At 66.0% G+C, this 56976-nt stretch carries 55 protein-coding genes (1 of these 55 only partly in view); 35 read left to right on the top strand and 20 right to left on the bottom strand.

What is annotated here, in order from left to right:
• Positions 1-1015: 1015 nt before the first annotated feature.
• From ACNO8X_RS10155 to ACNO8X_RS10135, 5 genes are all read left to right on the top strand, one after another.
• Positions 1016-2488 carry an FAD-dependent monooxygenase gene (locus ACNO8X_RS10155; RefSeq protein WP_418005170.1) on the top strand — a complete coding sequence of 491 codons (1473 nt, stop codon included), beginning with the start codon at positions 1016-1018 and terminating at the stop codon, positions 2486-2488.
• A gap of 52 nt (positions 2489-2540) precedes the next feature.
• Positions 2541-3239: a DUF899 domain-containing protein gene (locus ACNO8X_RS10150; protein ID WP_418005169.1), complete on the top strand. Its 699-nt coding sequence runs from the start codon at positions 2541-2543 to the stop codon at positions 3237-3239.
• Entirely contained in the window at positions 3236-3721 is a 486-nt protein-coding gene (locus ACNO8X_RS10145; protein WP_418005168.1) for an SRPBCC family protein, read from the top strand. The genes ACNO8X_RS10150 and ACNO8X_RS10145 overlap by 4 nt, the downstream gene beginning before the upstream one ends.
• A gap of 245 nt (positions 3722-3966) precedes the next feature.
• Positions 3967-4422: a DUF5994 family protein gene (locus ACNO8X_RS10140; protein ID WP_418005167.1), complete on the top strand. Its 456-nt coding sequence runs from the start codon at positions 3967-3969 to the stop codon at positions 4420-4422.
• Between the two features lie 81 nt (positions 4423-4503).
• Positions 4504-4707, top strand: coding sequence for a cold-shock protein (locus ACNO8X_RS10135; protein ID WP_043396795.1), 204 nt, complete (start codon positions 4504-4506; stop codon positions 4705-4707).
• 40 nt (positions 4708-4747) lie between these two features.
• Here ACNO8X_RS10135 and ACNO8X_RS10130 read toward each other — a convergent pair whose 3' ends face one another.
• Together ACNO8X_RS10130 and ACNO8X_RS10125 are read right to left on the bottom strand one after the other, a co-directional pair.
• The gene (locus ACNO8X_RS10130; RefSeq protein ID WP_418005166.1) at positions 4748-5344 is read right to left on the bottom strand and encodes a DUF5994 family protein; all 597 of its coding nucleotides are present in this window, start codon (positions 5342-5344) and stop codon (positions 4748-4750) included.
• Between the two features lie 254 nt (positions 5345-5598).
• Positions 5599-6465 (bottom strand): MaoC/PaaZ C-terminal domain-containing protein, encoded by an 867-nt coding sequence (locus tag ACNO8X_RS10125; protein WP_418005165.1) that lies wholly within the window; start codon positions 6463-6465, stop codon positions 5599-5601.
• 88 nt (positions 6466-6553) lie between these two features.
• Between ACNO8X_RS10125 and ACNO8X_RS10120 the strand changes: the two genes are divergently transcribed.
• Complete coding sequence (locus ACNO8X_RS10120) at positions 6554-8557, top strand: SDR family oxidoreductase (RefSeq protein WP_418005164.1); 2004 nt, start codon at positions 6554-6556, stop codon at positions 8555-8557.
• Between the two features lie 87 nt (positions 8558-8644).
• On the opposite strand, the gene ACNO8X_RS10115 is transcribed toward ACNO8X_RS10120, so the two are convergent.
• Positions 8645-9889, bottom strand: coding sequence for an ammonium transporter (locus tag ACNO8X_RS10115; RefSeq protein ID WP_418005163.1), 1245 nt, complete (start codon positions 9887-9889; stop codon positions 8645-8647).
• 203 nt (positions 9890-10092) lie between these two features.
• On the opposite strand from ACNO8X_RS10115, the gene glnT reads away from it, so the two are divergent.
• From glnT to ACNO8X_RS10075, 8 genes are all read left to right on the top strand, one after another.
• Positions 10093-11430, top strand: a complete 1338-nt coding sequence (glnT, locus tag ACNO8X_RS10110) for a type III glutamate--ammonia ligase (RefSeq protein ID WP_418005162.1) — start codon at positions 10093-10095, stop codon at positions 11428-11430.
• 62 nt (positions 11431-11492) lie between these two features.
• The gene (locus ACNO8X_RS10105) at positions 11493-12404 is read left to right on the top strand and encodes a glutamine amidotransferase (protein ID WP_418005161.1); all 912 of its coding nucleotides are present in this window, start codon (positions 11493-11495) and stop codon (positions 12402-12404) included.
• Complete coding sequence (locus ACNO8X_RS10100) at positions 12401-13081, top strand: protein glxC (protein ID WP_418005160.1); 681 nt, start codon at positions 12401-12403, stop codon at positions 13079-13081. Before ACNO8X_RS10105 ends, ACNO8X_RS10100 begins: the two co-directional genes overlap by 4 nt.
• Before the next feature lie 13 nt (positions 13082-13094).
• Complete coding sequence (locus tag ACNO8X_RS10095; protein ID WP_418005159.1) at positions 13095-14450, top strand: FMN-binding glutamate synthase family protein; 1356 nt, start codon at positions 13095-13097, stop codon at positions 14448-14450.
• Complete coding sequence (locus ACNO8X_RS10090) at positions 14450-15628, top strand: NAD(P)/FAD-dependent oxidoreductase (protein ID WP_418005158.1); 1179 nt, start codon at positions 14450-14452, stop codon at positions 15626-15628. The genes ACNO8X_RS10095 and ACNO8X_RS10090 overlap by 1 nt, the downstream gene beginning before the upstream one ends.
• A 66-nt stretch (positions 15629-15694) precedes the next feature.
• On the top strand, positions 15695-17011 hold the full coding sequence (locus tag ACNO8X_RS10085) for an allantoate amidohydrolase (protein ID WP_418005157.1): 1317 nt from the start codon (positions 15695-15697) through the stop codon (positions 17009-17011).
• Positions 16965-17612 carry a helix-turn-helix domain-containing protein gene (locus tag ACNO8X_RS10080; protein WP_418005156.1) on the top strand — a complete coding sequence of 216 codons (648 nt, stop codon included), beginning with the start codon at positions 16965-16967 and terminating at the stop codon, positions 17610-17612. Before ACNO8X_RS10085 ends, ACNO8X_RS10080 begins: the two co-directional genes overlap by 47 nt.
• 93 nt (positions 17613-17705) lie before the next feature.
• Positions 17706-18764 carry a nucleoside hydrolase gene (locus ACNO8X_RS10075; RefSeq protein WP_418005155.1) on the top strand — a complete coding sequence of 353 codons (1059 nt, stop codon included), beginning with the start codon at positions 17706-17708 and terminating at the stop codon, positions 18762-18764.
• A 72-nt stretch (positions 18765-18836) separates the two neighbouring features.
• On the opposite strand, the gene ACNO8X_RS10070 is transcribed toward ACNO8X_RS10075, so the two are convergent.
• The 3 genes from ACNO8X_RS10070 to ACNO8X_RS10060 all read right to left on the bottom strand — a co-directional run bounded on the left by ACNO8X_RS10070 (position 18837) and on the right by ACNO8X_RS10060 (position 21125).
• Positions 18837-19259 (bottom strand): organic hydroperoxide resistance protein, encoded by a 423-nt coding sequence (locus tag ACNO8X_RS10070; protein WP_071289271.1) that lies wholly within the window; start codon positions 19257-19259, stop codon positions 18837-18839.
• A 52-nt stretch (positions 19260-19311) separates the two neighbouring features.
• Positions 19312-19743: a MarR family winged helix-turn-helix transcriptional regulator gene (locus tag ACNO8X_RS10065; protein WP_043396805.1), complete on the bottom strand. Its 432-nt coding sequence runs from the start codon at positions 19741-19743 to the stop codon at positions 19312-19314.
• A 77-nt stretch (positions 19744-19820) separates the two neighbouring features.
• Positions 19821-21125 (bottom strand): alpha/beta hydrolase family protein, encoded by a 1305-nt coding sequence (locus tag ACNO8X_RS10060; protein ID WP_418005154.1) that lies wholly within the window; start codon positions 21123-21125, stop codon positions 19821-19823.
• An 87-nt stretch (positions 21126-21212) separates the two neighbouring features.
• Between ACNO8X_RS10060 and ACNO8X_RS10055 the strand changes: the two genes are divergently transcribed.
• Positions 21213-21800: a TetR/AcrR family transcriptional regulator C-terminal ligand-binding domain-containing protein gene (locus tag ACNO8X_RS10055; RefSeq protein WP_418005153.1), complete on the top strand. Its 588-nt coding sequence runs from the start codon at positions 21213-21215 to the stop codon at positions 21798-21800.
• Positions 21797-22735 carry a fumarylacetoacetate hydrolase family protein gene (locus ACNO8X_RS10050; protein ID WP_418005152.1) on the top strand — a complete coding sequence of 313 codons (939 nt, stop codon included), beginning with the start codon at positions 21797-21799 and terminating at the stop codon, positions 22733-22735. The genes ACNO8X_RS10055 and ACNO8X_RS10050 overlap by 4 nt, the downstream gene beginning before the upstream one ends.
• A gap of 52 nt (positions 22736-22787) precedes the next feature.
• Here the strand turns inward: ACNO8X_RS10050 and ACNO8X_RS10045 are convergent, their stop codons facing one another.
• Entirely contained in the window at positions 22788-24368 is a 1581-nt protein-coding gene (locus tag ACNO8X_RS10045; RefSeq protein WP_418005151.1) for a DNA polymerase Y family protein, read from the bottom strand.
• Between the two features lies 1 nt (position 24369).
• Positions 24370-25065 (bottom strand): hypothetical protein, encoded by a 696-nt coding sequence (locus ACNO8X_RS10040; protein WP_418005150.1) that lies wholly within the window; start codon positions 25063-25065, stop codon positions 24370-24372.
• A 222-nt stretch (positions 25066-25287) separates the two neighbouring features.
• Between ACNO8X_RS10040 and ACNO8X_RS10035 the strand changes: the two genes are divergently transcribed.
• From ACNO8X_RS10035 to ACNO8X_RS10010, 6 genes are all read left to right on the top strand, one after another.
• Positions 25288-26682: a cytochrome P450 gene (locus tag ACNO8X_RS10035; RefSeq protein ID WP_418005149.1), complete on the top strand. Its 1395-nt coding sequence runs from the start codon at positions 25288-25290 to the stop codon at positions 26680-26682.
• Between the two features lie 28 nt (positions 26683-26710).
• Positions 26711-27520, top strand: coding sequence for a hypothetical protein (locus ACNO8X_RS10030; protein ID WP_418005148.1), 810 nt, complete (start codon positions 26711-26713; stop codon positions 27518-27520).
• 31 nt (positions 27521-27551) lie between these two features.
• Positions 27552-28184, top strand: a complete 633-nt coding sequence (locus ACNO8X_RS10025; protein WP_418005147.1) for a TetR/AcrR family transcriptional regulator — start codon at positions 27552-27554, stop codon at positions 28182-28184.
• Between the two features lie 109 nt (positions 28185-28293).
• A complete protein-coding gene (locus ACNO8X_RS10020) occupies positions 28294-28560 on the top strand; it encodes a hypothetical protein (RefSeq protein WP_418005146.1) in 267 nt (88 codons plus the stop codon).
• A 59-nt stretch (positions 28561-28619) separates the two neighbouring features.
• Positions 28620-30254 (top strand): S53 family peptidase, encoded by a 1635-nt coding sequence (locus tag ACNO8X_RS10015; protein WP_418005145.1) that lies wholly within the window; start codon positions 28620-28622, stop codon positions 30252-30254.
• A 23-nt stretch (positions 30255-30277) separates the two neighbouring features.
• Positions 30278-32161: a zinc ribbon domain-containing protein gene (locus ACNO8X_RS10010; RefSeq protein WP_418005845.1), complete on the top strand. Its 1884-nt coding sequence runs from the start codon at positions 30278-30280 to the stop codon at positions 32159-32161.
• Here the strand turns inward: ACNO8X_RS10010 and ctaD are convergent.
• The 4 genes from ctaD to ACNO8X_RS09990 form a co-directional block, all read right to left on the bottom strand.
• Positions 32124-33875: a cytochrome c oxidase subunit I gene (ctaD, locus tag ACNO8X_RS10005; protein ID WP_418005144.1), complete on the bottom strand. Its 1752-nt coding sequence runs from the start codon at positions 33873-33875 to the stop codon at positions 32124-32126. The two genes, ACNO8X_RS10010 and ctaD, sit on opposite strands and share 38 nt — an antisense overlap.
• A gap of 582 nt (positions 33876-34457) precedes the next feature.
• A complete protein-coding gene (locus ACNO8X_RS10000; protein ID WP_418005143.1) occupies positions 34458-34769 on the bottom strand; it encodes a DUF732 domain-containing protein in 312 nt (103 codons plus the stop codon).
• Between the two features lie 113 nt (positions 34770-34882).
• Positions 34883-36442 (bottom strand): glutamine-hydrolyzing GMP synthase, encoded by a 1560-nt coding sequence (gene guaA / locus ACNO8X_RS09995; protein WP_418005142.1) that lies wholly within the window; start codon positions 36440-36442, stop codon positions 34883-34885.
• Between the two features lie 9 nt (positions 36443-36451).
• A complete protein-coding gene (locus ACNO8X_RS09990; protein WP_418005141.1) occupies positions 36452-37009 on the bottom strand; it encodes a TetR/AcrR family transcriptional regulator in 558 nt (185 codons plus the stop codon).
• A gap of 66 nt (positions 37010-37075) precedes the next feature.
• Here ACNO8X_RS09990 and ACNO8X_RS09985 point away from each other — a divergent pair, with 66 nt between their 5' ends.
• Complete coding sequence (locus ACNO8X_RS09985) at positions 37076-37945, top strand: TauD/TfdA dioxygenase family protein (RefSeq protein ID WP_418005140.1); 870 nt, start codon at positions 37076-37078, stop codon at positions 37943-37945.
• 58 nt (positions 37946-38003) lie between these two features.
• On the opposite strand, the gene ACNO8X_RS09980 is transcribed toward ACNO8X_RS09985, so the two are convergent.
• The 3 genes from ACNO8X_RS09980 to guaB all read right to left on the bottom strand — a co-directional run bounded on the left by ACNO8X_RS09980 (position 38004) and on the right by guaB (position 42513).
• The gene (locus ACNO8X_RS09980; protein WP_418005139.1) at positions 38004-39728 is read right to left on the bottom strand and encodes a GMC oxidoreductase; all 1725 of its coding nucleotides are present in this window, start codon (positions 39726-39728) and stop codon (positions 38004-38006) included.
• Positions 39729-39795: 67 nt separating this feature from the next.
• The gene (locus ACNO8X_RS09975) at positions 39796-40932 is read right to left on the bottom strand and encodes a GuaB3 family IMP dehydrogenase-related protein (RefSeq protein WP_418005138.1); all 1137 of its coding nucleotides are present in this window, start codon (positions 40930-40932) and stop codon (positions 39796-39798) included.
• A 39-nt stretch (positions 40933-40971) separates the two neighbouring features.
• A complete protein-coding gene (gene guaB / locus ACNO8X_RS09970) occupies positions 40972-42513 on the bottom strand; it encodes an IMP dehydrogenase (RefSeq protein ID WP_418005137.1) in 1542 nt (513 codons plus the stop codon).
• A 139-nt stretch (positions 42514-42652) separates the two neighbouring features.
• Between guaB and ACNO8X_RS09965 the strand changes: the two genes are divergently transcribed.
• Positions 42653-43057, top strand: a complete 405-nt coding sequence (locus ACNO8X_RS09965; RefSeq protein WP_020102483.1) for a DUF5319 domain-containing protein — start codon at positions 42653-42655, stop codon at positions 43055-43057.
• 192 nt (positions 43058-43249) lie between these two features.
• Here ACNO8X_RS09965 and ACNO8X_RS09960 read toward each other — a convergent pair whose 3' ends face one another.
• The 3 genes from ACNO8X_RS09960 to ACNO8X_RS09950 form a co-directional block, all read right to left on the bottom strand.
• Positions 43250-44500 carry an anti-sigma-D factor RsdA gene (locus tag ACNO8X_RS09960; RefSeq protein WP_418005136.1) on the bottom strand — a complete coding sequence of 417 codons (1251 nt, stop codon included), beginning with the start codon at positions 44498-44500 and terminating at the stop codon, positions 43250-43252.
• Positions 44493-45071 (bottom strand): sigma-70 family RNA polymerase sigma factor, encoded by a 579-nt coding sequence (locus ACNO8X_RS09955; protein WP_043396838.1) that lies wholly within the window; start codon positions 45069-45071, stop codon positions 44493-44495. Before ACNO8X_RS09955 ends, ACNO8X_RS09960 begins: the two co-directional genes overlap by 8 nt.
• 91 nt (positions 45072-45162) lie before the next feature.
• Positions 45163-45984 (bottom strand): hypothetical protein, encoded by an 822-nt coding sequence (locus tag ACNO8X_RS09950; RefSeq protein WP_418005135.1) that lies wholly within the window; start codon positions 45982-45984, stop codon positions 45163-45165.
• A gap of 423 nt (positions 45985-46407) precedes the next feature.
• Between ACNO8X_RS09950 and ACNO8X_RS09945 the strand changes: the two genes are divergently transcribed.
• Positions 46408-46698, top strand: coding sequence for a WhiB family transcriptional regulator (locus ACNO8X_RS09945; protein WP_043396841.1), 291 nt, complete (start codon positions 46408-46410; stop codon positions 46696-46698).
• A gap of 64 nt (positions 46699-46762) precedes the next feature.
• On the opposite strand, the gene ACNO8X_RS09940 is transcribed toward ACNO8X_RS09945, so the two are convergent.
• Entirely contained in the window at positions 46763-47875 is a 1113-nt protein-coding gene (locus ACNO8X_RS09940; RefSeq protein ID WP_418005134.1) for a HoxN/HupN/NixA family nickel/cobalt transporter, read from the bottom strand.
• On the bottom strand, positions 47875-48624 hold the full coding sequence (locus ACNO8X_RS09935; protein WP_418005133.1) for a DUF6390 family protein: 750 nt from the start codon (positions 48622-48624) through the stop codon (positions 47875-47877). Before ACNO8X_RS09935 ends, ACNO8X_RS09940 begins: the two co-directional genes overlap by 1 nt.
• A 205-nt stretch (positions 48625-48829) precedes the next feature.
• Between ACNO8X_RS09935 and ACNO8X_RS09930 the strand changes: the two genes are divergently transcribed.
• From ACNO8X_RS09930 to ACNO8X_RS09885, 10 genes are all read left to right on the top strand, one after another.
• Positions 48830-49165 (top strand): hydrogenase maturation nickel metallochaperone HypA, encoded by a 336-nt coding sequence (locus ACNO8X_RS09930; protein WP_418005132.1) that lies wholly within the window; start codon positions 48830-48832, stop codon positions 49163-49165.
• A gap of 29 nt (positions 49166-49194) precedes the next feature.
• Positions 49195-49977, top strand: coding sequence for a hydrogenase nickel incorporation protein HypB (gene hypB / locus ACNO8X_RS09925; protein WP_418005131.1), 783 nt, complete (start codon positions 49195-49197; stop codon positions 49975-49977).
• Between the two features lie 268 nt (positions 49978-50245).
• Positions 50246-51301, top strand: coding sequence for a hydrogenase expression protein HypE (locus tag ACNO8X_RS09920; RefSeq protein ID WP_418005130.1), 1056 nt, complete (start codon positions 50246-50248; stop codon positions 51299-51301).
• Between the two features lie 62 nt (positions 51302-51363).
• Positions 51364-53160 (top strand): nickel-dependent hydrogenase large subunit, encoded by a 1797-nt coding sequence (locus ACNO8X_RS09915; RefSeq protein ID WP_418005129.1) that lies wholly within the window; start codon positions 51364-51366, stop codon positions 53158-53160.
• A gap of 3 nt (positions 53161-53163) precedes the next feature.
• Complete coding sequence (locus ACNO8X_RS09910; protein ID WP_418005128.1) at positions 53164-54084, top strand: NifU family protein; 921 nt, start codon at positions 53164-53166, stop codon at positions 54082-54084.
• On the top strand, positions 54081-54710 hold the full coding sequence (locus ACNO8X_RS09905; RefSeq protein WP_418005127.1) for a DUF5947 family protein: 630 nt from the start codon (positions 54081-54083) through the stop codon (positions 54708-54710). Before ACNO8X_RS09910 ends, ACNO8X_RS09905 begins: the two co-directional genes overlap by 4 nt.
• On the top strand, positions 54707-55351 hold the full coding sequence (locus tag ACNO8X_RS09900) for a DUF6084 family protein (RefSeq protein WP_418005126.1): 645 nt from the start codon (positions 54707-54709) through the stop codon (positions 55349-55351). Before ACNO8X_RS09905 ends, ACNO8X_RS09900 begins: the two co-directional genes overlap by 4 nt.
• Positions 55348-56688: a hypothetical protein gene (locus tag ACNO8X_RS09895; protein ID WP_418005125.1), complete on the top strand. Its 1341-nt coding sequence runs from the start codon at positions 55348-55350 to the stop codon at positions 56686-56688. The genes ACNO8X_RS09900 and ACNO8X_RS09895 overlap by 4 nt, the downstream gene beginning before the upstream one ends.
• On the top strand, positions 56679-56798 hold the full coding sequence (locus ACNO8X_RS09890) for a DUF6893 family small protein (protein WP_110789080.1): 120 nt from the start codon (positions 56679-56681) through the stop codon (positions 56796-56798). Before ACNO8X_RS09895 ends, ACNO8X_RS09890 begins: the two co-directional genes overlap by 10 nt.
• On the top strand, positions 56764-56976 hold the 5' portion of the coding sequence (locus tag ACNO8X_RS09885; protein WP_418005124.1) for a hydrogenase maturation protease. Its footprint extends 315 nt past the window's final position; only the first 213 of its 528 coding nucleotides appear in the window; the start codon lies at positions 56764-56766; its stop codon lies off the right edge, out of view. Before ACNO8X_RS09890 ends, ACNO8X_RS09885 begins: the two co-directional genes overlap by 35 nt.

Genomic DNA, 56976 nt, shown 5'->3' with positions numbered 1-56976 from the left:
CGCCGCCCGCTTCGCGGCCCGCGCTTGTCGGATTCGTGCCCCTTTACCCACCGGAGCGGATACCCCGCTCGTTCAGCAGCGACTCGTCGCCGTGATGGCGTGACGGCTCGCCGCCCCATTCGCGTATCGACTGCCGAACCGTGGCTAATAGCCGCAACTCGGCGCCAATCCTGTCGCAGATGCACATGTTATCCAGGCTATGCGACAGGGGCGACATTGCCCGAACGCCTACGTGGATTTCACGGCCCGGTGGCGGGATGGCTGAGACGCTCATCGGCGTTTGTGAACGGTTAGCTTCAACCTCCGGCGTTACTGCGGCACCCAACACCCAACGGCCTCAGGTCGTTGCCACGGCCGGACTCGGTGTCTCGGTCGCCACAATCAGCTGTAATTTCCAGCCACAGAGCTGCCCCTAGCTGGCGAGCCGTGCCGTGCGGATATCGATCTGTATTCGTTACGCCCTGACACTCAGGCCCGCCGTCTTCGGCTGCGCTCCGACCGACCCGGCCTGGCCCAGCGCTTAGATTCCGCGACGGTTACCGGGCTGCCAGCCTCGGTCTTCGTCGCAGTGCCGTGATCCGCGAGAAGCACTCTCGATGCGAAATCGTCTGTACCGCATTGCAATTTCAGAGTCGTCGCCAGCGTCACTAGCCGCCTCCGCTAGTCGTCGGGACCGGCAACAGCTGTTGGCGGCACATACACCCATACCAACGGGTACCGATCTTCGGCATTACGAAATCGGAGCGACACGCACAACCACCCAGACGCGGGCCCGACCACCAAATCATCGACACGGATCTCGTTCCAGAATCTCGCTCGCCACTCCGGGCTCTCATCGAGTTGGCAATTTGCCAAGTTGTGCCATCTCAAATGACGAATTGCCACGCAATTTGAGAAGTGGCAGTTCCACTTTCAACATATAGCGCACCCGGGGGCTTGTGGCAAGACCCCCCTCATGCCCCAGAATCGCTGGGCTGCAACGTAACTTGCGGCTTGATCGTCTTGAGGGGGACGCATGACTGATACCGACGTGATCATCGTGGGCGCGGGACCGACCGGTCTGACGCTGGCCACCGAACTCTGCCTGTCCGGGGTCAAACCGCTTGTGCTGGAACGACTCACCGACATTCGTGAGGTCGCCAAAGCGGGCGGCATCGGGGGTCAGATCCTCAATCTGTTGCGCTACCGACAACTCGGGGATCTGCTTGATGATGCCGCGGGCGCACCCGTCACCGCCAAACTTCCGTTCGGCGGCATCCACGTCGACCTGACCGAACTCGATGAGTCGCCGATGCAGGTACAACGACTCCCCCAGCCCCGACTTGAAGCGCTGCTGCAGAGCCACGTGCAAAACCTCGGCGTCGAGGTCCGCCGCGGCCACGAGGTCACCGGACTGCAGCAGGACGACGACGCCGTGCACCTCGAGGTCCAGGGACCTGACGGCCCATACCGCATCAGCGCGCAGTACGTGGTGGGTTGCGACGGGGTGCGCAGCCGGGTCCGGGAACTGGCCGGCATCGAGTTTCCGGGCATCGTCTACCCCGAGATCCACCGGATGGCTACGGTCGCGTGGCCGCCCGAGATCACCGTCCGCGACGACGGCGACTACGACGTCCCCGGCTACGGCCATCTGCCCTGGGGATACAGCCAGACCGAGGGTGGCATCTTCGCCATCGCGTCCTCAGAGCCCGGACGGCTGGGCATGTACACCAGCGAGGCTCCCGATCACGACTACGACGATGACGACCCGATGACGCTGGACGAGTTCCGGGACAGCGTCCGCCGCGTGCTTGGCGTGGACATTCCGCTCGGCGAGCCACAACGGCTGACCCGCTTCACCTACGCGGCCCGGCACACCGAGCGCTACGTGGCGGGCCGGGTGCTGCTGGCCGGCGACGCGGCACATCAGATTCCGACAGGCGGCGTGGCGGTCTCGGCCGGGATGCTCGACGGGGTGAACCTCGCCTGGAAACTGGCCGCCACGATCCAGGGCTGGGCGCCGCCCGGACTGCTCGACACCTACCACTCCGAGCGGCACCTCGCGGGTGAGCGGCTACTGCTGCACGCTCAGGCCCAGGTGTCGTTGCGGCGCGGACACGACCCAGCAGACGAGGCGCTGCGAAAAGTGTTCAGCGAATTGGTCTCCGATGCGTCGGCACTCGCCCGGGTTGGCGCGATGATCGCGGCGTCCGACGTCCGGTACCCAATGAGCGGCGCGCAGCCGCACGCCCTGGCGGGCACGTTTGCGTCGGGCCTGCCCGACGACGTCGTGGCGGCCCTGCGCGCGGCGCGACCGGTCTTCGTCGGACCGGCCGAGCTGTGCGACGTCGCGGCGCCGTGGGCCGACCGCGTCGACGTCCTCGAACACCCCGGCCTCAATTACCCCGACGCCCTGTTGATCCGGCCGGATGCGCACATCGCCTGGGCGGGTGCCACGGAAACCGGACTGCGCGACGCGCTCACCTACTGGTTCGGCGAACCGCGATGAATATTCGGGCCCGCACCGGTCTATCCCATGAACACACTCTTCAGGAGGCAACATGACCGAGCAGACCGCCCTGCCACCGGTGGTCGACCAGGACACCTGGCGTGCCGCCCTCGACGACCTACGCCGCCGCGAAAAAGCCGCGACGCGTGAACTCGACGCCATCGCCGCGCAACGGCGCAGGCTGCCGATGGTCGAGCTGCCCGACTACACGCTGATCGGTGCCGACGGTCCCATCCGGCTGGCAGACATCTTCGACGGCCGGTCGCAGCTGATCGTCTACAACCACATGTGGACCGACGGCGCCGAGTGGCAGTGCTCCGGGTGTACCGGCTACACCTCGCAGTTCACCCGGCTGGACTTCCTGGCCAACTACGACGCGCGGTTCGTCATCGTCACAAATGGCCCCATCGAGGAAGCCCTGGCTTACAGGGCCAAAGTGGGCAACCAGATGGATTGGTACTCGTCGGCGGAGAGCTCGTTCGGGTCCGACGTGGATGCCGCACCGGGCGATGGTTTCGCGGTGAATGTGTTTCTGCGCGACGGCGACACGGTGTACCGCACCTGGCACACCAACGGCCGCGGCACCGAGCAGCTGGGCCACAGCTTCTCGCTGATCGACGTTCTGCCCTACGGCCGCCAGGAGCAGTGGCAGGATTCGCCCGACGGCTGGCCCAAATCGCCGACATATTCCAAGTGGGCCGGCTCCCCCGATATCGCACGCCTCTATGGACCGAATGGACAGAACCGATGACCAGCAACACAACGGCGCAAGAACGCTTCGTCGCCACCCGCACCATCGCCGCGCCGCCCGCCGCGGTGTTTGCCGTACTGGCCAACCCTGCCCGGCACAAGGACACCGAGCCGGGCGACTGGGTCCGCGACGCTATCGACTCCGCTCCGATCACCGGTACCGGCCAGGTTTTCGCCATGAACATGTACCTCGACCAGGCGGGCGGCGACTACGTCACGCACAACCGGGTGACCGACTTCGAACAGGACAGGACCGTCGGCTGGGCGACCGGGAGTCTGGACGACTCGGGCGAGTACAACCCGGGCGGTTGGTGGTGGCGCTACGACCTGGCCCCGAACGGCGACGGCACCGATGTCACCCTGACCTACGACTGGACCGGAACGCCGCAGGCCTTCCGCGACCAGATCGGCGGCATGCCACCGTTCCCCCTCGGGTTCATCGAGGCGTCGCTGGCTGCCCTCGATCGGGCCGTCACCGGCTGATTCAGGCGGCCCACCTCTACGCGACAACCTCTGCACAACAAGGGATTTAACGCGTGGAGGTGGGCGGAACGTCCCACGATCGATCGAAGCGTCGGGTGCGAGCATCGATCAATCCGATTTGCTCCTGGGCGTATCCCGAGTATGCTGATTGCATCGGCGGTACTTCGTCGCGTGGCTGATCATTGCCACGCCGTCGCCGATTCGAAGAAGTTTGGCCGATTCGCGGTCAAGGCAGGAGCGTCGCAATGACGCCGCAACATGACCACACGACCCTGATTGACCGCACCACCCCGACGCACACTCCCCGTTTACGGTTGAAGCCCAAGGCTCCCCACAGCGGATATGTGGACGGGGCGTGGTGGCCGCACACCAGCAACCTCAGCAGCGAATTGCCCGATCTCTTGGCCGTGCTGTCGGTTCGCCTCGGACGGATCGACCGAGTGCTGTACAACACCAGCGAGTGGTCGAGCACGCCCAGCAAGCTCGCCACCGGCGGACGACAGGTCCGTCTGGACGGATACCAGCGCCAGCCCATCAACACCGTTGAGGTGATTGGGCTCGACCGCGACAGGATCGTCCTCCTGACGGTGCCCGCAGCCACAGATCCGGCGGAAGCCCATAGCGCGCTCATGAGCGCCGCGCGGCCCGATGACCACACGACCGTGCTGGGCATCCTGACCGCCGCACAGCACGCCGACTAGCCAGCCGTTTCTGAGCTGCGCCCCAACAGATTTGGATGCGCCGATGCGCATTCATGATGAAAAAAAGAAAGTAGTAACAGCATGACCGAAGGTACCGTGAAGTGGTTCAACAACGAGAAGGGCTTTGGATTCATCGCCCCGGACGGCGGCACGCCCGACGTTTTCGTTCACCACACCGAGATCCAGGGCAGCGGCTTCCGCTCGCTTGAGGAGAACCAGCGCGTGAAGTTCGACGTCACCCAGGGCGCCAAGGGCCCGCAGGCCGTCGGCGTCACCGTCCTCTAAACACGCCAAAACTCCTGGGCTGGCGCGGGTTTGCCCCGCGTCAGTCCAGAACTTTGCCTGAAATCCGTTGCCGCCGTGCGGCGGTCAAGATTTCTTCAGCCGTCTGCAACATCGCCTCTTCGCCTCGCCGCAGGTCCACTCCTTGACTGGCTGCGCGTCGCAGCACCATGCCGGCCAGCGAGCTGTTGGTCGTGCTCGGCACGATGAGCAGAGTCGCGCTCGCGTCAGATCCCCTGATCGTCATGATGTGTTGAGGTTTGGTGCGCCAGTCCCGCCAATTGAGATTTGGCGGATTGTGCAGCGGCGACCAATTGAGCTCGACCGCAACAATTTTCCCCAATCGGTCTTCCAAGACCGTAACCAGACCGGCCAATTCGTCGGCCAGGGCTCCTGTATAGGGCCACCACGCGCCGTCGAGTCGGCCGCCGAGATCATCCGCCAGGCACAGCCGAACGGGTTTGTCTGCGCGTATCCGCTGCGTGAGATATGCCATCAGGACATCGCAGAATGTCTGAGCCGGTCCGTGTGCCATGCCATGAGAAATCCTTACGGTCGATGCCGCGACGACCACCGGCAAAACGGCGACGGACATTACGCTGCACTCAATTTGAACCGAGCCGCCGAGCGGCAACGACACGGCTCACTCAATGACGCTACGCCGTCTGTGCGGCAGTCGGTACGCGTAGAGTCGATATATGGCGCCGAAATGCCCCCGATGCGGCAGCACCGGCTTGTATCCATTGGCCAGCACCAACCCCAAACCCGCAGCGAACGGCGGGCGGCGGTGGGAATGTGTTGATTGCGGCAAGAACGTTTTCCGCAATGGCCCGGTTCCCGATACGCCCGCTTCCGCCGGTCACTGACACGCCGCGCCGTGCGGCGCGGAAATCATCAGTCGCTGTACTCCGCGGTCCCATCCTCGAGCACCAACCGGGCATTGCTGCCGTCGGTCCCGGCGGCTTCTGTACGGAACACCGCGTGCCCGGGCTCGATGCGCCACACCGACGTCGTCAACGTCTCGCCGGGGAAGACCGGCGAGGTGAAGCGTGCGCCGACAGCCTTGATCTTGGCGGCGTCGCCACCTCCCAGTTCGGCGACCAGGACCCGGCCGGCAACCCCGTAGGTGCACAGGCCGTGCAGGATCGGCTTCGGGAAACCCGCGAGGGTCTGCGCGAACCACGGGTCGCTGTGCAGCGGGTTACGGTCGCCCGAGAGCCGGTAGATCAGCGGCTGGTCCTCGGTGGTCGGCAGCGCAACGACGGCGTCCGCCGGGCGATCCGGGATCTCCGGCGCGGCGGCCCGCTCCCCCGGTTGCCCACCGAAACCACCCTCGCCGCGGATCACCGCGGTCGACCAGGATTCCGCGATCACGTTTCCGTGGTCGTCGGTGGCGGTGCCCTTGAACGTCAGGATGGCGTTCTTGCCCTCGCCCTTGTCCTGGATGTCGACCACCTCGGAGCTGACGTTGAATCGGCCCGACGGCGGCAGCGGCGCGTGCAGCCGAATCCGCTGGCTGCCGTGCAGCAGCTTGCCGAAATTGAAGCTGCCGACCTCGCCGACCGCGCCCCAGGCCGGGCATGCGATGACTGCATAGGTGGGCAGCACCTGCTGGTCGATGTCGTGACTGTTCTCGGTGGTGAACGCCAAATCCTTGGTCCCGCAACCGACTCCGAGTGCGTAGAGCAGGGTGTCGCGTTCGGTCCATTCGAAGGGCTGCGGAGCAGTCTTGGCTCCGACGGCGTTGGGGTTGATCGGCATTCGGCGGTTCTCCCTCGCAAGTGGGTGTGACAAATTCGGACCCTACGCACTATTGACCTCGGCCCGCGAGAGGTTCACGATGACTCGCATGCGATATGTCGTTACCGGCGGTACCGGGTTTATTGGCCGCCGCGTCGTCAGCCGGATTCTGGCTCAGCACGACGAAGCCGAAGTGTTCGTTCTCGTTCGTCGGGCCTCGTTGGCCCGCTTCGAAGAACTGGCCGCGGACTGGGGTGACCGGGCGAAACCGCTGGTCGGTGACCTCACCTCCGCAGATCTGGGCCTGTCCGATCTCGCCGATCTGGGTCCGGTCGATCACGTGGTGCACTGTGCCGCGATCTACGACATGACCGTCGACGCCGCCACCCAGCAGGCCGCCAACGTCGAGGGCACCCGGGCGGTGATCGAGTTGACCCGCAGCCTGAACGCGACCCTGCACCACGTGTCGTCGATCGCGGTGGCGGGCAATTACCGGGGGATTTTCACCGAGGACGACTTCGACGTCTCGCAGGAGCTTCCGACGCCGTACCACCAGACCAAGTTCGAAGCCGAACAACTGGTGCACGCCACCCCCGGCCTGCGCTACCGGGTGTACCGGCCGGCCGTCGTGGTCGGCGACTCCCGCACCGGCGAGATGGACAAGGTCGACGGTCCGTACTACTTCTTCGGAGTGCTGGCCCGATTGGCCGCCCTGCCGAAGTTCACGCCCATGATGGTGCCCGACACCGGCCGCACCAACATCGTGCCGGTGGACTATGTGGTCGACGCCCTGGTGGCGCTGATGCACGCCGATGGGCGCGACGGCCAGACGTTCCACCTGACTTCACCGAATCCGATTGGACTCAAAGACATCTACCGCGGCGTCGCCGCCGAGGCCGGGCTGCCGCCGTTGCGCGGCACGCTGCCGCGAGCCACCGCCGCCCCGGTGCTCAAGGCCACCGGCCGGGCCAAGGTGCTGCGCAACATGGCCGCCACGCAGTTGGGCATCCCCGGTGAGGTGCTCGACGTCGTCGACCTGGCGCCGACGTTCGCGTCGGAGACCACTGTCGCGGCACTGCAGGGCACCGGCATCGTGCTGCCCGAATTCGCCTCCTACGCACCGAAACTCTGGCGCTACTGGGCCGTGCACCTGGACCCCGACCGCGCTCGCCGGGATGACCCACGCGGCCCGCTCGTCGGCCGCAACGTCATCATCACGGGCGCCTCGAGCGGCATCGGCCGGGCCTCGGCCGTCGCCGTCGCCGAACGCGGCGGACGGGTGTTCGCACTGGCCCGCAGCGCCGACGCCCTCGACGAACTGGTCACCGAGATTCGCCAATTCGGTGGCGAGGCATACGCTTTCACGTGCGATGTCGCCGACGGCGGGTCGGTGGAGCACACCGTCAAGGACATCCTGGGCCAGTTCGGCCACGTCGACTACCTGGTGAACAACGCCGGCCGCTCGATCCGGCGGTCGGTGGTCAACTCGACCGATCGCTTCCACGACTACGAGCGCGTGATGGCCGTCAACTACTTCGGCGCCGTGCGGATGACGCTGGCGCTGCTGCCGCACTGGCGGGAACGCCGGTTCGGTCACGTGGTCAACGTGTCGAGTGCCGGGGTGCAGGCCAACAGCCCGAAGTACAGCGCCTATCTACCGAGCAAGGCCGCACTCGATGCCTTCTCCGAAGTGGTTGGCACCGAGACGCTTTCGGACCACATCACGTTCACCAACATCCATATGCCATTGGTGGAAACCCCGATGATCGCACCGTCGAAGCGGCTGAATCCGATGCCGCCGATCACCCCGGAGCACGCCGCGGCGATGGTGGTGCGTGGCCTGATCGACAAGCCGGCCCGGATCGACACCCCACTGGGCACCCTGGGCGACCTCGGAAACTACTTGACCCCCAAGCTGTCTCGCCGGGTACTGCACCAGTTGTACCTGGGCTACCCGGATTCGGCGGCGGCTCGCGGTGTCTCCGAAACCCCGCCGGTGGCCGATCGCCCCCGGAACCCGCGCCGACCCAAGCGGCCCAACGCCGTCAGCCGTATCCGGGTGCCCCGGCCGGTCAAGCAGGCGGTGCGCCTGATCCCCGGCGTGCATTGGTAGACGGAGTGCACTGGTAGACGAGGTAGCGCATAAACGGCGCCTGGCTCGAGCCCACAGGTTCGAGCCAGGCGCCGTCGCGCGCCTCTGTCAGACCAACTCGTACGCCGGGTCGCGGTGCAGCGTCGAGTCGATGCCCTCTTCTTCGGCCTCGGCAGAGATCCGCAAACCCATCACCTTCTTGATCACCAACGCGATCACGAGCGCGACGGTGAACGAATAGGCCAGCACCGCCCCAGCGGCGACAGCCTGCTTCAGCAGCAGATCCGCACCGCCGCCGTACAGCAGTCCGTCGACCCCGTTTGGCATTCCCGCGCTGGCGAAGAACCCGATCAGCAGCGTGCCGACGATACCGCCGACGAGGTGCACACCGACGACGTCGGTCGAATCGTCGTACCCGAACTTGTGCTTGAGCCCGATCGCGAACGGACAGATCACCGCCGGAATGAATCCGACGAAGATGGCGCCAACCGGAGTCACCGCGCCACACGCCGGGGTGATGGCAACCAGGCCCGTGATCGCGCCGGAGGCCGCACCGATGCCGGTCACGTGACCATCCTTGAACTTCTCCACCAGCAGCCAGCCCAGCGTCGCCGCACAGGTCGCGACAAAGGACGTGACCATGACGATCGCCGCCGGCTTACCGGCGGCCAGCGCCGAGCCACCGTTGAACGCATACCAGCCGGCCCACAGCAGTCCGGCGCCGAGCAGCGTCAGCGGCACATTGTGCGGCTTACGTGAACTCCAACTCGCTGACCTGCCGAGCACCAGCGCGACGGCGAGCGCGGCCGCGCCCGCGTTGATGTGCACGGCAGTACCGCCGGCGAAGTCGATCGCGTGCAGTTTGTTGGCGATCCAGCCACCCTTGGCATCGGGGGTAACCACGCCGTCGACCGCGAAAACCCAATGGGCGACCGGGAAGTAGACCAGGATCGCCCACGCCGTCGCAAAGCTCATCCACGCCGCGAACTTCATCCGATCCGCGGCAGCACCCGAGACGATAGCCACGGTGAGGGCCGCAAAGAGTGCCTGGAACAAGGCGAACAAGCTCACCGGCAACCCGTTGATGGTCGTCATCGGATCCAGGAGATTCTTCATCCCGGCGAACTCGGTGAAGCTGCCGACGAAACCGCCGTACGAGGTGCCGAACGTCATGGAGAATCCGAACAACACCCACAGCACGCCGACGACGGCCACCGCGCCATACGTCATCATCATCATGTTGGTCGAGCTCTTCACGCTGACCATGCCGCCGTAGAACAGTGCCAGCCCAGGGATCATGATCGTGAGCCCAATGATGCAACAGAGCATGAATGCTGTTGTTCCGGTATCCATTTCGCCTCCTCGCAGGTTCGGGGGCATACACATGCCCGTCTCTGCTCAGTAGACACCGTTTTCTTTGCGGAGACACTCCGTAGCGTGTAACAACCTCGTGAACCGCAGCGTAACGCCGAAGTTACACCACCACAGTTGCAATCACTAACCACTCCATGTCTACTATTGAGAAACATTGATTCCTATCAGTAGTCGGAGTTGGTATGACGAGTCGCAGTGAGTTGGCCACGCTGGCCGAGCAGTCCGGAACCAAGTTCATCCTCGCGCTGTTCGTCGATCTCAACGGCAAGCCGTGCGCGAAACTGGTGCCGGTCGAAGCAGTCGAAGAACTCGCCACCAACGGCGTCGGGTTCGCCGGCTACGCGGTCGGCGCCATCGGCCAGGAGCCGAAGGACCCGGACCTGATCGCCATTCCAGATCCGGCCTCGTTCACCCCCATCCCGTTCGTGAAAGACGGCCTGGCGCTGGTCCATTGCGACCCACATGTGAACGGCGCACCATGGCCGTTCGCACCCCGCAACATCCTCAAGGCCATGATCCAACAGGCGACGGACGCCGGATTCGAGCCCTGGATCGGTGCCGAGGTCGAATACTTCCTACTCAAACGCACCGCCGACGGGGCCCTGGCACCCGCCGACGACCAGGACACTGCGGCCCAGCCGTGCTACGACGCCCGCAGCGTCACCCGGATGTATGACCACCTCTCCTCGATCAGCACCGCCATCAACGGACTCGGCTGGGGCAACTACGCCAACGATCACGAGGACGGGTCCGGCCAGTTCGAGCAGAACTTCAACTACGCCGAGGCCCTGACCACCTGCGACCGGGTCATCACGCTGCGTTACCTGCTCAATGTGATGGCCGCCGAACGCGGCATGATCGCCACCTTCATGCCAAAGCCGTTCGCGGACAAGACCGGTTCCGGTCTGCACATGCACATCTCGCTCACCAGCGGCGGAACTCCGGTGTTCCCCACCGACGCAGGCGAGGACGACCGCGGGCTGGCGATGTCTGCAACCGCATACTCGTTCATCGCCGGAATACTCGACCACGCGTGCGCCATGCAGGCGGTGATTGCACCAACAGTCAACTCCTACAAACGAACCGGCGCCATCTCGACAGCATCGGGCGCATCGTGGGCGCCGCGCTTCCCGACGTACGGGGGCAACGACCGCACCCATTACATCCGGGTGCCGGACAACAATCGGATCGAACTGCGCGGCGGCGACGGGTCCGCCAACCCGTACCTCGCCGCAGCCGCGGCCCTCGCCGCCGGACTGGACGGCATCAAACGAGCTGCCGACCCCGGCGCACTCGGCACCGGCCCCAGGCAGGAACGACTGCCCGCCACCCTCCTGCATGCCATCGAGCGGCTGGAGACCGACGAGGTCATGACCGGTGCGTTGGACGCGGCCATCCCACCCGGCTCCGATGTTCCCAGTGTCGCAGCGTATTTCGCCCGGCTGAAGAAGACCGAATTCTGGGACTGGCACTCGGCGGTCGGCACGTGGGAGCACGAACGCTACCTGACCGCCTTCTGAGAACCCAAAACCACTATCGGCCAACCACATCCGGCCCACACGCGAAAGGAACAAACACAACCATGTGTGGAATCGTCGGGTTGCACCTGCGCACCCCCGAGCTCTATCCCCGGCTAGGTGAGCTGCTCACCGGCATGTTGACCGCAATGGAGGCCCGCGGTGCCGACTCGGCCGGCATCGCCGTCTACGGCGACCCACAGTGGTCGCCGGCCGGGCAGAGCACCATCTCCCTGATCGAGGTCGATGCGACGCCTGACCAGATCATCGACGAGTTGAGCGCCCGGGTGGGTGCACCGGTTTCGGTCACCGTGCGCGACGTGACCTACCTGGTATCCGCGGACACCACAGCCGAAGAACTGCTGGCAGCCGCCAAGGCGGCCTATCCCCACGTCCTGGTCGGAGGGTTCGGCACGGACGTGGCGGTGCTCAAGGGTGTCGGCACGCCCACGTCGCTGGCCGACAGCTGGGGTCTGGCGCAAGCGCAGGGCTGGCAGGGGGTCGGCCACACCAGGATGGCCACCGAGTCGGCGGTCACCCCCAGCGGCGCCCACCCGTACGCGGTAGGCCCGGACCAGTGCCTGGTGCACAACGGTTCCTTCGCCAACCATGCCGGCATCCGGCGCGATCTGCGCGCAGCCGGTATCGAGTTCGACTCGGAGAACGACACCGAGGTCGGTGCGCGGTTCGTGGCCCACGAACTGGCCGCGGGATCCGACGTCGAGCAAGCCTTGACCAGTCTGACAACAACATTCGACGGCTTTTACACACTGCTGGTCTCCCACAGCGACAGCTTCGCGATCGTCCGCGACGCCATCGCGTGCAAGCCGGCGGTGATCGCCGAGACCGCGGACTGGGTGGCCATGGCATCGGAGTTCCGCGCGCTGGCGCACTTGCCCGGGATCGAGGACGCCCGAATCTGGGAACCAGAACCCGAAGTGGTCTACGCCTGGAGCCGAGAGACGGTGTCGGCATGAGCGACACCGCAACCACTTTCGACCTGTCGTCGGTCGCACTGCGGGAGGTCAACGCCGCCCTGCATGGCGACGACATCGACGGTCAGTACGTCATCGTCAATCCCCAAGGGGCACACAACGTCGCCGTCGGCGTCAACGCGCCGGTCGAGATCACCGTCAACGGCCACGTCGGCTACTACGCCGCCGGGATGAACCAGAAAGCCGAGATCACCGTCAACGGCAATGCCGGGCAGGGCCTCGCCGAGAACATGATGAGCGGCGTCGTTCACGTCACCGGCGACGCGTCGCAGTCCGCCGGCGCCACCGGACGCGGCGGCCTACTGGTGATCGACGGCAATGCCGCTGCCCGCTGCGGCATCTCGCTGAAGGGACTCGACATCGTGGTCGGTGGCTCGGTCGGACACATGAGCGCTTTCATGGCCCAGCGTGGCCGGATCGTCATTCGCGGCGACGCCGGCGACGCCCTGGGCGATTCGATCTACGAAGCGCGCCTGTACGTGCGCGGTGAAGTGAAATCCCTTGGCGCGGATTGCATCGAGAAACCCATGGAGACCGAGCACCTCGAGGAGCTCGCCGGCCTACTCAAGGCCGCCGGCTACGACGACGACCCCGCCTCCTACCGGCGGTATGGCTCGGCACGCAACCTCTATCACTTCCAGGTCCACAACTCCTACTGATCAGGATCAGCACATGACCTTCTCGGCAGACGACCGATCCCAACGTGGACTACGTGAGTCCGCGACCTTCGACCGGGCCACCATCGCCGCCATCCACCGGGCCGCAGAGACCGGCATCTACGACATCCGAGGCTGGGGCGCCAAGCGCGCCCTCCCCCACTTCGACGACCTGCTGTTCCTCGGCGCCTCGATGTCGCGCTACCCACTGGAGGGGTATCGAGAAAAGTGCGGCACCGACGTGGTGCTCGGCGCGCGAAACGCGAAATACCCTCTACACCTGGATATTCCGGTCACCATCGCGGGCATGTCCTTCGGGGCGCTGTCCGGCCGCGCAAAGGAGGCTCTCGGGCGGGGCGCCTCGGAGGTCGGCACCTCCACCACCACCGGCGATGGTGGCATGACGCCGGAGGAACGCGGTCACTCCAAACATCTGGTGTACCAGTACCTGCCGAACCGCTACGGGATGAACCCCGACGACCTACGCCGCGCAGATGCCATCGAGGTGGTTCTCGGCCAGGGCGCCAAGCCAGGTGGCGGTGGAATGCTGTTGGGACAGAAGGTTTCCGAACGCGTGGCCGGTATGCGCGACCTGCCGCAGGGAATCGACCAGCGGTCGGCGTCTCGGCATCCGGATTGGACCGGGCCGGACGACCTGACCATCAAGATCAATGAATTACGCGAGATCACCGACTGGGAGAAACCGATCTACATCAAGGTCGGAGCCTCTCGCACGTACTACGACGTCAAACTCGCCGTGCACGCAGGCGCCGACGTGGTCGTCGTCGACGGCATGCAGGGCGGCACTGCCGCCACCCAGGAGGTCTTCATCGAGCACGTCGGCATCCCCACGCTGGCCGCGGTACCGCAGGCAGTGCAGGCGCTGCAAGAGCTCGGCGTCCATCGCAAGCCGAACGGCGTGCAGCTGATCGTGTCCGGCGGCATCCGTAGCGGCGCGGACGTGGCCAAGGCGCTGGCCCTGGGTGCGGACGCCGTCGCCATCGGCACGGCGGCATTGATCGCGCTCGGCGACAACCATCCCAAGTATGAGGCTGCTTACGCCCAACTCGGTTCGGCAGCAGGGTTTTACGACGATTTCCAGGACGGCCAGGACCCCGCCGGCATCACCACCCAGGACCCGGCACTGCAGCAGGCGCTGGACCCGGTCGACGGCGGCCGGCGCGTCGCCAACTACCTGCGGGTGCTGACCATGGAGGCGCAGACAATCGCACGGGCGTGTGGCAAGGCGCATGTCACCCACCTGGAGCCCGAAGACATGGTCGCGGTGTCCATCGAAGCCGCCGCCATGGCGCGGGTACCGCTGGCCGGCACATCCTGGATTCCGGGCCACGGCGCGGCAGGTGGGTTCTGATGGCATCGAAGGCAGTGATCATCGGCGGCGGACTGATCGGCCTGTCCATCGCCCGTTCCCTCACTGACCGCAGCCTCTCCGATGTCGTTGTGCTGGAACGCCATCAGCTGGCCAGCGGCGGCACCGGGAAGTCATCGGGCATCGTGCGGACCCACTACGGTGTCCCATCGATCGCCGCCATGGCCTGGCGCAGCCTGCCGTTGATCGAGCAACTGGGCGACTCGATCGGGTTCCGGCAGGTCGGCTACACAGTGCTGGTCGGCAAAGAGAATGCCGACGCGCTGGCCGCGAACACGGCCATGCACCAGTCACTCGGCGTCGAGGTCGATCTGATCGACACCGACCGGTTGCAGGAACTATGGCCGATGTTGGAGACCTCCGACGTGGCACTTGCGGCGTACGAGCCGCGTGGCGGATTCGCGGACGCTACCCAACTGGCACTGCATTTCGGGCAGGTGGCCCGAGCGGGCGGCGCCAAGATCCGGCAGAACACGCCCGTGGCCCGGGTTCTCACCGCGGGCGACAGAGTCAGCGGGGTGATGCTGGAGAACGGCGACACCATCGACGCCGATCTGGTGATCGTGGCCAATGGTTGGTGGTCGGCAAAGTTGTTGGCCGACATCGGAATAAGCTTCCCCATCGAGGCCTACCGATCGGAACTGCTGATCGTCGACGCCGGCGAGCCACTCCCCGATCTGCCGGTGATCTCCGATCTGATCAGCCTGCAGTACTGCCGAGTCGAAGGCTCCGGCCAATTCCTGGTCGGCAACAGCGATCACGCCGATTTCCAGAAGAAGTTCGTGGACCCCGACAGCTACTCCAATGTCGCCGCAGAAGCCTCCGTCATGGCATACGGCGAGAAGGTGATGCACCGCTTCCCCGGCTTCCCCGAGCCGGCGGTCACCCACACCTACGCGGGCGTGTATGACGTTCCGCCGGACTGGAATCCGGTGATCGCCCCGATCGCCGGAGTCGACGGACTGATCCTGGCGGCTGGTTTTGCCGGCCACGGCTTCAAGATCAGCCCCGCCGTCGGAGAACTCGTCGCTGATCTGGTGTTCGAGGGAGACAGCACCGATCCTGACGTCCCGGCCGCGGATTTCCGGTTGGAACGGTTCGCCGAAGGTAAGCCGCTGTGCAGTCGGCACCCGTATGTCGGTGCCGGCGAGATGCGCTGACCCACGACGCATTGTCCTTCCCGTCGCTTCGCTCGCCCCGAATCCGGGTTCCCACAAAGGAGTTTCATGCCTGACACCGTCACCTCGCTGCTCGCCGAGATCGCTTCGACCGGCACAGACACCCGGCGCGGCGGCTACACCCGACCCGTGTATTCCACGGCAGAACTTGACCTGCGATCGTGGTTTCTGGCGCACGCGGCAAAGCGGGGCCTGGACGTGGAAACCGACCGCAACGGGATCATCTGGGCCTGGTCGGGCGGCGTCGGCGACGGCGCGGTGGTGACCGGCAGTCATCTGGATTCAGTACCCGGCGGCGGCGCATACGACGGCCCACTCGGGGTGGCATCCGCACTGGTCGCCTTCGACCTGCTGGACGCCCGCGGCATCGGGGGCCGCCGAGCCATCGCCGTGTTCCCCGAGGAGGAAGGTTCCCGCTTCGGCGTGGCCTGCCTGGGCTCGCGGCTGATGACCGGGGCGATCGATCCAGACCGGGCCCGCGGCCTCACCGACCAGAACGGCATCACCTTTGCTGACGCAAGCCGTTGTGCCGGCATCGATCCCACACACCTCGGACCGGATCCGGATGCGCTCGCGCGGATCGATACGTTCGTCGAACTCCACGTCGAGCAAGGCCGCGGGCTGGTGGAGCTGGGCCGACCGGTAGCCGTCGCCTCATCGATCCTCGGCCACGGCCGGTGGCGGCTGTCTTTCACCGGCGAAGGCAACCACGCCGGCACGACGCTGATGAAGGACCGGTCAGACCCGATGGTCGCCGCCGCCCGACTCGTGGTGGCCGTGCAGGCACAGGCCCGGGCCATCAGCGAGGCGCGCGCCACCGTCGGGCGGATCGTCCCCGTGCCCGGCGGCACCAACGTCATTGCCTCCCAAGTGGATCTCTGGCTGGACGTGCGTCACCCCGATGACGCAGTAACCAAGTTCCTGGTGCATGAAATCGCCCGAGAGGCCAACGCGGCTGCCCGCGGGGAAGGCTGCGGAGTGACCATGACCGAGGAGTCATTCAGCCCCACAGTTGATTTCGACTCACAGGTGCGAGACAGCCTCAGCTCGACGCTCGATGATGCGCCGATATTGGGAACCGGAGCCGGTCATGACGCCGGAGTCCTGAAGGACCACGTCAGCACCGCAATGTTGTTCGTACGCAACCCTTCCGGCATTTCACACGCCCCCGCCGAGGCGGTCGAGAACGCCGATGCCGAAGCGGGTGCGATCGCGCTGGCCGATAGCCTTGCGCATCTCGCCGAGTCCCGGTCGCGCCGGATCGAGTCCCGCGCGAGTTGTCCACTGACAGTAGACGTCGATGCGTTACGGTTAACCGATGGAGAACGACGAAACGCTGCTTCGCAATGCGGGCACCACGCGTGACCGGCGGCCCGATGACAGAGTCGAAGAGCTCGAGCTCGAGGTGGCCATCGCTCGCAATGTTCGCCAGCTACGCCATAATTCGGGACTATCGGTCGGTGACATGGCAGCCCGGATCGGCATCTCGAAGGCGATGCTCTCCAAGGTCGAGAACGCACAGACCTCCTGCTCACTGAGCACCCTGGCACTGCTGTCCAAGGGATTCGACGTTCCGGTGACGTATCTGTTTCGCGGCGCCGACACCGAGCGACCCGCGTCGTTCGTCAAGGCAGGCAAGGGCACCCCGATCGTCCGCAGCGGCTCGCAGGCCGGCCACGAGTACCACCTGCTGGGCGGGCTCCGCGGCGAGCACAAGCGACTGGAGTGTCTGATGGTCACCCTCACCGAGGCCAGCGATGTTTACCCCCTGTTCCAGCACCCGGGCACAGAATTCATCTACATGCTCGACGGCGTCATGGACTACAGCCATGGCCGCTCGGAATACCGCCTCGAACCCGGCGACTCCTTGCAGTTCGACGGCGAAGGCGTCCACGGACCAACCCGGCTGATCCGTCTGCCGATCCGTTTCGTCTCGGTCATCGCGTTCCCCGACGGCACGGTCTGATCGCTGGGGCGGCCACGACCGCTCGCGGGACGATCAATCGAAATGCCCGACCTTCGGTATCCCCTTATCGTTGGCGGCATGACAGGGAGTGGGATGCCTACGGCCCAGCCGGTTTTTGCTGACGTCGACACGGGCGTAGACGATGCGATGGCGCTGGCCTACCTGCTGGCCAGCGCCGACGCCGAGTTGGTCGGCATCGCGTCCACCGCGGGCAACGTCCCGGTCGACCAGGTATGCGTCAACAACTTGGGATTGCTGCAGTTGTGCGAGGTAGGCCCCATTCCGGTGTCCCGCGGCTCGAGCGTCCCGCTGGTCGCACCCCTGCGTACCGCCGAGGACACCCACGGCCCGCAGGGTTTGGGGTACGCCGAACTGCCCGAACCGAGTCCAGAGTCCGAAACCGGCGGCGTGCTCACCGAGTACGACGCCGCCGAGGCGTGGATCCAGGCCGCCCGCGAATATCCGGGCGAGTTGATCGGTCTGGTCACCGGTCCGCTGACCAACTTCGCGCTGGCGCTACGGCTGGAACCGTCGCTGCCGCGGCTGCTGCGTCGGCTGGTGATCATGGGCGGGGCCTTCGACTATCGCGGCAACACCACGCCGGTGTCCGAATGGAACATCAGCGTCGACCCGGAGGCCGCCGCTGAGGTGTTCTCGGTCTGGGGCGCCGCGTGGGGACTGGAGGACCCCGGTCATCTGCCGATCATTCTGGGGCTCAACCTGACCGAGAACATCGCGATGACGCCGTCGCTACTGAGCCGGCTGGCGACCGCCGCGGGCGGGCCGTCATCGCCGATGAGCGTGCTGGACGATCGCGGCACGCGCTCCACGTCGTCCAACGCCCTGATCCGGGTGCTGGAAGACGCCATGCGGTTCTACTTCGAGTTCCACTACGACCAGGGCGAGGGCTACCTGGCGCACTTGCACGATCCGCTCGCGGCGGCCGTGGCCCTGGATCCCGATATCGTCCGGTACCAGCGAGCGACGGTCGACGTGGAACTGCTGGGCACCCTGACCCGCGGCATGACGGTGGCCGACTGGCGCGGGCATTGGGGGCGTCAGCCCAATGCCCACATCGGCGTCGAGGTGGACCCGGTGGCGTTCTTCGACCGGTTCATCGAGCGGGTCGGCAGGTTCGCCTCCAGTCTCTGACGCCGAATGGCCACTTACGACACGGAAATTCGCAGATTTCGTGTCGCAAGTGGCCAGTCGGCGCGGTGATGATCAGTCGTCGGTGACGGTGATCTTGACGTCGATGTTGCCGCGGGTGGCGTTCGAGTACGGGCACACCTGGTGGGCCTTGTCGGCCAATTCCTGAGCGGCGTCGTGCTCCAGGTTGGGCAGGGTGATCTCCAGCTCGACCGCCAGCCCGAATCCGCCGTTGTCCAGCTGTCCGAGCGAAACCCGTGCTCCCACAGACGAATCGGTGACGTCGGCCTTGGCCTCGCGGGCGACCAGACGCAGCGCCGAGTGGTAGCAGGCGGCGTAGCCGATGGCGAACAGCTGCTCGGGGTTGGTGCCGTTGCCGCTGCCACCCATCTCCTTCGGGATGGCCAGATCCAGATCCAGCTTGCCGTCGGAGGTACGGCCGTGGCCGTCGCGACCTTCGCCGGTGGCCAGGGCTTCTGCGGTGTAGAGCGCCTTCATGTCGATCTCCTTGTGGTTGGTTGGTGCCGGCGACGCGAGTTGCGTCGGTAACTCAGTGCGATGCGGTGAGGGCATCGGTCAATCGGTGGATCGCGTCGCGCAGGTCCGCTGCTTCCTGCTCGGTGATGCCCGTCTGGGCGCCCAGCCGTTCTGGAATGCACTGGGCCTTCCCTTCGAGCTTGCGGCCGGCCGGGGTGAGGGTCACCTCGACCTGACGCTCGTCCTGCAGCGACCGTTCACGACGGATGAATCCATTGGCTTCCAACCGTTTCAGTAGCGGTGAGAGAGTCCCCGAATCCAGCTGCAGCCGTTCGCCCAGTCGCCCGACCGTGACCCGATCCTCTTCCCACAGCACCAGCAGCACCAGGTACTGCGGGTAGGTGAGGTTCAGCTCGGACAGGATCGGCCGATAGGCCGCCGTCATCGCCCGCGACGCCGAGTACAGGGCGAAGCAGAGCTGGCGGTCCAAGGTGAGTGCGTCCACGTGATGAACTGTAGCCCACAATTCAATTGTGCACAACTATTATTTTGCGGATGGCGTACCGCCAGGCCCGCCGCGTGTCAGCGGAGATGCCGTTGCAGCCAGTCGACGCTGTACCCGAGCCATTCGGTGTAGTGCCCCATGGCGCAATGGTCGTCGTCGGGATACAGGACCAGTTCACTGTTGGGCACAGCATTGGCGAGGTCGACGGAGTCCTGGGTCGAGACGAGAGTGTCGGCGTCACCGTTGACGACCAACAGCGGCACGGTGATATCGGGATAGAGGGCTTCGAGCGACAGGGCGTGCAGCCGCCGGCCCAGGTCGACGAGGCTGGTTGCGCCGGTGGTGTTGCGGAGGGTTTGCAGGATGATCTCGGGCTTGCCGAAGGTGGATGTCGGCGCGAAGCTGCGGCGGTAGAGACCGCCGTTGCAGACCGCTGCCTTGATTCGCTTGTCGCGCGCCGTCATTCGCGCCGACCAGTGCGCACCGAAGCTGACTCCGACCATGCCGATCCGGTCCGCGTCGACGCGAGGATGCGCAGCGAGGTGGTCAAGCATTGCCGTGTAGATGTTTTCGGATTCGGGTGAGAGCGGGTTGCGGTAGGCGTAGGTGCTGGGCATCTCCATCGTGACGACAGCCATGCCGTTGCGGCGGTACTTCAGGATCGGGAGCGCAATCTCTTGACTGGCGCCTTCCAGGCCGTTGGTGACCAGGACCGTGGCGGCGGGTTCGCTCCCCGCCGGGAACGCCGCGTAGCCCTTGATGGCCTCTCCGTCGGCGTGCAAGGTGATGACCTCGACGTCGACGCCCATCGCCGGAGCGAGCGCGCGCAGTAGCGCGTCGAACAGGCATTGCGACTCGGCGTAGGCCTGGAGCCGGCGGGGTGTCCAGCCCGGCCACGATGCGGCAAACAGGTACGTCATGGCCTTGACCAGTGCGTCGATGGCGACAGCGGCATCGGCGTGGTCAGGGTTGTCGGCGATGAACGAGGTAACCAACTGTTGGACGGTTTCCGGTGAGCGCTCGGCGAACACATCGACGGCCGGCGCCAGCACGGCGCCGAGCCGAGTGACGAGGTCGGCGTCGGCCGGCACGAGCAGTTCGCTCGGAGCGGGACCGCCCAGGCGAGCCAGCGCGGGCGCGGCGATGTCGAGGTGCAGGGCGGCCAGCCTGCGCCAGTAACCGGCCCACGCCTCGTCATCGAACGAGCGGCATTGCCGCAATTGAGTTGCGAAGAGCCGCTTGTCGATTCCGCCCATGTTGGCGAACCGGTCGACGGTCAGCTCCGGCAGAAAATAGCTGACGCCGACGCGCCGAGCGGCACGTTCGGTTGTTCCGGTCAGCGCACAGAGGCTGACGATCAGGTTCTTGGCAATGCGTGACATGGGTCCTCCGGTCGGGACGGGGCAGCAAGCCGATGGTAGGCAGAGATCTCTTCCTAACGCAATGATTTTTGCGTTAGACTTGGGGCCATGGAGGAACCCGACGAGGTCTCACGTCGCCCCGGTGGACGATCCGCGCGCATCCGCACGGCCGTCCTGACCGCCGCCCTGGACCTGCTGGAGACCGGGGTCACCCAGTCGAGCCTTCCCGAGCTGGCAGCCCACGCCGGAGTGGCGCCATCGTCGATCTATCGCCGTTGGGGCACCTGGGAAAACGTCATCGCCGACGCGCTATTGGCCAGCAGCCAGGCCGCGATTCCCGTTCCGGACACCGGTAATCTGCGCCAGGATTTGATCGAATTCGCCACGTCGCTCGCGAAATACCTGGAGTCGCCCCGCGGATACGCGTTGACCCGAGCGGCCGGCTCCGTTGGCACGGACTCCCCCGACAGCGATGCCGCCCGAACGCGGTTCTGGACCGAAAGGTTTCAGGTCGCCAAGATGATCATCACTCGCGGCATCGACCGCAACGAGGTGCCCGCCACCACCGATGCGGCGCTCGTCATCGAAACCATCATTGCGCCACTGCATTTCCGGCGCCTGGTCACCCATCAGAACGTCAGGCACGGACTTGCCGCACGGATCGACCTGGTACTGAAAGGATCACAAACCCCGTGATCGACGAAACCCAAGTGCAGGCCATGCGACGACGGCACGCCAATGGCGCCACCATCGTCGAGGTGCGCTCAGGTGCCGGCTGGCAGCAATGGTCGAACGATCAACTACCGCTGGGCCTTCCGCCGGTTCCCCAGTGGCGTGACACTGCCGAGGACGGTCAGTCGGCCGACGCCCTCTTGCCGTTCGCTCCCGTGTCATTCCGCGACTTCATGCTCTACGAACAACACGTCATCGATGCGTCGCGAGCGATGGCGCGGCGGTACCTGCCCGGCAGCTACCGGATGACCGCGGCGTACGAGCGCATCACCGGATCGACGTTCCCGATGTTCAAACCGAACCGCTTGTGGTTCGAGCAGCCGATCTACTACATGAGCAACGCACTGACGTTTGTGCCCAGCGGAACACCGGTCACCACACCGGCTTACGCCCGCGACCTGGACTACGAGCTCGAACTCGGTTTCGTGCTCGGCCGCCCACTGCGCAATGCCACGCCGACCGAAGCCGCCGCGGCCATCAGCGGCTACGTCGTCCTCAATGACCTATCCGCCCGCGACGTCCAGATAGCCGAGATGCGTAGTGGTTTCGGGCCGCAGAAGGCCAAACACTTCGCCAGCTCCATGTCCGACACCGTCGTCGCCGCGACGCCGAGCATCGATCCAGCCGGACTCGAAGCCGAAGTCAAGATCAACGGGGTCACCGTGACGCGAAGCACCACCAGAGGTATGCGGTACACGCTCGGCGAAGCCCTGGCCCACGCCTCCAAGAGCGAACAGCTCTATCCCGGAGAGCTGTTCGGCACCGGCACATTACCGGGATGCTCGGGAATCGAGTCCGGTCACCTGCCCCAGGAGGGAGACAGGCTCGAGCTGACCATCCTCGGCATCGGCAGCATCACCCACGAAGTCCGGCCCCACGCCGAAAAGCACCGCGCATGAACATCATCCAGGTGAACGACCAGGTACATATGGTCACCGGCACCAACGTCAACTACTCATAGACCCCCTCCACATACCAGTGCCGCTGCCGGTAGCACAGCAGCAGCGCACGGCTCTCCCCATCGCCCCCGAGCAGCACCTGAGCCCGAGCCGTGCGGCCTTTCCCCCGCTCCGGGTCCCACCAGCGCTCATCGACGGGCCACGGCCCCGCCCACCAGCGCAACGCCCCGCGATAGCCCGAACCCGTCAACCCCACGGGATCGGTGGAGAACATCCCCCGGTCCGTCACCCGAACCGAATTACCCTGTACATCAACAAGTTCCACCGGATCATCCAGCAGGACCACCGGAGCAGGCTCCGGTAGCCGTCCCGGCCAGGGGTGGGTCGGATCGCTGCGCGGCACCACCTCATCCCCCAGCGGGGTGAGCGTGATGCGTTCGGCCGGTCCCCGTCCACCGCTGAGCACCGGCACCTGCACCGCTTCCGGCCCCAGCAGCCCCTGGACCCGCACCAGCGCCCGCCGGGCCCGCATCCGGTCGTCGTCCCCGGAGGAGCCCCACAACGGCAACTGCAGCGCCGCCGCCGAGACGACCTCGACCGGATGCAACCGCAGTACCGTGATAGGCCCGGTGGGCCCAACCCTACCCAGTCCCCGCCTGGTCAACCAGCCGTCCAGCTGCCACCGCACCCGGTCCGCGGTGGCGTCCTCGGTCAGAGGTTCAGCGCACCGCCAAACGCGTTGCAATTCTTCACCATTGGCGGTCACCGCATCGATGGCCAGCCGGGTGCACCCCACCCCGGCGGACTCCAGGCTGCGGTGCAGCCGGCCGGCCAGCGAGCGCCCGGCGAATGCCGCCGCGTCCACTCGGTCGATCGGCGGGTCGCAGTCCATCACGGCATCGAGGTCCACCGGAGTCTCCGGCCCCGATGGTCGCCGCGCCGGTTCACCCCGCGAAAACCGGTGCGCGACCACGGCATCCGCCCCGAACCGGGACGCCACGTCGGCCCGGGACAGCGCCGCGAACTGCCCGATGGTCCGAATACCCATGCGCCACAGCAAGTCCGACAGCTCTTCCCGCCCCTCGCCGGACAGGCTCGGCTCGGTGGCCAGCTGCCGGATCGACAATTCGGCAAGAAACTGCGCATCCTCACCCGGCGCGAGGATCCGTCCCGCCCGGGCCGCGAACACCGCGGTGGGCAACTGATCGGCGATGCCGACCTGACATTCGACCCCGGCCGTCCCCACCGCGTCGACCAGCCGCTCGGCCGCGGTCTGTTCGGACCCGAAGTACCGGGCCGCTCCACGTACCGGTAATACCAGCAGCCCCGGTCGCAGCACCTCCGCGCGCGGCACGACCTCGTCGACCGCAGCCGTCACTCCCTCGAAGTGCCGGGCGTCCCGCGCCGGGTCGGCTGTGGCGACATGCAATTGGGGACAACGGGCCTGCGCTTCCCGGCGCCGCAGCCCGCGCCGCACCCCCAACGCCCGGGCCGAGGCCGAACAGGCCGCCACCCGGTTCGCCAGAGTGACCGCCACCGGCTCGGTCACCGGCAGCCCGGCCGCCACTGCCGCGGCCACCGCGGGCCAATCCATGCACCAGATGGCCAGTACCCGGTGCGCAGGATCGGACATCTCACCCACCCACCGCTTGGAGCGGGCGCATCGAGCGGCCCCGGGCCCGCGTGTCCAGCCGTACCCGGCCGATCCGTCCGCACCCCGGGACCGGGTCTCCGGCACCCGCGCCGACCACCTCATACCCGCGGACCCTGGCCTCCAACCGGGCCGTCGCCCCAGGCCAGTCGCCATCGGTGACCAGCAGAGTGCACTCACGCTGCCGGGCCCGGGACGCCACCACCCGTGCCCGGCCGGCCGGCACCGACTTGCCACCCAAGCCGAGCAGCACCAGATCGAGCCCGTCCATGAGCACCGCGGCCACCTCCACCGGGTCCGGTCCTGGGTCTGGGATGAGCGCGATGCGTTCCAGGTCGGCCCCCATCTCCACCGCCGCCAGCAGCCCGACCTTGGGCTGACCGACGATGGCCGCATACCCACCGGACGCCGTCACCGCAGCCACCATCCGCAACGGCAGCGACCGGGCCCCCGAGAGCACCGCGACCGTGCCGCGGGGCAACACGTCGGGCAGCAGCTCAGACTGGGAATCCGGCGTTTCCAGCAAACTTTCGACAACCTTCGGAGCCGGCTCCGACCGACCCCGGTCCCGGCCACGCAGACCTGCCGGCCCGGACATCTCGGCGATCTTGCGCCGGAGCTGTTCCAGCTGGTCAGCACGGTCAACCCGGCTATCCGCCAGACTGGTCACAGCCGCCACAACAACACCTCCCACACCATCAGCCACCACCGTTATTCGAATATTTGTTCGATACCGTGAGTAAACACCCACCCACCGACACGGTCAAGCTGCGGCCATCCCTGAACCGGCCCACCCTTGCGATACTCAGACGGTGTCGATAGTCTCATTTGAGACTTTTCATCCAGCTTGAGTCTCATCACGGCCGATCGGCACAAAGACCAACCGGAAGCGAGCCAGGAGATGACGCAATCCCTGCGACGAAACCCCAACCCCGGCAAGGGAACAGCGCAGCGCGCGACCAAGCTGCCACCCGGGCCACGCGGGATCCCCGGACTCGGGATCGCGCCACAACTGGCTCGCGACATCTACGGCTACCTGCCATCGGTGGCGCGCAAGTACGGTGACGTCGCACGACTACCGGTACCTGGCCAGGACCTCATCCTCGTCAGCCATCCCGATCACGTACATCACGTGATGACCCGCAATTCCAGCGGTTACGGCAAGGGCGCGATGAACATGGAGCTCATCGACGGCGAGGATCACGCCCCGCTACCGGTTGCCGACGGCGAGCAGTGGAAGCGCATGCGCAGGCTGCTGAGCCCGAGATTCACCGCGCAGAGCATGCAGGAACTCAGCAACAAGGTCGTCGACGACATCATCCGCCATCTCGATGACACCTGGGATCCCGCAGCCGCATCCGGTCGCCCGGTAGACCTCGAAGACAACCTGTCCACGATGGCGCTGTCCGTGCTGCTGCGTGGCGCCTGCTCCCAAGAAGACCTCGACGACCACACCATCGCTCGACTAGCCGAGGAGATCCGCAGCTACGCGCTGTACGCCGGGTCGCGCATGGTCATGCACTCGATGCCCGCCGCGCTACCCAGACCATTTGCCAAGCGCGGCAAGGCCGCTCGCCACTATTTGGACGAATTCGCGGTGACCGCCATCAACGACCGGATCGCCAATCCCCGACCCGACACGGACATGATCTCTCTGATCTTGGAGGCCCGCTTCGAGGACGGGAGCCCGATGACTGTCACACAACTCAAATCAGAACTGGGCGGGCTGATCTTCGGCGGCTTCGAAACCACCTCGTCGGCCTTGGCCTGGACGTTCACCCTGCTGGCCCAACACCCAGACGTAGAAGCACGCGCACGCGCCGAAGTCGACGCCCTCGGCCTCCTGGGCCGCAAACCCGGCTACGCCGATCTGGCCCAATTGCCTTTCGTCCGAGCTTGTTTCGACGAATCGATGCGCATCCAGGGCGGCCCCATGTACCTGAGGGAAGCTCTCGTCGAAGATGAGATCGGCGGATACCGGATTCCCAAGGGCGCCACGGTGATCGTGTCGCCTACCGTGCTGCACAACGACCCGCGATTCTGGAATGCACCGCAGCGATTCCATCCGGACCGTTTCCGCACCGACAAGATCGACAAGAACGCTTTCATCCCGTTCAACATCGGGCAACGCAAATGCCTCGGCTACCAGATGGCATACATGGAAGCGATATTCACCATTGCGCTGGTCCTGGGACGGTTCCGGCTGCAGCTGCCCGCCGGGTTCGAACTGCGCCCCGCGTTCCGCGTCTCGACCGGAATCAAAGGCGGCGTCGCCGCGAAAATCACTGACCGCTAACCACATCGGCGAGAGGACTTACCCGAGCATGTTTCATCACCCCCGCGTTCCCACCGAGATGGTCGCCAATCAGACCGCATCATTGATCTTCCTCGCGTTCACCGCACTGTCCTTCTTGGGCGTACTGACCTGGGCCACAAGATATTTCCTGCGCACACAGGACAAGCTTCCCCTCATCTTGATGGTCGGTGGCGCACTGTGCGGATTCCTGGAGCCATTCGGCGATCTTCTCGGCGCGACCTTCTACCCGCTGAACACGCCGCTGCTGGTGTTCGAAGCATTCGGACGTCAGATTCCGCTCTACGTATTCGTCGGGGAATCGATGTTCTTCGCCTCAGCGGTCTACATCGCCTATCGGTTCCTGCGCAGCGGCATGCCCACCCGCAAGCTGCTCACCATCATCGTCGCCTTCAGCGCGTTCGACGCCGCGATGGAGATGACGTGTATCCACTTCCACGTCATGACCTACTACGGCAACAACCCGCTACTGGTCCTGGGACTGCCGCTGTACGCCATCGTGCAGAACGGTGCGCTGGCGGTGGTCGGAGGCTGGACCATCCTGGTCCTCGAGCCGAAATTCCAAGGCCGCCGGGCCTGGTGGCTGGCCCCGATGGTCCCTATCAGCTTCGGCCTGCAGGCGTTCGTCACCACTTGGCCCATGTATCTCGGGTTGAACAGTGACTTCTCGCGGCCGACCATGCTTGCACTCGGCTTGATATCGACCGCATTGAACCTTGCGCTGCCGCTGCTGTGCATCTACTCGCCGCAAGCAGCAGCCGCACGCCGGTCCGCCCCGGCACCAGTCGACCTCCACGAAAGGCTGCCGCACCTGCGCTGACCGCCGATGCAGCACCTAGGGTGGTCAGATCATGACGACGTCGAAGCCGAGCACGACGGAGCTGGCCGCCCAAGGCCAGCTCTTCGTCGAGCTGATCGCCGCCGAAGACGACGCCGTCGACGCACGTGTCCTCGATGCCGCCGCCGAACTGATCGGCGAGTACGGCGAGCACGTCGTGACCATGACCGACATCGGCGAGCACTCGGGCGTGGGACGAGCCACCATTTTTCGCAGGTTCGGTTCGAAACAGACCGTCATCGACCGCATGTTGCAGCGTGAGCTCCGCAAGTTCGTCGTCGACTTGATCAACGCATCCGCGGAGTGCGAAACACGCTCCGATGTTCTCACCGAACTGCTCGTCCAGGCCGTGTCATTCGCCCGCACCAATCCGGTCGTCCGGCGCCTCGTCGCGAGTGAACCCGAACGGCTCGTGCAATTCGCCCGGTCGGAAGAGTCCGCGTCGATGTTGATCGCGCGCGCGCTGATCCTGGGCCTGGTCAAGCGCTTCGAAGCCGCGTCAACCGCTCCGCACGAGATGGAACACGTGGCCGACGTCGTCGCACACCTGGCGATCGGTTACGCCCTGGTACCGAATTCCAGCCTCGACCTGAGCGACGAAGACCACCTGCGCCGGACCATCGGCACCATCCTCTCCGGGCTCTGATGCGCTGATAGCGGCACTGAGCCGCGAAAACCGGTACGCTCGTAACTGGAATAGGTCTGGAATCCCGCTCGGGCTTGGTGGACCGTTGCGCTAGTGGAAGGCATGCATCGTGCGTTCGAATCGTCTGGTCCACCGCATCACAGTCGCCGCCGGCGGCACCGCGCTCATCGCGATGATCGGCCTCACCGCGGGCTGCGGCGAAGAGAAGAAAGCCCCCGAGACGCCCTCGTCGACGACCACCACGACCACCACGACGACATCGGCGGCGGTCACCCCGACCGAGAAGTCGCTCAGTCCGAACGGTGGCAACCTGTTCACTCCGACGGTCACGGCCAACCCGGCGCCCACCGCAACACCGGGCACCCACCGCAACTGACAACCGCCCCGGGTTGCCAACCGGCCCAGCAGAATCCGGGTTCGCGCTACCGTTGCCACATGTCACCGCCGACTCGGACACCGTCCAAGCGATGGCTGTTGGCCCTGGCACTTGCCGCCACCCTGACGCTGGTCTTCAACCTGCCCAGCCCGGGCCGGCCGACCGCGGCACCTGACCAGCCATCGGGCACCATCGACGGCCCCTTCGCGTCGCTGCTGGCGTCCTCCACCGATCTCGGACGCGCGCACGCGCAGCAGCGCGTCCAGCTCACCGCCACTCTCGATGACGGCTACCGGCCGGATGCCCTGATCAATTGGGCTGAGTTGCAACGACTTTCGGTGCGCTGGCGGCCGGGCGACACCTGGGCCGTCGTCGAAGGCGACCCCGACCGCATGAGCACCGCCTTCGGCGTCCAGGTGCACGACTACCGCAGCCGGCGTGGGCAGGAGTTCTACGCCGCGCCGCAACAGCCCCAAGTCCCCACCGAATTGCACGGCACGGTCACCGAATTGGGCCGGATCCTCAGCTACACGCCGCATCACGAATCCACCCCACCACCCCGGCCACTCGGTGTGCCGGAACGCGGCCTGACCCCCAGCCACCTGCTCAGCGCCTATCACGCCGACAAGCTGGCCGCCGCCGGCTACACCGGCAAGGGCACCACGGTGGTGGTCTTCGCCTTCAACGGCTACGACCAAGCCGACCTGGACCAGTTCGCCACCACCTTCGGCCTGCCCAAATTCACCCCGGTCCTCGTCGGCGGGAAACCCGGCGACGACCACGGCGAGACCACCATGGATCTCGAGGTGATCCACGCCATCGCGCCCGACGCCCGACTGGTCGTCGTCAACGCCCGTCCCACGGTCACCGGCGATGGCGCCTACCTGAAGATCGGCGAGATGTTCGAACAGGCCGACCGCGATTTCCCCGGCGCGATCTGGAGCCTGTCGATCGGCTGGGGTTGCGACAAGCTGACGACCGCGGCCGACCTCGCGCCCGTCCGTTCCGCGTTGGCCACCGCAGCATCACACGGCACCACGGCCTTTGACGCCAGCGGTGACCTGGCCGGGCTGGAATGCAAGGGCGGCGACGACTGGGATTCCCCGCCCGGCCCGAACGACATCGGTCTGGATTCGGTGGCGTCCCTGCCTGAGATGACCAACGTCGGCGGCAGCACCCTGTCCACCGACGCCGACGGCCAATGGCTGGACGAACAGGCCTGGTTCAACGTCCCACTCTCCCAGGGCACCGGCGGCGGGGTTTCCACGCTGTTCGACCGGCCACGCTGGCAGTCGAATGCGGCGGACCACATCGACCCGAAACGCAGTATGGGGAAGCGCATGACGCCGGACATCTCGGCCGTCGCCGATCCCTACACCGGCGTGAGAATCGTTGTGGACAAAGAGGTTGTCGTCGGCGGCGGCACCTCACAGGCGGCGCCGATCTGGGCCGGGCTGACCGCCATCATGGACCAGCACCTCACCGCAAACGGCGGGCGACCGATCGGCGCCCTCAACCCACAGCTGTACCGCATCGCCACCGGCGCCCCGCACCCGGCGTTCCGCGATATCACCCTGGGCGGCAACGCCATTGACACCGCGGGCCCCGGCTACGACCTGGTCAGTGGCCTCGGCACCCCGAATCTGGAGAACCTGGTGGCCGACCTGGCGCTGTTGCAGAAGGTGACGCAGTGAGCACCCAACTCGAAGACCGGCCGATGATGGAGTGCGGCGTCTGCCAGCTGGACGTCCCGGCCGGCGAGTACTGCGGACTGTGCGGCGCACCGTTGAGCGAACACCGCCACGACGGACCGCGCTGGTTGCGGGCGCGATCGTTCAGCGCCGCACCCGGGCAGCACCTGCTTCGGCCGTCTATCACCAGCTCGCTGTTCCCGCACCTGTCACCGCGGTCGCGCACGTCGTTCATGCTCGGACTCATCGCTCTGGTGCTGGCACTGGCCGCCACCGCGATGCTCCGCCTACCCGGGGCCCTGGTCGCGGTCGCGGTCCTCGGGCTGCCCGTGATCTTCGGAATCTATCTTCGGGAATCCGAATTCAATCGGGACGCACCCCGCGGCAACCTGTGGCTGGCCGCTGGCATGGCCATCACCCTGGGCGTCGGGTGGGCACTGCTCACCGGCGCTGTGGCCGCCCGGTCCTACGGCATCCCGCTGGGCGCGGGCATTGCGGCAGCTCGCATGCTGCGGACCGGCGTCGGCGTCACGCTCGGTGGCCTGTTGCTCATGCAGGTACCCACGCTGACAATTCGGCTGCTCCGGCCCGGCCACCGAGAAGCCTTGCACGGCTATGCCATTGGCGCCCATGCCGCCATCTACTTCACCGCCGCGGCGACCCTGACCCGGCTCGCCCCGCAATTCGCCACCGGCATGGTCAACCGGGATCGCCCGCTGCAGGGTCTGTTGGTCGAAGCCGGCATCCGTGGCCTGGCCACTCCCATCATCGCGGCCACCGTCGGCGGCCTGATCGGTGCGGCACTGTGGTTCACCCGGCCACCGAACAAGGCGAACACACACCGCGGCTACGTCCGGTTGACACTCACTCTGATCGCGGTGATCGTCGCCGTGGTCTATGCGCTGCTCGGCCTGATCGACATGGTGCAGCTGCCGCAGTTGTTGCAGCTGGCCCTGTATCTGGCCCTCACCGCCGTTGCGCTGCTGGCGTTACGCGTCGGACTGCACCTGGCGCTGCTGCACGAGGCGCACGACGACTACAACATGGACGAGCCGCTGCTGTGCACCCAGTGCGGCCACGTGGTGCCCGACGCCCCGTTCTGCGCGGCCTGCGGAGCCGCCACCCGGGCATCGTCACGGGCCGCACGTCACGGCCAGCGCACCGACCGTCCGGTACCCAACGACAGCCTGACGGTGGGGCTCCTCCCCGGCTACTCGCTGCATGCCACGTCCTACTCGGCAACGCCGACCCGGACCACGAAACGCGTTCAGGTGACGCTGATCTTTGCCCTCGCCGCGGTGGTCGTGGCCGCGCTCCTGGTCGGGGTGTCCGGACTGCTGGAGAAACCGGCAGTGCGGTACGTGTGCCCACCCGAATGCGGCCATCCGCCCATGGGCCAGCCGGTGACCATCAACCCCCGGTTCACCGCGCCTGACGGCTCGTTCAGCGTCGCCTACCCGGCCGCCGGGGCGGCCTACGAGGTGACCAAGGACGACAACGGCGTCCTGGCGAAACTGCTGGCCGGCGACGGCGGGATGCTGCAGTTGTTCAGCCGGCCCGCGACCGGACGGCAGCCGAAAGACATTGCCGCCGAACTGATCACGTCGAGCTATCCGGACGCCAAGACCGCGTACGAGGTCCCGAACGCGATGGTCGGATACCAGGCGGGCTACGGCCTCGTCGCCGACTGGTATCCGCAGGGCGCCAGCCGCAAATTCTCTCGGATGCGGCTGCTGGTGCTGGTCGCCGTCAAGAACGACCTGGCACTCATCGCCGCCGCGACGGGGCCGTACCACCCCTTCGGACCGGACTTCGGGTCCGGAAAACCGTCCGCCGTCGGCCTGCAACTGGCCCTCGACATGGGCCAGTACGTCAACAGCTTCGCCTGGCGGGGCGACCCGCCGCGCTGAGCGTCGACGGCTCATCGGTCGTGTGGCGCCGCCCGATATGGGCTTCGGCGCGCATCCGCTCGACCATGTGCGGGTAGTGCAGCTCGAACGCCGGGCGCTCCGAACGGATCCGGGGCAGCTCGGTGAAGTTGTGCCGCGGCGGCGGGCAGGACGTGGCCCACTCCAGGGAGTTGCCGTGGCCCCACGGGTCGTCTACTAACACCGGCTCGCCGTAACGCCAGCTCTTGAACACGTTCCACACGAAGGGCAGCGTCGATATGCCCAAGATGAACGCCCCGATCGACGAAACGATATTGAGCGTGGTGAAACCGTCTGTCGGCAGGTAGTCGGCATACCGACGCGGCATACCTGAGTCGCCCAGCCAGTGCTGCACCAGGAAGGTGGTGTGGAAACCGATGAAGGTCAGCCAGAAGTGCAGCTTGCCGAGTCGCTCGTCGAGCAGACGGCCCGTCATCTTCGGGAACCAAAAGTAAATGCCCGCGTAGGTGGCGAACACGATCGTGCCGAACAGCACGTAATGGAAATGTGCGATAACGAAATACGACTCGGTGACGTGGAAGTCCAGCGGCGGGCTGGCCAGCAGCACACCCGACAGGCCACCGAGCAGGAACGTGATCAGGAAGCCTGCGGTGAACAGCATCGGCGTCTCGAAGGTCAATTGCCCCTTCCACATGGTGCCGATCCAGTTGAAGAACTTGATACCGGTCGGGACCGCGATCAGGAACGTCATGAACGAGAAGAACGGCAACAGCACGGCGCCGGTGGCGTACATGTGGTGTGCCCACACGCCCATGGACAGTGCCGCGATACTCATCGTGGCGTAGACCAAGGTTGTATAGCCGAAGATCGGCTTGCGGGAGAACACCGGAACGATTTCGCTCACGATGCCGAAGAACGGCAGCGCAATGACGTACACCTCGGGGTGGCCGAAGAACCAGAACAGGTGTTGGTAGAGCATCATTCCGCCGTTGGCCGGGTCGTAGATGTGGGCACCCAGGCGGCGGTCAGCGGCCAGACCGAACAGGGCGGCGGTCAGCAGCGGGAAGATCATGAGCACCAAGATCGAGGTGATGAAGATGTTCCAGGTGAAGATCGGCATGCGGAACATCGTCATGCCCGGGCAGCGCATGCAGACCACGGTGGTGATCATGTTGACCGCACCGAGGATCGTGCCCAAGCCACCGACGGCTACGCCGAGAATCCAGAGATCGGCACCGGCACCCGGGGAGTGGATCGCATCCGACAATGGGGTGTAGGCGGTCCAACCGAAGTCAGCCGCGCCACCGGGGGTGATGAAGCCGGACAGTGCAATCAGAGCGCCGAAAACGAAGAGCCAGAACGACAACGCGTTCAGCCGCGGGAACGCCACGTCCGGGGCGCCGATCTGCAGCGGCAGCACCAGGTTGGCGAAGCCGAACACGATCGGGGTCGCGTAGAAGAGCAGCATCGCCGTGCCATGCATGGTGAACAGCTGGTTGTACTGCTCGTTGGACAGGAACTGTAATCCGGGCAGCGCCAGCTCCGCGCGAATGAACAGCGCCATCAGGCCGCCGATGAAGAAGAAGATGAAACAGACGACGCAGTACATGATGCCGATCAGCTTGTGATCGGTGGTGGTCACCAGCTTGTAGATTAGGTTGCCCTTGGGGCCCATACGCTCCGGGAACGGGCGACCAGCCTGAAGTTGTGCGACCGGAGGCGCTTCTGCCGTCATGACTGCCCACTCACGACCGGACTACCGTTCCGGCTGGGCTGCTTTCCAATGGCACCACCGCCACCAACCTCTCTGGATCGCGTTGCCACGAACGCTATTGACCGGTTGGGCACTCATGGCAGGGCCATAAGTCCCAACCGGCTCAGATCAGAAGTTGTGATGCACCCCAGGCTGCGCAGTCTGCGGCAGCGGCGCCAACACCGACGGCGTAAAAGAATTCGGTCCCGACGGGTCGATCGACTTCTGGGTCGGCGACACGGGGGCGGGTGGCGTCGTGGTCGTCGTCGTGGGCGTGGTGTTGCCTGGCGGAGACTGGTTACCACCGCAGGCAGCGGTGAGAACGCCTAGCGCAACGATCGCGCCGGCAGCTGCGACGACCCTGGGGGCACAGCGCTGGAATCCACTTGTCGGACAAGAAGACTCAGTAATTCGACCCATCGGAGCACCTCTACGTACGGCGTTGCTCGTTGTGCCATCGGCACGGACACCAAGCAACGCCCCTCATGGTTCCGCCACCGAGAACCGCAGGAAAGAGACGAAGGTCATCAACCCGACTGCGCTAAGCCCTCGCTGCTATGAAGCTCAGCCGCGAGCCGAGGTGCAGAGGATGCCATGCGCCCGGCGCACCAGCGCAGCGGCGGGACCGGGATCGGCACCGGTCTCACCGACGATTCCGTCGACGGCACCCTGGGTGCCCGAGCCTGTCATCAGCATCTGGCACGCCCGGAGGCCGGCCTGAAGCACCGCATCGTCATCGCCGGGGAAGCCGGCTGCGCGGGCCTGATTGATGAAACGCTGCTGTTCCGGCGTTATCGGAATGGGCCACGCGGACGCCGTCCCGGCACAGACCCCGAATGCAGCCCCGGCCACGAGCACCGTGCTCGCTACCCGCATGACAAATCCACGTGATGACATGAGCTTCCCCCGCTCCCCCGCGGCGCGGGCGTCCCAGATCGAGACGCCTCGAACGACCGACGGCACACAGCCTACGCCGGGCTAGCGCGGACTCACTCCCATTCGATGGTGCCCGGCGGCTTGCTGGTGATGTCCAGCACCACGCGGTTGACCTCAGGCACCTCGTTGGTGATCCGGGTCGAAATGCGTTCCAGCACTTCGTAAGGCACGCGCGTCCAGTCGGCGGTCATGGCGTCCTCGCTGGACACCGGACGCAGCACGATCGGGTGCCCGTAGGTCCGTCCGTCGCCCTGCACGCCGACCGAGCGCACATCGGCGAGCAGCACCACGGGGCACTGCCAGATGCTCTGGTCCTGGCCGGCCGCGGTGAGCTCCTCACGAGCGATCGAGTCGGCGCGGCGCAGCGTGTCCAGCCGGGGACCCGTCACCTCTCCGACGATCCGGATACCCAGACCAGGGCCCGGGAACGGCTGGCGCCCAACGATTTCCTCGGGCAGGCCCAGCTCGCGGCCGACAGCCCGCACCTCGTCCTTGAACAGCAGCCGCAGCGGCTCGACGAGTTTGAACTTCAGGTCCTCTGGCAAGCCGCCGACGTTGTGGTGGCTCTTGATGTTGGCGGTACCGGTACCGCCGCCGGATTCGACGACGTCCGGGTACAGCGTGCCCTGGACGAGGTACTCGATCTCGGCTTCGCTGCTGCCCAGGGTGTCACGCACCGCGCCCTCGAAGGCCCGGATGAACTCGCGGCCGATGATCTTGCGCTTGCCTTCGGGGTTGGTCACCCCGGAGAGGGCGTCGAGGAAGCGGTCGGCCTCGTCGACGGTGACGAGCTTGGCGCCGGTGGCGGCGACGAAGTCGCGTTCCACCTGCTCGCGCTCGCCCGCGCGCAGCAGGCCGTGGTCGACGAACACACAGGTCAGCCGGTCACCGATGGCCCGCTGGACCAGCGCGGCAGCCACCGCCGAGTCGACGCCGCCGGACAGGCCGCAGATGGCCTGGCCGTCGCCGATCTGCTCGCGCACCTGCTCGACCAGCTGGTCGGCGATGTTGGCCGCGGTCCAGGTCGCGCCGATACCGGCGAAGTCGTGCAGGAAGCGGCTGAGCACCTGCTGGCCGTGCGGGGAGTGCATCACTTCGGGGTGGTACTGGACGCCGGCCAGCTTGCGGGCGCGGTCCTCGAACGCGGCGACCGGGGCGCCGGGGCTGCTGGCCACCACCTCGAACCCGGCCGGTGCCGCGGTGACCGCGTCGCCATGGCTCATCCACACCGGCTGTGAGTCCGGCAGCCCTGAATGCAGTTCTCCGCCAGCCACTTTCAACTCGGTCCGACCGTATTCACTGGTGCCGGTGTGCGCCACGGTGCCGCCGAGCGCCTGGGCCATGGCCTGGAACCCGTAGCAGATGCCGAACACCGGGACCCCGAGGTCGAAGATCGCGGCGTCCAGCTGCGGAGCGCCGTCGTCGTAGACGCTGGACGGCCCACCGGACAGCACGATGGCCTGCGGGTTCTTGGCCTTGATCTCCTCGACCGTCGCGGTGTGCGGCAGGACCTCGGAGAAAACCCGCGCCTCGCGCACCCGGCGGGCGATCAGCTGCGCGTACTGCGCACCGAAGTCGATGACCAGAACGGGCTGTGAAGCTGGTGTTTGCACCCGCTCAGTCTAGTGGTGGGCAGCCGGAGGCTCTGCCAGCCGCTCGACGGCCACGCCCACGGCGGTGCGGACCTCGTCGTCGGTCATCTCGCCGAGTCCCAGCGCCGACCGCAGGAATGGCCCGAGCAGGCGCCAACCCAGCTGCAGCGCAATGATGTTGGCCACCGCGAGCCGGGCCTGGTTCTCGTCGGCGTACCGGGGCATGAATTCGTCGAGCAGCCGCGTCATGTTGGGAAATGTGGTCTGCAACTCCCCTACCGGGTAGCCGTCGAGCGCGGCCCGGGCGATCACCCGGAGCTGCTGATCAAGCGCCGCATCGACCACGTCGGCGGGCGCACCGGCCTCGATCAGTTCCTTGAGCCGCTGGCCCAGATGGTCCAGCACCGCTCCGACCAGCTTTTCCTTGGAACCGATGTGCCGGAACACCAGCCCGTGGTTGACGTTGGACTTGGCCGCGATATCGCGGATCGACGTGGCCGCCGGCCCGCGCGCGGCGAATAGCTCGGCCGCGGCTTCGAGGATGGCCGCGACCACCTCATCCCGGCCCACTGGCGCGCCTGTAGTCATGTGGCTACACTAGCGTCCATGCACTGTAGTCAACTGACTACAGTCGCTTCCGTTGAAAGGATCGCCATGTTGACCGTCACCAAATTGACCAGCAAGATCGGCGCCGTCGTCGACGGTGTGCGCCTGGGCGGCGACCTGTCCCCCGAGACCGTCGCCGACATCCGCACCGCGCTGCTCGAGCACAAGGTCATCTTCTTCCGCGGCCAGGACCACCTCGACGACGCGCAGCAGCAGGCCTTCGGGGAACTGATGGGCGATCTGGCCGGCCACCACGCGATGAAGCGCGCCGACGCACCGAAGATCACGCCGATCGACTCGGAGTACGGCAAGGCCAACCGGTGGCACACCGACGTCACGTTCATGCCCGACTACCCCTCGGCGTCGGTCCTACGGGCGGTCACCCTGCCGACCTACGGCGGTTCCACCTTGTGGGCTTCCACCGCCGCGGCCTACGACGCACTGCCGGCGCCGCTCAAGGCACTGGTCGAGAACCTTCGGGCCGTGCACTCCAACCGGTTCGACTACATCAAGGACGTCACGGTGGATACCGCGCACCTGACCGACGAGCAAAAGGGCTACCAGGCCGAGTTCCAGAAACCCGACTTCCGCACCGAGCACCCGGTGGTGCGCGTGCACCCGGAGACCGGGGAACGCACCCTGGTGGCCGGCCAGTTCGTGCGCGGCTTCGTCGGCGTGGACAGCTACGAGTCAGCGGCCCTGCTGGAGCTGCTGCAGCGCCGAATCACCATGATGGAGAACACCGTTCGCTGGGACTGGCAGCCCGGCGACGTCGCGATGTGGGACAACCGGGCCACCCAGCACCGCGCCGTCGACGACTACGACGGCCAGCACCGGCTGATGCACCGCGTCACGCTGACCGGCGATGTGCCGGTTGACGTCCACGGGACGCCGAGCCGGGTCATCAGCGCGGCATAACCAGGGATTTGCGCACGATTTTCCGCGTCAACCGCGAAAATCGTGCACAAATCGCGGCTTAGACCGGGGTGATCGGCAACCGGCGCAGGGCGCCGGGGGCGTCGACCGGGACGACGGGACGGTCCGGTGCGACGGGTTCGATCCGCCGGTAGGGCTCGCCCTGGGCCGGCCGCGCGTCGTCCTGGCCCTTGTTCGGCCACAGCGCCGCCGCGCGCTCGGCCTGCGCCGCGATCGAAAGCGACGGATTCACACCGAGATTCGCCGAGATCGCGGCACCGTCGGTGACGAACAGCGTCGGGTAGTTGTAGACGCGGTGGTACGGGTCGATGACCCCGGTCGCCTGGCTGTCGCCGATCGCCGCGCCGCCCAGGAAGTGGGCGGTCAGCGGGATGTTGAACAGCTCGCCCCAGGTGCCGCCGGCGATACCGCCGACTTTCTCGGCCATCCGCCGGGTCGCCTCGTTGCCGACCGGGATCCAGGTCGGGTTGGGCTCGCCGTGGCCCTGCTTGGACGACATGATCCGGAAGCCACCAGGCCCACGCTTGGTGAAGGTGGTGATCGAGTTGTCGAGGTGCTGCATCACCAGCGCGATCACGGTGCGCTCACTCCAGTGCTGCGGGTTGAGCAGGCGGATCAGCTCACGCGGGTCCTCGCCGGCCTGGTTCAGGAACTGCTTCCACCGCGGCACGTCGGTGCCCTGCGGGCCGGCGCCGTCCGTCATGAGCGTCTGCAGCATGCCCATCGCGTTGGAGCCCTTGCCGTACCGCACGGGTTCGATGTGGGTGTCCGGCGTCGGGTGAATCGACGAGGTGATGGCCACGCCGTGCGTGAGGTCCATGTCCGTGGGCACCTCGCGGGTCTGGGCCCCCACGATGGACTCGGAGTTGGTCCGGGTCAGCACGCCGAGCTTGTCCGACAGCTTGGTCAGCTTGCCGGTGTCGCGCACCTTGAACAGCAGCTTCTGCGTGTTGTACGTACCGGCCGCGACGATCAGGTACTTGGCGGTGAAGGTCCGCTTGCCGCGCCGCACCCGGCCGTTGGTCCGTCGGGTCGCCACTTCCCACAGCCCGTCGCCGCGCTGCTGGAAGCTGGACACGGTGGTCAGCGGATGCACTTGTGCCCCCGCCTTTTCCGCGAGACCGAGGTAGTTCTTCACCAGGGTGTTCTTGGCGCCGTGCCGGCAGCCGGTCATGCACTCGCCGCACTCGATGCAGCCGGTGCGGGCCGGGCCGGCCCCGCCGAAGTAGGGGTCCGGAACCGTCTTGCCCGGCGCCTTCTCACCGTCGGCACCGAAGAACACGCCGACCGGCGTCGCGACGAACGTGTCGGCGCAGCCCATGTCCTCGGCGACCTCTTTGATGATCTTGTCCGCGTCGGTGAACGTCGGATTCTGGACCACGCCGAGCATGCGCTGCGCCTGCTCGTAGTGCGGCATCAGCTCGGCGCGCCAGTCGGTGATGTCCTTCCACTGCGGGTCGTTGAAGAACGGGTCCGGCGGGATGTACAGCGTGTTGGCGTAGTTCAACGAACCGCCGCCGACGCCCGCGCCGGCCAGGATCATCACGTTGCGCAGCAGGTGGATCCGCTGGATGCCGTACATGCCCAACTTGGGCGCCCACAGGAACTTTCGCAGGTCCCACGAGGTCTTGGCGAAGTCGGCGTCGGAATACCGGGGGCCGGCTTCCAAAACACCGACGCGGTAACCCTTCTCGGTGAGCCGGAGGGCGCTGACGCTGCCTCCGAACCCCGAGCCGATGATCAAGACGTCGTAGTCAGGCTCCATGGCAAAAGTATGGACCTACCGCTCGGTAACCAGCTACCAAGGTATGCCTAACTCGCTACCGCCGGTACTAGCTACCGACTGTGAGGCCGACCTTCTGGAATTCCTTGAGGTCGCAGTACCCGGCCTTGGCCATCGACCGGCGCAGACCGCCGACCAGGTTGATCGAACCGAAGGGGTCGTCGGACGGGCCGTTGAGCACCTGATCGAGCGACGGACGCTCACCCAGCGCGACCTGCATCAGGGCACCGCGCGGCAGCGACGGGTGCGCCGCAGCGGCCGGCCAGAACCAGCCGTCACCAGGCGCCTCGGCGGCAGCGGCCAGCGGGGTGCCCAGCACGACCGCGTCAGCGCCGCAGGCGATGGCCTTGGCCAGGTCGCCAGAGGTGTGAATATCGCCGTCGGCCAGCACGTGCACGTAGCGGCCGCCGGTCTCGTCGAGGTATTCGCGGCGCGCGGCGGCAGCGTCGGCGATGGCGGTGGCCATCGGCACGCTGATGCCCAGGACCTCGTCGCTGGTCGTCGCCCCGTAGGTCGAGCCGTAGCCGACGATGACGCCGGCCGCGCCGGTCCGCATCAGGTGCAGCGCGGTGCGGTGATCGAGCACGCCACCGGCGACCACCGGCACGTCGAGCTCGGAGATGAAGGTCTTCAGGTTGAGCGGCTCACCATCCTGGGCGACCCGCTCGGCCGAGATGATGGTGCCCTGGATGACCAGCAGGTCGATCCCGGCGGCGACCAGCGTCGGCGTCAGGGCCTGGGCGTTCTGCGGACTGACCCGCACCGCCGTGGTGACACCGGCTTCACGGACCCGCGCGACAGCGGCGCCGAGCAGCTCCGGGTCCAGCGGGGCCGCGTGGAGCTGCTGCAGCAGCCGGACGGACGCCGACGGGTCGTCGTCCTTGGCGGCGAGCTCGACGACCTGGGCGAGCTTGTCCTCGACATCCCGGTGCCGGCCGATCAGGCCTTCGCCGTTGAGCACGCCGAGGCCACCGAGACGACCCATCTCGATCGCGAACTCGGGCGACACCAGCGAGTCGGTCGGATGGGCCAGGAGCGGAAACTCGAACCGGTAGGCGTCCAGCTGCCAGGCGGTGGACACATCCTGGCTGGAGCGGGTACGCCGGGACGGGACGATGTTGATGTCATCGAGTTCATAGGTACGACGAGCGGTCCGGCCCATGCCGATTTCAACGAGGTCGCGCATGTGTGTGGTCATTTCCCTGTCAGTTGGCGCGCTTGTCAGTTAGCGCGAGGAGTAGTTCGGGGCTTCGACGGTCATCGTGATGTCGTGCGGGTGGCTTTCCTTCAAGCCCGCCGCGGTGATCTGCACGAACTGCGCCTGCTGCAGGTGCTCGATGGTGGCCGAGCCGGTGTAGCCCATGGCCGCCCGCAGACCGCCGGTGAGCTGGTGGATGACCGTAGACAGCGGTCCCCGGAACGGCACCCGGCCCTCGATGCCCTCGGGCACCAACTTGTCCTCGGAGAGCACGTCGTCCTGGAAGTAACGGTCCTTGGAGTAGGACTTGCCCTGACCGCGGCCCTGCATGGCGCCCAGCGACCCCATCCCGCGGTAGCTCTTGAACTGCTTGCCATTGACGAAGATCAGATCGCCCGGCGATTCGGCGGTACCGGCCAGCAGGGAGCCGAGCATCGCAGTCGAGGCGCCGGCGGCCAGCGCCTTGGCGATGTCACCCGAGTACTGCAGGCCGCCATCGGCGATCACCGGCACGCCGTAGGGCTTCGTCGCCGCTACAGCTTCCAAGATCGCGGTGATCTGCGGCGCGCCGACACCGGCGACCACGCGGGTGGTGCAGATCGAGCCGGGCCCGACACCCACCTTGACGGCGTCGGCGCCGGCCTCGCACAGCGCGGCGGCGGCGGACCGGGTGGCGACGTTTCCGCCCACGACCTCGATCTTGTCGCCGACAGCCTTCTTGAGGCGGGCCACCATATCCAGCACGCCGCGGTTGTGGGCGTGCGCGGTGTCGACGATCAGCACGTCGACCCCGGCATCGGCCAGCGTCATGGCGCGCGTCCAGGCGTCGTCACCGACACCGACGGCGGCACCGACCAGCAGCCGTCCGTCGCTGTCCTTGGTGGCCAGCGGGAACTGCTCGGTCTTGACGAAGTCCTTGACGGTGATCAGCCCGGTGAGCTTGCCGTGTCCGTCGACGATCGGCAGCTTCTCGATCTTGTGCCGGCGCAGCAGGCCCAATGCGGCTTCCGCGGACACGCCTTCTTGTGCGGTGATCAGCGGAGCCTTGGTCATCACCTCGGCGACGGCCTTGTCCTGGTCGACCTCGAAGCGCATGTCGCGGTTGGTGATGATCCCGACGAGCTGCCCGGCCGTATCCACGACGGGCAGGCCCGAGATCCGGAACCGGGCGCACATGGCGTCGACCTCGGCGAGGGTGTTGCTCGGCGAGCAGGTGACCGGATCGGTGACCATGCCGGCCTCGGACCGCTTGACGGTCTCGACCTGGGCGGCCTGCTCACTGAGCGGCAGGTTGCGGTGCAGCACGCCCATGCCGCCGGCACGGGCCATCGCGATCGCCATCCGCGACTCGGTGACGGTGTCCATGGCCGAGCTGACCAGCGGCACCCGCAGCCGGATGTTGCGCGTCAACTGGCTGGACGTATCGGCGGTGGCCGGGATGATGTCCGACGCCGCGGGCAGCAGCAGGACGTCATCGAAGGTCAGCCCGAGCATCGCGACCTTGGTCGGATCGTCACCGCCGGTCGGCACCGGAACAGAAATGGGAACGCTGCTTTCAGCGATCGACATGGGTGGGGCCTCCAGGGCAGACACAGGGATCTAAAAATCCATCCTATCGGCCCTTACTATGTGCGCCGAACCCCACTCGGTGACGGCTCGCCGGGGTAACGGCTGGCGCATCGCCAGGGGTGATAAGTAGGGTGGACGTGTGCGTGACCACCTGCCGCCGGGCTTGCCACCCGACCCGTTCGCCGACGATCCCATGGACCCGTCGGCTGTTCTGGATGCGCTGGAGCCGGGACAACCCCTGGACCCGCAGGAACGCATGGCCGTCGAGGCCGATCTGGCCGATCTGGCGGTCTACGAAACCCTGTTGGCACACAAGGGCATTCGCGGCCTCGTCGTCTGTTGTGACGAATGCCAGCAGGACCACTACCACGACTGGGACATGCTGCGGGCGAACCTGCTGCAGCTTCTGGTCGACGGCACGGTCCGTCCGCACGAGCCCGCCTACGATCCCGAGCCCGATGCCTACGTGACGTGGGACTACTGCCGCGGCTACGCCGACGCGTCGCTGAACGAGGCGACCTCGGAGCACGACGGCTACCGCTGATTTTTTCTCTTGACGTGCTGGACGTCACGCCTGGCGCGTTGATCTTGCGCTGAGGGCGAAAAAAGCCGAGTACGCAGCGCCGCCACTACAGGGTCAACGACCGGGCCACGTTGAGCCTGCGCTCACGGCGCAAAAAGCCGAGTACGCAGCGCCACCACTACAGGGTCAACCGCTGGATGGGCGCCGCGTGAATCAGTGCTGCCCGTGTCCCGAACCCGAACCCGACGGCACTTGCGTGGTGGTCACAACCGACCTCTCGCGCGTCGGCTCCTGCTGGGCTTCCTTGGTGGTCGGAGCGACAGTCGCCTGCACCGGCGGGTTTGTTGGTGCCGGTGTGGTCACCGAGGGCACCGTGACAGTCGGGGCGACGGTCGTGACCGTCTGCGCAGGTGCCGGGCTCTGGGTCGGTGTCGGCGCAACCGTCGCCGACGCCGTGGGCGGGTTGGTGACGACGGGCTCGCTCGGGGGCACGGTCGCTGACTGGGTGGCGGTGGCCGTCGCACTGGACGGCACCGTCGACGGAGCAGAGGTGGCCGTCGATGCCGAGGACGACGGCGTCGACGTGGCGGTCGGGCTGCTCGATGTCGTCGACGACGCGGAACTCGACGTTTCGGTCGGGGACGTCGCGCTCGTCGACGAGGACGTGGCCGTCGTCTCCGACGGCGAAGTCGATGCGCTGGTCGACGTCGATGACGTGTCGGTCGACGTGGCTGTCGTGGACGACGACGTGGTCGTCGACGTGCTGGACGTCGCGCTCGACGACGACGTCGGCTCGACCACCGGGACCGGCAACAGGGTCAGCGGCGAGGACGGCAGGACCGGCTGCGGCTCCCCCGGCGGGGGCAGCGTGGCCGCGGGGTTTTGCTCAACCACCTTGTAGGTCAAGGCATTCCACTGCTGGATCAGCTGTTGCTTGTGCTCTGGTGCGTCGACGCTCTGCACGGTAGGGCTCAGCGCCTGCAGCTTGTCCTGCGCCTGCTGCCACTGGCCGGTGTCGATCAGCTGCTGCACTTGCTGCATCTCGGTCTGCGCAGCCAGCATCACCTGCTCGTCGCTGACCCGTGGGGCGCCGAACATGGCGGTGTGCAGGCCGTACAGCGAGGAATTCGGTCCGGCTGAGTAGATCGCGGTGCCGAAGCCACCGAGGCACAACAGCGCGGCCGCGACCGAGCCGACGATGGTCAGCGATGTCCGAGATTCCTTGCGATGCAACCCCTTCTGGAGGGCCGCCACAGCGTCACGAGCGGTGACGGGCGTCGTCACCGCGGGTTCGCGGATGCCGTCGCGCCAGTCGGCGAGCAGGAAGGCCAGCTCGGCTTCGGTGGAGTCCGTCGAGTACGCGTGCTCGTCGGCGGCGAGCGCGTCGAAGAATCGGTCGACGCGTCGAATCTCGTTGAGCGAGGGGTCACCGCCGCCCGGTGACCATTGTCCGGAGTCAGGCATGGCCACGCTCCGTCGAACCGATCTCGGACTTCAGCCGTGCCAGCGCCCGGTGCTGAGCGACGCGTACCGCGCCGGCGGTGCTGCCGACGGCCTCGGCGGTCTCCTCGGCGCTCATGCCGACGACGACACGCAGGATCAGGATTTCGCGCTGCTTCTCAGGCAGCACCGCCAGCAACCGGTTCATCCGGGCCGCCGCGTCGGCATCGATGGCCAACTGTTCGGGGCCCAGTTCGGTCGAGGGGCGGTCCGGTAGATCGTCAGTGGCTTCAGAGCGGTTGCGGCCGGCGGCGCGATGCGCGTCAGCAACCTTGTGAGCGGCAATGCCGTACACGAAAGCCAGGAACGGCCGTCCCTGGTCCTTGTACCGCGGCAGCGCCGTGATCACAGCTAAACACACCTCCTGAGCCACATCGTCCGCGGAAACACCCTGTCGCTCACCGACCCCGAAGCGCGCACGGCAGTACCGAACGACGATCGGGCGGATGGTTTCCAACACCTTGCGGAGCGCGTCGCGATTGCCGGCAACTGCGTCAGCAACGACAGCATCGAGACCATCTCCCGAAAATGTCATCGTGTGCGCGTTCTCCAGCGTTACGGACGAGGCGGTGCCGTGGTTGGTATGTCAGGACAACAGTAATGACTGGTGCGGGCGGCCAGACTCATCACGCCCATCGCCCCCCGCGGTCGCGTACGGTCGCGGCGGCGTCGTCGCGGATCTGCGCCATCGCTTCCGGGCAGTGCTCGGCGCTGCCGATATCGCTCAATAGGCAACCTAATGCCCAGGTCAGCGGCACCAAGCCGGATTGTTGGGTACGCCCAAGCGCGGCGTCGGCGACCCGGCGGGACTCGTCGAACCGGCCCGCGCTGCACAACGCCGCCGAGTACACCACGTCGGTCTTCACGGCGTGGCGCGGCGAGCCGAGGTCACCGACAAGCTCCCGCGCGCGTTCGGCGTGCGCGACGGACTCCTCTCCACGGCCGCTGACCATAGCTAATTCGGCACTGACCCAGGCCAGCCGGACACGTTGACGCGGTACCCCGCTGCTCGCGGTGTCCATCACGGCCCGCTCGAGCAGCCGCTGCGCCACCCCGAACCGGCCGATTCCGAGAGCGTCGGCGGCCAGACCGACGAGCGCGTCGGCCCGTGCCTCGGCGGCGTCGGGCTGATGCGCGACCAACGCCCACGCCCTGCCGTCGGCGACCCGGGCCAGGCGATGCCAACCGACCTGCCGGAGAAACGAGGCACGGGTGCTCTGTGCCAGCGACAGCAACGAACCGTTGCCCCGGCGCGCGACGGAGTCCAGGTCAGCAAACGCGACGGCGTAGTGGCCCTGACCGCCGGCGGCAACGGCGCGCAGCCACAACTCGTCGACCGAGTGCGCCGTCGGCAGCGGCCAACATGGCAGATCGTTGCCAAAAGCGGCGACCCGGAGTCGGGCGGCTGGCTGGTCGGCAGAGGGCGTCGCGGTATCGGTTGCGGTCATCGAGTCAGCACGGTATCAATGGCGCACCGCCGCACGGCCGCGTTCCCTGACGCTGCGAGTCGGGCAGGTTTCGTTAATAATTAATGCTCGCTGTGTTAACAACATGTCAACGACATCCAATTCCGCCACAAATTGTTCGATGTGGCGAACTGACGCGAACTGCAAAAACAGGGGCCTTCAGGCAGTGACAGACAATATCGCCACCATGCGTTTCGTTTCCAAAGCATCGCGCAGATGAACGTGATGTAAATTCTTGACCTGCACTTATGGGGTTTCGCACAGAGCGTGGCTATTGACGGAATTTGCCGAGTCCTTCTACGTTGTGTGCACGAGTTGTCATCGGCGACAAGTCCTCGGGCCATTTGCAGATCGACGCGCATCCAAAGGTTTCAAATTGGAAGCGCGGGGAGGAGTTCTTTCCCAATGCCACAGCCGCAGCAGCTTCCCGGACCCAACGCCGATATGTGGGATTGGCAGATGCACGGCACTTGCCGGGGCGTCGATTCCGCGGTGTTTTTTCACCCCGATGGCGAGCGCGGCCGCGCTCGCGCTCAGCGCGAAATGCGCGCCAAAGAGATGTGCCGGGCCTGCCCGGTGATCACGCAGTGCCGGTCGCACGCATTGGCCGTCGGCGAACCGTATGGCATCTGGGGCGGGCTCAGCGAAGGCGAGCGCGAACTGTTGCTGAAGCGGGGCATCCGCCGCGCGTCGTAGGTGGTCTTCGTAGGCGGCCTCACTCGGTGCGGGTGAGGCCGTTTGCGGTTGGCGGTCGGCTCGCTCACCCAGTCGGGGACGCGGCCGAAGCACTGGCCGACCATCTGGCTTCGATCTCGGCGTAACGCCAGATCAACAGCGACGCGATCCAGACGACGACGAATAGCCCGACGATGATGAAGCCGAGCAGACTCAGGTCCACGCCGCCGATCCAATCCCAGAAACCGCCCGTCCAGCCGAGCTGGTGAGCCAGCAGACCGAGTAGCTCGGCACCGCCGATGACGAGCGCTATCGCGATGGACAACCCGGTGATGGTGATGTTGTAGTACACCTTGCGCACCGGCCGGAGGAACGCCCACCCGTAGGCGAAGTTCATGAAGGTCCCGTCGGCGGCATCCAGCAGGCTCATGCCGGCGGCGAACAGGATCGGCAGGCACAAAATGGCGTACCAGGGCAGCCCGGCGGCCGCGCTGGTCCCCGCCAGCACCAACAGGGCTACCTCGGTGGCGGTGTCGAAACCGAGCCCGAACAGAACCCCGACGGGGTACATCTGTCGAGGCTTGGTGATCGACTTCATCAGGCCACCGAAGATGCGATTCAACAATCCCCCCTTGCTGAGCTGGTCTTCGAGTTCAGCTTCGTCATAAGCGCCCGAACGCATTTGGCGGAACACCTTCAGTGTGCCGACGAGGATGCCGATGTTGACGATCGCAATGAGCAGCAGGAAGGTACCGGAGACTCCGGTACCGATCAGGCTTGTGTAGTGGCGCAGCTCCGAGACGTCGTTCTCGACTGCACCGATGATCGTCTTGACCCCCATCGACAGCAGCAACGCGAGTCCGAATACGACCGTGGAATGCCCCAGAGAAAAGTACAGCCCCACAGACAGTGGCCGCTGACCGTCGGCCATCAGCTTGCGGGTGGTGTTGTCGATTGCCGAAATATGGTCTGCGTCAAAGGCATGCCGTAATCCGAGGGTGTATGCGGTCAAGCCGACGCCCAGCCCGAGGGTCTTGTCGCCCAAGTCGAAGTGTTCTGGGGCCACGAACATGGCCAAGGTGCCCCAGCCGATGAGATGCAATGCCGCTACCACTCCTACCATCGCCACCAGCCGCAACCACTCCTCCCGGGTCAATGCCGCCCGGACCGAAGCAACGCGCGAAGGGTTCGTGGCCATCAGCGCCGCACCAACCGTTGATTGGTGACGCCGACCTGGCGCAGGGTACTGTCCCGCAGAGTGTGATGCTGTTCCGGCGTCAGCCGCCCGCACACCCGCCCCCAATGCACTGCGACCTGATCGCCGACAGTCATGTCGGGCACGGCGCTATAGCCGTTCTCCCACACATCAAGACGCCGCGGCAACGGCTCGGACAACCGGAGCTCTTGTCCGTCCCACACCAGCCGGCGAGCTTCGATGTCGACGTTGTCGCCGGCGCGGGAAAGTACGGTCCCCCAAGTGATCCGGCAGTTGTCCAGGACGCTCAACGGATGTTCGTCGATTCCGCGCCCTAGCAAGCGAGACCACGGATACACCCCGAACACGTGGAAACAATGATTGGCTGCAACCTCGCCGGCGAGATCGTCGGTCAGATGCGACCAGTACTGGCCGGCAAGCCGCCCGATGACTGCGAGCAGCTGACCCGCGAAGGCACCGGAATCCACTTCGGCCGCGATACCCCCTCCCAGCCAATAAGATTCGACGAGCCGCAGATCCAGTGGGTCAGCTATTCCGGTCATCCTCGAGAGGACTTCCAGGTACGGCCAGGCACCGGAGAAGCCGCGAGCAGCGACCCGAACGTCATCGACAGAAGCGTTGCGCAATCCGGCCAGCTCCGGTGGGCCGCAGTAGCCAAGGTGGTTGGGGGCATAGGCGTAGCGGGCAAACATCTCGACGCCCCGGTTGTCCGGGGTTGGCCGAAGGCACATGACGCCGCCCCCTTCCGGTCGAGTACCTATCAGGCTAGTTACGTCCGGCCATGTCCGACAATGAGAATTTCGGTTCACGAGCGTGCACATTTCGCGGCACACCTAGGCCGGAACCGTGGGTGGGCGTAGCGTGGAAAGACGTTCCGGTGCAGTCCTGCAGCGGGTGGGGCGAGCGCTGGCCTGGGCGGAGGCGCGGTGAGACCCAATGCATGAGCTGTCGCTCTGCCAGGCGATCGCCGGTGTGGTCAGGCCGTACGCAGCCGACAAACATATCGACGTCGTACGAGTGCAGGTCGGCGCCCTCCGGCAAGTGGTCCCCGACTCGTTGACGTTCTGCTGGGACCTGATTCGCGAATACGAGTCCATGCCCGATGCCGAACTCGAGTTGGAATTGGTTCCGGCAGAAGTGGCCTGCCGCTCATGCGGTCAGCAGTCGCTACTCACCTCACGCTGGTCGGTGTGCTGCCCAGCGTGCGACAGCGGCGACGTAAAGGTGATCAGAGGCAATGAGTTCCAGGTGACGTCCATGGACGTGTCCTGATATGCAGCGTTTCACGAGAGGTGGCCATGATGGGTAGATTCCACCGACACGACGACGGCACGGTCCACGCCCACGAACACGGAGACCACGGTCACGAGCACGGAGACCACAGCGGCTACGAGACCGGAACGCAGCGCATCGACGTGCTGGAATCGATCTTCGCCGAGAACGACGTGCGCGCAAACATCAACCGGAACGCGTTCGAAAGCAATGGAATTCGAGCACTCAACCTCATGAGTTCGCCGGGATCGGGCAAGACGACCGTACTGGCCGCCTCACTCGACAACCTCAACGGCGATGTGGCCATCGGGGTGATCGAAGGTGACATCGCCACCGACCTGGATGCAGAAAAACTCGAAGGCCGCGGCGCGCAGGTGTCGCTGATCAACACCAACAATGGCTTCGGCGGCGAATGCCATCTGGACGCGCCGATGGTCAATCGAGCCCTACAGGGCCTGGAGCTCGCTGACCTTGATCTCGTCATCATCGAAAATGTCGGCAATCTGGTGTGCCCGGCTGAGTTCGACGTCGGCGAGCACGCCAAGGCGATGGTCTACTCGCTCACCGAGGGCGAAGACAAGCCACTGAAGTACCCCGTGATGTTCCGCGCGGTGGACGTGGTGCTGCTCAACAAGATCGATCTGGCGCCCTATCTCGATGCCGACATCGAGACGTATGTGGCACACGTCCGGATAGTCAATCCGACCGCCACAATCCTGCCCGTGAGCGCCCGAACGGGCGAAGGCATGACGGCATGGTTCGACTGGCTACGCAAGTTCGCCGGCAATATCCCCACGACCGCCGCCCCCTGACAGTCTGGGTGAATCATATTGAATGACATAAGATTTCGACGCGTCGTAAGATTGACGCCGATGCTAATTTGCAGGCGAATTCACCCGCCCAGATATCGGTTCCCTGGCAGCTTCCGGCCACCCGTTGACAACCCACTGCACCCGGAGTAGACCGAGAAAGAGCGCCGCGCATCGGGCCGAACGTCGACTCCTGCGGCGGATGGGATTGAGCAGCCAGTCCCTGAAAGTTCGACGTTGGGACCCACTGCGTCCCGGAAAGAACTGCGATATGCCTACAGCGGCAGCAGTCAAGGCAGAGTCAGCGTTGATCCATGTTCTCTGGATCAACGCCGGCCTGAGTTGTGACGGCGATTCCGTGGCGCTGACTGCCGCCACTCAGCCCAGCATCGAGGAGATCGCGCTCGGCGCGCTCCCCGGTCTACCCAAGATCGCCGTGCATTGGCCTCTCATCGACTTCGAATGCGGACCGAACGGGGGCGCGGACGACTTCCTCGAATGGTTCTTCCGCGCCGATCGGGGCGAGCTTGACCCGTTTGTACTGGTTGTCGAGGGCTCGATACCCAACGAGCAATTGCACACCGAAGGCTACTGGTGCGGGTTCGGCAACAACCCTGCGACCGGACAGCCGATGACCACGAGCGAGTGGCTGGATCGATTGGCGCCCAAGGCAACCGCAGTGGTGGCCGTCGGCACCTGCGCCACCTACGGAGGCATCCACGCAATGGCCGGTAATCCCACCGGCGCGATGGGTGTGCCCGACTACCTCGGCTGGGATTGGAAGAGCAAGGCAGGCATCCCCATCGTCTGTGTGCCAGGGTGCCCGATACAGCCCGACAACTTGGCAGAGACATTGACATATCTGCTGTACATGGCGACCGACCAGGCCCCGATGATTCCGCTCGATGAAGCGCTCCGGCCCACCTGGCTCTTCGGGGCGACCGTGCACGAAGGCTGCGACCGAGCCGGCTATTACGAGCAGGGCGACTTCGCCCACGAGTACGGATCACCCAAATGCATTGTCAAGCTGGGCTGTTGGGGTCCGGTCGTGAAATGCAACGTACCGAAACGCGGTTGGATCAACGGCATCGGTGGCTGCCCGAATGTGGGCGGCATCTGCATCGGCTGCACCATGCCCGGGTTCCCCGACAAGTTCATGCCCTTCATGGACGAACCGCCCGGCGGCAAGGTGTCCACCGCGGCGTCGGGCCTCTACGGATCCGTCATCCGCAACCTGCGCCACATCACCGGCCGCACCGTCGACAAGGAACCGCACTGGCGCCATCGCGGCACAAAGCTCGAATCGGGAGCGACCCGCACCTGGTAGGTGTGAGGTCCTCACCGGCCCGCCACCGACAAGGCGAAAGCCATTGCGAGGGAGCGAAGTCCATGACAACGATCATTCCGGAACCATCACAGGTCAAACGGGATCCCGGCCAACTCGTCGAGATGGCTTGGGATCCCATCACCCGGATCGTCGGCAGCCTCGGCATCTACACGAAGATCGACTTCGAGAACCGCGAAGTCGTGGAATGCCATAGCACGTCGTCGATCTTCCGTGGCTACTCGATCTTCATGAAGGGTAAGGATCCACGGGACGCCCATTTCATCACCAGCCGCATCTGCGGCATCTGTGGCGACAACCACGCCACCTGCTCGTGCTACTGCCAGAACATGGCCTACGGGGTCAAGCCGCCGCATCTCGGTGAGTGGATCGTCAACCTGGGCGAGGCCGCGGAATACATGTTCGATCACAACATATTTCAGGAGAATCTGGTCGGCGTCGACTACTGCGAGAAAATGGTCGCTGAGACCAACCCGAGTGTCCTTGCCAAGGCCGAGAACACACTGGCGCCGCACTCCGATGCCCATGGCTACCGGACCATCGCCGACATCATGCGCACGCTCAACCCGTTCACCGGCGAGTTCTACCGCGAGGCGCTGCAGGTCAGCCGTTGGACGCGAGAGATGTTCTGCCTCATGGAGGGCCGGCACGTCCACCCCTCGACGCTGTACCCGGGTGGCGTCGGCACCGTAGCCACCATTCAGCTGATGACCGACTACATGACCCGGCTGATGCGCTACGTCGAATTCATGAAGAAGGTCGTGCCCATGCACGACGATCTGTTCGACTTCTTCTACGAGGCCATCCCCGGTTACGAACAGGTCGGGTTGCGCCGCACTCTGCTGGGCTGCTGGGGCTCCTTCCAGGATCCGGAAGTCTGCAACTTCGCCTACCGCGACATGGAGCGCTGGGGTGACGCGATGTTCGTCACGCCCGGTGTGGTGGTGGACGGAAAACTGGTGACGCACTCACTCGTCGACATCAACCTGGGCATCCGAATCCTTTTGGGCAGTTCGTATTACGACGACTGGACCGACCAGGAGATGTTTGTCAAGAACGATCCACTCGGCAACCCCGTCGATCGCCGGCACCCGTGGAATCAGCACACCAACCCGCATCCGCAGAAGCGGGACATGGACGACAAGTACAGCTGGGTGATGTCACCGCGCTGGTTCGACGGCAAGGACCACCTGGCCCTGGACACTGGAGGCGGGCCGCTGGCCCGGCTGTGGTCCACCGCACTGGCCGGACTGGTCGATATCGGCTATGTGAAGTCGACCGGGCACAGTGTGCAGATCAACCTGCCCAAGACGATCCTCAAAGGACCCGTCGAACTGGAGTGGAAGATCCCGCAGCACGGCAGCAACACCATCGAACGCAACCGTGCGCGTACCTACTTCCAGGCGTACGCGGCTGCGTGCGCACTGCATTTCGCGGAAAAGGCGCTCGCCGAGATCCGTGCCGGACGTACCAAGACGTGGGAGAAGTTCACGGTGCCCGACGAAGCGATCGGCTGCGGCTTCACCGAAGCCGTCCGCGGCGTGCTCAGCCACCACATGGTGATCCGGGACGGCAAGATCGCCAATTACCACCCGTATCCCCCGACCCCCTGGAACGCCAACCCACGGGACAGCTACGGCACTCCGGGCCCGTACGAGGATGCCGTGCAGGGCCAGCCGATCTTCGAGGAGAACGACCGGGAGCACTTCAAGGGCATCGACATCATGCGTACGGTGCGAAGTTTCGATCCGTGCCTGCCCTGCGGGGTGCACATGTACCTGGGTGACGGAAAGACCCTGGAACGCCTGCACTCCCCGACGCAGTCCGTAACCGGGGACTAGCCCGTGGCCGCGCCGGACGACGCACACTGGCGCACGGCGGGCGACCGGATACAGACACTGCTCGATGCCAGCTCGGCAGCCGGGCCGGTGGCGCGTGAGCGTGCCGAACTGTTGGTCGGCGAGGTCACCGACCTGTACGGCGCCGCGCTGCAACGGATCATGCGGCTGCTCGCCGACCGCCCCGAGCTCACCGAGCAGTTGACCGACGACGACCTGATCGCCAGCCTGCTGCTGGTGCACGGTCTGCATCCACATGATGCCAGAAGGCGCATCGAGGACGCCCTGGACAAGGTGAGGCCTTACCTCGGTTCCCACGGTGGCGACGTCGCAGTGCTCAGCGTTACCGACGGTCCCGGCGGTGCCGCCGTGCGATTGCAATTCTCGGGCAGTTGCAAGAGCTGCCCGTCCTCGGCGGTGACGCTCGAACTCACCGTCGAGGACGCCATCCGTGCGGCGGCTCCGGAGGTCAGCACGATCGAGGTGGTCGCGGCCGAACCGAAAACCGTAGTGATTCCGGTCGATTCGCTGTTGAGCCGGGTCCACCGGGACGGCCGTGCGGCATCGGTATGGCATCCGGTGCCAGAGCTCACCGACCTGACACATGCCGAGGTCGGTGGGTTCGAGGTGGCGGGCGAGACGCTACTGGCGTGCCGGCTCGGCGAGAACGTATTCGTCTACCGCGACCGCTGCGGACGCTGCGCCGACTCGTTGGCCGGCGCCGCGCTGCATCGCCGCGTCGGATCTGCCGATCCGGTGCTGCGATGTCCCCGCTGCCACGCCCATTTCGATGTCGTGCACGCGGGCATCTGCGTCGACGACAACGCCATGGCCGCCGAACATCTCGAGCCGGTACCGGTGCTGGTACGCGACGGTGCACTGTCCGTCGCGATGGCAGCCACCCCGACCGCGGCCGGTGTGCCATGACGGGCGCCTATGACGTGCTGGCGCGCATCCGCGCCGCCCGCGCCACACCCGTTGCGGCCGGCGAGCGGTGCGAGATGTGCTCGGAGCAGATCGTCGCCGAGCACCAGCACGTCGTGAATATCGAAGGCCGACAACTGCTGTGCGTCTGTCGGGGCTGCTATCTGTTGTTCACCGACGTCGATGCTGCGCTGCGCTACCGTGCCGTGCCTGATCGGTACCTCACGTTCCCAGATTTCACGCTCGGCCGCCGCGAATGGGAGCTGCTGCAGATCCCCGTCGGCCTGGCGTTCTTCTTCCGCAACTCGGCCCTCGACCGCACTGTCGCCTTCTATCCGGGACCGGCCGGCGCGACGGAATCCGAACTGGACCTTGGTATGTGGGCCGACATCCGCGACGCAGACCAGCGTGTCGACCTGCTTGCGGCGGACACCGAAGCCCTGATCATGCGGGTGCCCGATGCTCCGCTCCCCCTCGAATGCCACCTGGTCCCGATCGATGCCTGTTACGAGTTCGTCGGCCGCCTGCGGATGCTGTGGCGCGGATTCGACGGTGGGCAGCAGGTGCACGAGTTCGTCGACGACTACTTCAGCGCCATTGCCGAACGCGGCAAGGTAGTGGCGCCGTGACCGAGGTAACCTTCGCCGTCGTCGACGTCTTCCCCGAGCCCTACGCCGTGACCCCGGTGCTGACCGCACGGGTCGGGATCGCGGCGCTAGGCGATGAGCCGGTGCACGCCATCGCGTTACGCGCCCAGATCCGTATCGAACCGCTACGCCGGGGCTACACCGACCAAGAGGCGGCGGCGCTGCTGGACCTGTTCGGCACCCGCGACCGTTGGACCACCACCCAGCACACCTTCCTGTGGCAGCACAGCGGCGTCATGGTGCAGAGCTTCACCGGCACCACCCAGGTCGACCTCCCCCTGGAATGCACCTACGACGTCGAGGTCACCGCGGCCAAGTTCTTCCATGCGCTGCGCGACGGCAACATCCCCCTCCAATTCCTTTTCAGTGGAACGATTTTCACCAAGGGACGACACGGTTTCGCCGTCACCCCAGTGCCCTGGGACCGAGAGGACCACTACGCCATGCCGGTATCGGTGTGGCGGGACCTCATCGACCAGCACTATCCACACACCGGCTGGATCAGGCTGCACCACGACACCATCGACGCGCTGGCCGACTACAAGGCTCGACACGCGCTGCTCGGTCTCGACGAGACGGTCACGGCACTGCTGGACGCTCAAGCCGCACAGGACCTCCGATGACCGCCGCATGGGAGCGGACCCGGGCCGTCGCCGACGCGGTGCTCTATGAGGGCTATCTGCTCTATCCCTACCGGGCCACCTCCGGAAAGAACCAGTCTCGCTGGCAATTCGGCGTGCTCGGCCCGCCGCAAGCGGCTGAGCGCGGGCTCGGCGAGGACGACGCCCTCTCGGCCCAACTCCTCGTGAGCCCGGGACCCGACACGGCCCTGACCGTCGTGGTCCGGTTCCTGCACCTGCAACACCGGGCCGTCGAACGGGACACCGGCGGCGATTTCGAACCGGTCGACGAGCTGACCGTGGCCGACCAAACCTGGCTCAGCTGGGATGAAGCGGTCGAACGCGAGCTGTCGTTCGGACCGTTGACCGAAGCGGTACTCGCCACGCCGCAGAGGCTGCCGGTCGTCGTTGCGGGCGGCAGCGAGGTCGAGCCCATTGACGGTGGCAGATTGGTCCGGACCCGCGCCGAGTTGCGCGCCGAGTTGACGGTGCGGTCCGAGGCCGACGACGGACTGTTGCGCATCACCCTCGAGGTACGCAATGTCGTTGAGCCGGCGACGGATAAAGGCAGTGCGATCGCGCGATCCCTGATCGGCACCCACCTGATCGCCGAGGTCACCGGCGGTGAATTCGTCTCGCTGCTGGAACCGCCCGAATCGGCCGCCGACGCCGTCGGCCGCTGCCAGCGGCACCGCTGTTTCCCCGTGCTGGCCGGTCCGCCCGGCACCGCCACCTTGATGCTGGTGTCTCCGATCATCCTGTACGACCATCCGGAGATCGCCGAGCAGAGCGAGGGCGCCCTGTTCGACTCGACCGAGATCGACGAGATCCTGACCTTGCGTGTGATGACGATGACCGACCAGGAGAAGCAACAGGCCCGGGCCACCGACCCGCGCGCAGCGGAGATCATCGATCGCTGTGATGCGATGTCGCCGGAGGCATTGCTCAATCTGCATGGGGTACTGCGCAATCCACATGCCGGTGCCGAAACCCGATCGCTGATACCCGAGGTTCCCGCGGGGGTCGACTGGTGGGACCCGCTGGCGGACAACGCCGTCGCCCCAACCCTCGACGCGGTGCTGGTGAACGGGGTGCGAGTCAGTCGAGACAGCCGGGTCCGGCTGCACCCGTCCAGGCGCGCCGACGCGCAGGATCTCTTCTACGCCGACAAGATCGCGCGAGTCACCTGCGTGCACGAAACAGTCGACGGCGACCAGCAGATCGGCGTCGTCCTCGAGGACGACCCCGCCGCCGAGATGCACGACTGGTACGGCCGATATCTGTACTTCGCACCTGACGAAGTCGAACCACTGAATGAAAGGACATCACCATGGAAGTAGTGGGTTGGATTGCCGTGATCGTGGTCGCGGCGGCAGTGGTAGGCGCCGGGGTCGTCGGCGTCCGCTCCATCCCGGATGCGCGTCGGTACCTGCGCATGCGGCGGATGTAACGGAGGCGAAGCCACGCAACGGATCCTGGTGGCCGGAATCGGCAACATCTTCCTCGGTGACGACGGATTCGGCCCCGAGGTGCTCCGGCACGTCGGTCCCTTGGCACCGGGCGTGCAGGTGACGGACTACGGCATCAGGGGTATGCACCTCGCCTACGACCTACTCGGTGAGTGGGAC

The sequence above is a fragment of the Mycobacterium sp. PDNC021 genome (assembly GCF_048282635.1).
Classification (GTDB): domain Bacteria; phylum Actinomycetota; class Actinomycetes; order Mycobacteriales; family Mycobacteriaceae; genus Mycobacterium; species Mycobacterium llatzerense.
This window is presented reverse-complemented; position numbering and strand designations above follow the sequence as displayed.

Excerpts from the sequence above, each read along its gene's own strand:
- ctaD (WP_418005144.1), bottom strand. The coding sequence starts at position 33,875 with ATGACGGCAGAAGCGCCTCCGGTCGCACAACTTCAGGCTGGTCGCCCG.
- ACNO8X_RS09915 (WP_418005129.1), top strand. The coding sequence starts at position 51,364 with ATGACAACGATCATTCCGGAACCATCACAGGTCAAACGGGATCCCGGC.
- ACNO8X_RS09905 (WP_418005127.1), top strand. The coding sequence starts at position 54,081 with ATGACGGGCGCCTATGACGTGCTGGCGCGCATCCGCGCCGCCCGCGCC.
- ACNO8X_RS10045 (WP_418005151.1), bottom strand. The coding sequence starts at position 24,368 with ATGTCCGATCCTGCGCACCGGGTACTGGCCATCTGGTGCATGGATTGG.
- ACNO8X_RS10090 (WP_418005158.1), top strand. The coding sequence starts at position 14,450 with ATGGCATCGAAGGCAGTGATCATCGGCGGCGGACTGATCGGCCTGTCC.
- ACNO8X_RS10125 (WP_418005165.1), bottom strand. The coding sequence starts at position 6,465 with ATGCCGATCAACCCCAACGCCGTCGGAGCCAAGACTGCTCCGCAGCCC.
- ACNO8X_RS10095 (WP_418005159.1), top strand. The coding sequence starts at position 13,095 with ATGACCTTCTCGGCAGACGACCGATCCCAACGTGGACTACGTGAGTCC.
- ACNO8X_RS10035 (WP_418005149.1), top strand. The coding sequence starts at position 25,288 with ATGACGCAATCCCTGCGACGAAACCCCAACCCCGGCAAGGGAACAGCG.
- guaB (WP_418005137.1), bottom strand. The coding sequence starts at position 42,513 with ATGTCGATCGCTGAAAGCAGCGTTCCCATTTCTGTTCCGGTGCCGACC.
- ACNO8X_RS09975 (WP_418005138.1), bottom strand. The coding sequence starts at position 40,932 with ATGCGCGACCTCGTTGAAATCGGCATGGGCCGGACCGCTCGTCGTACC.
- ACNO8X_RS09895 (WP_418005125.1), top strand. The coding sequence starts at position 55,348 with ATGACCGCCGCATGGGAGCGGACCCGGGCCGTCGCCGACGCGGTGCTC.
- ACNO8X_RS10150 (WP_418005169.1), top strand. The coding sequence starts at position 2,541 with ATGACCGAGCAGACCGCCCTGCCACCGGTGGTCGACCAGGACACCTGG.
- ACNO8X_RS10100 (WP_418005160.1), top strand. The coding sequence starts at position 12,401 with ATGAGCGACACCGCAACCACTTTCGACCTGTCGTCGGTCGCACTGCGG.
- ACNO8X_RS10145 (WP_418005168.1), top strand. The coding sequence starts at position 3,236 with ATGACCAGCAACACAACGGCGCAAGAACGCTTCGTCGCCACCCGCACC.
- ACNO8X_RS10060 (WP_418005154.1), bottom strand. The coding sequence starts at position 21,125 with ATGTCACGCATTGCCAAGAACCTGATCGTCAGCCTCTGTGCGCTGACC.
- ACNO8X_RS09960 (WP_418005136.1), bottom strand. The coding sequence starts at position 44,500 with ATGCCTGACTCCGGACAATGGTCACCGGGCGGCGGTGACCCCTCGCTC.
- ACNO8X_RS09920 (WP_418005130.1), top strand. The coding sequence starts at position 50,246 with ATGCCTACAGCGGCAGCAGTCAAGGCAGAGTCAGCGTTGATCCATGTT.
- ACNO8X_RS10115 (WP_418005163.1), bottom strand. The coding sequence starts at position 9,889 with ATGGATACCGGAACAACAGCATTCATGCTCTGTTGCATCATTGGGCTC.
- ACNO8X_RS09930 (WP_418005132.1), top strand. The coding sequence starts at position 48,830 with ATGCATGAGCTGTCGCTCTGCCAGGCGATCGCCGGTGTGGTCAGGCCG.
- ACNO8X_RS09935 (WP_418005133.1), bottom strand. The coding sequence starts at position 48,624 with ATGTGCCTTCGGCCAACCCCGGACAACCGGGGCGTCGAGATGTTTGCC.
- ACNO8X_RS10030 (WP_418005148.1), top strand. The coding sequence starts at position 26,711 with ATGTTTCATCACCCCCGCGTTCCCACCGAGATGGTCGCCAATCAGACC.
- ACNO8X_RS10140 (WP_418005167.1), top strand. The coding sequence starts at position 3,967 with ATGACGCCGCAACATGACCACACGACCCTGATTGACCGCACCACCCCG.
- ACNO8X_RS09945 (WP_043396841.1), top strand. The coding sequence starts at position 46,408 with ATGCCACAGCCGCAGCAGCTTCCCGGACCCAACGCCGATATGTGGGAT.
- ACNO8X_RS09955 (WP_043396838.1), bottom strand. The coding sequence starts at position 45,071 with ATGACATTTTCGGGAGATGGTCTCGATGCTGTCGTTGCTGACGCAGTT.
- glnT (WP_418005162.1), top strand. The coding sequence starts at position 10,093 with ATGACGAGTCGCAGTGAGTTGGCCACGCTGGCCGAGCAGTCCGGAACC.
- ACNO8X_RS10000 (WP_418005143.1), bottom strand. The coding sequence starts at position 34,769 with ATGCGGGTAGCGAGCACGGTGCTCGTGGCCGGGGCTGCATTCGGGGTC.
- ACNO8X_RS10080 (WP_418005156.1), top strand. The coding sequence starts at position 16,965 with ATGGAGAACGACGAAACGCTGCTTCGCAATGCGGGCACCACGCGTGAC.
- ACNO8X_RS10015 (WP_418005145.1), top strand. The coding sequence starts at position 28,620 with ATGTCACCGCCGACTCGGACACCGTCCAAGCGATGGCTGTTGGCCCTG.
- ACNO8X_RS09985 (WP_418005140.1), top strand. The coding sequence starts at position 37,076 with ATGTTGACCGTCACCAAATTGACCAGCAAGATCGGCGCCGTCGTCGAC.
- hypB (WP_418005131.1), top strand. The coding sequence starts at position 49,195 with ATGGGTAGATTCCACCGACACGACGACGGCACGGTCCACGCCCACGAA.
- ACNO8X_RS10025 (WP_418005147.1), top strand. The coding sequence starts at position 27,552 with ATGACGACGTCGAAGCCGAGCACGACGGAGCTGGCCGCCCAAGGCCAG.
- ACNO8X_RS10105 (WP_418005161.1), top strand. The coding sequence starts at position 11,493 with ATGTGTGGAATCGTCGGGTTGCACCTGCGCACCCCCGAGCTCTATCCC.
- ACNO8X_RS09890 (WP_110789080.1), top strand. The coding sequence starts at position 56,679 with ATGGAAGTAGTGGGTTGGATTGCCGTGATCGTGGTCGCGGCGGCAGTG.
- ACNO8X_RS09980 (WP_418005139.1), bottom strand. The coding sequence starts at position 39,728 with ATGGAGCCTGACTACGACGTCTTGATCATCGGCTCGGGGTTCGGAGGC.
- ACNO8X_RS10120 (WP_418005164.1), top strand. The coding sequence starts at position 6,554 with ATGCGATATGTCGTTACCGGCGGTACCGGGTTTATTGGCCGCCGCGTC.
- ACNO8X_RS09950 (WP_418005135.1), bottom strand. The coding sequence starts at position 45,984 with ATGACCGCAACCGATACCGCGACGCCCTCTGCCGACCAGCCAGCCGCC.
- ACNO8X_RS10075 (WP_418005155.1), top strand. The coding sequence starts at position 17,706 with ATGCCTACGGCCCAGCCGGTTTTTGCTGACGTCGACACGGGCGTAGAC.
- ACNO8X_RS10155 (WP_418005170.1), top strand. The coding sequence starts at position 1,016 with ATGACTGATACCGACGTGATCATCGTGGGCGCGGGACCGACCGGTCTG.
- ACNO8X_RS10070 (WP_071289271.1), bottom strand. The coding sequence starts at position 19,259 with ATGAAGGCGCTCTACACCGCAGAAGCCCTGGCCACCGGCGAAGGTCGC.
- ACNO8X_RS10055 (WP_418005153.1), top strand. The coding sequence starts at position 21,213 with ATGGAGGAACCCGACGAGGTCTCACGTCGCCCCGGTGGACGATCCGCG.
- ACNO8X_RS10135 (WP_043396795.1), top strand. The coding sequence starts at position 4,504 with ATGACCGAAGGTACCGTGAAGTGGTTCAACAACGAGAAGGGCTTTGGA.
- ACNO8X_RS09990 (WP_418005141.1), bottom strand. The coding sequence starts at position 37,009 with ATGACTACAGGCGCGCCAGTGGGCCGGGATGAGGTGGTCGCGGCCATC.
- ACNO8X_RS10010 (WP_418005845.1), top strand. The coding sequence starts at position 30,278 with ATGATGGAGTGCGGCGTCTGCCAGCTGGACGTCCCGGCCGGCGAGTAC.
- ACNO8X_RS10085 (WP_418005157.1), top strand. The coding sequence starts at position 15,695 with ATGCCTGACACCGTCACCTCGCTGCTCGCCGAGATCGCTTCGACCGGC.
- ACNO8X_RS09940 (WP_418005134.1), bottom strand. The coding sequence starts at position 47,875 with ATGGCCACGAACCCTTCGCGCGTTGCTTCGGTCCGGGCGGCATTGACC.